At 32.8% G+C, this 57,671-nt stretch carries 50 protein-coding genes and 1 tRNA gene (1 of these 51 running past the window's edge); 27 read left to right on the plus strand and 24 right to left on the minus strand.

Annotated elements, in window-relative coordinates; genetic code table 11:
* Positions 1-24 precede the first annotated feature (24 nt).
* On the minus strand, positions 25-912 hold the full coding sequence (locus ACE01P_RS19480) for a cupin-like domain-containing protein (RefSeq protein ID WP_379700710.1): 888 nt from the start codon (positions 910-912) through the stop codon (positions 25-27).
* An 89-nt stretch (positions 913-1,001) separates the two neighbouring features.
* A complete protein-coding gene (locus ACE01P_RS19485; RefSeq protein ID WP_379700711.1) occupies positions 1,002-2,249 on the minus strand; it encodes an ABC transporter permease in 1,248 nt (415 codons plus the stop codon).
* 165 nt (positions 2,250-2,414) lie between these two features.
* Here ACE01P_RS19485 and purH point away from each other — a divergent pair, with 165 nt between their 5' ends.
* The 6 genes from purH (at position 2,415) to rodA (ending at position 9,686) form a co-directional block, all read left to right on the plus strand.
* Positions 2,415-3,941, plus strand: coding sequence for a bifunctional phosphoribosylaminoimidazolecarboxamide formyltransferase/IMP cyclohydrolase (purH, locus tag ACE01P_RS19490; protein ID WP_379700712.1), 1,527 nt, complete (start codon positions 2,415-2,417; stop codon positions 3,939-3,941).
* 56 nt (positions 3,942-3,997) lie between these two features.
* Positions 3,998-5,026, plus strand: a complete 1,029-nt coding sequence (locus ACE01P_RS19495; RefSeq protein ID WP_008466528.1) for a rod shape-determining protein — start codon at positions 3,998-4,000, stop codon at positions 5,024-5,026.
* A 112-nt stretch (positions 5,027-5,138) separates the two neighbouring features.
* Positions 5,139-5,969: a rod shape-determining protein MreC gene (mreC, locus tag ACE01P_RS19500; protein WP_379700713.1), complete on the plus strand. Its 831-nt coding sequence runs from the start codon at positions 5,139-5,141 to the stop codon at positions 5,967-5,969.
* Positions 5,962-6,468: a rod shape-determining protein MreD gene (locus tag ACE01P_RS19505; protein ID WP_379700714.1), complete on the plus strand. Its 507-nt coding sequence runs from the start codon at positions 5,962-5,964 to the stop codon at positions 6,466-6,468. Before mreC ends, ACE01P_RS19505 begins: the two co-directional genes overlap by 8 nt.
* The gene (mrdA, locus tag ACE01P_RS19510; protein WP_379700715.1) at positions 6,465-8,435 is read left to right on the plus strand and encodes a penicillin-binding protein 2; all 1,971 of its coding nucleotides are present in this window, start codon (positions 6,465-6,467) and stop codon (positions 8,433-8,435) included. Before ACE01P_RS19505 ends, mrdA begins: the two co-directional genes overlap by 4 nt.
* A gap of 15 nt (positions 8,436-8,450) precedes the next feature.
* Positions 8,451-9,686 (plus strand): rod shape-determining protein RodA, encoded by a 1,236-nt coding sequence (rodA, locus tag ACE01P_RS19515; protein WP_379700716.1) that lies wholly within the window; start codon positions 8,451-8,453, stop codon positions 9,684-9,686.
* Positions 9,687-9,883: 197 nt separating this feature from the next.
* Here rodA and ACE01P_RS19520 read toward each other — a convergent pair whose 3' ends face one another.
* The 6 genes from ACE01P_RS19520 to xrtF all read right to left on the minus strand — a co-directional run bounded on the left by ACE01P_RS19520 (position 9,884) and on the right by xrtF (position 14,625).
* Positions 9,884-10,564 carry a DedA family protein gene (locus tag ACE01P_RS19520; protein WP_379700717.1) on the minus strand — a complete coding sequence of 227 codons (681 nt, stop codon included), beginning with the start codon at positions 10,562-10,564 and terminating at the stop codon, positions 9,884-9,886.
* Positions 10,565-10,699: 135 nt separating this feature from the next.
* Positions 10,700-11,041 (minus strand): heavy-metal-associated domain-containing protein, encoded by a 342-nt coding sequence (locus ACE01P_RS19525; protein WP_379700718.1) that lies wholly within the window; start codon positions 11,039-11,041, stop codon positions 10,700-10,702.
* 41 nt (positions 11,042-11,082) lie between these two features.
* Complete coding sequence (locus ACE01P_RS19530) at positions 11,083-13,089, minus strand: TonB-dependent receptor plug domain-containing protein (protein WP_379700719.1); 2,007 nt, start codon at positions 13,087-13,089, stop codon at positions 11,083-11,085.
* Between the two features lie 118 nt (positions 13,090-13,207).
* A complete protein-coding gene (locus tag ACE01P_RS19535; protein WP_379700720.1) occupies positions 13,208-13,606 on the minus strand; it encodes a hypothetical protein in 399 nt (132 codons plus the stop codon).
* A gap of 46 nt (positions 13,607-13,652) precedes the next feature.
* Positions 13,653-14,099: an exosortase F system-associated protein gene (locus ACE01P_RS19540; protein ID WP_379700721.1), complete on the minus strand. Its 447-nt coding sequence runs from the start codon at positions 14,097-14,099 to the stop codon at positions 13,653-13,655.
* A complete protein-coding gene (xrtF, locus tag ACE01P_RS19545; RefSeq protein WP_379700722.1) occupies positions 14,089-14,625 on the minus strand; it encodes an exosortase family protein XrtF in 537 nt (178 codons plus the stop codon). Before xrtF ends, ACE01P_RS19540 begins: the two co-directional genes overlap by 11 nt.
* A 71-nt stretch (positions 14,626-14,696) precedes the next feature.
* Between xrtF and ACE01P_RS19550 the strand changes: the two genes are divergently transcribed.
* From ACE01P_RS19550 to rpe, 12 genes are all read left to right on the plus strand, one after another.
* Positions 14,697-15,152 carry a GAF domain-containing protein gene (locus tag ACE01P_RS19550; protein WP_379700723.1) on the plus strand — a complete coding sequence of 152 codons (456 nt, stop codon included), beginning with the start codon at positions 14,697-14,699 and terminating at the stop codon, positions 15,150-15,152.
* A 33-nt stretch (positions 15,153-15,185) separates the two neighbouring features.
* Positions 15,186-15,881, plus strand: coding sequence for a hypothetical protein (locus tag ACE01P_RS19555; protein ID WP_379700724.1), 696 nt, complete (start codon positions 15,186-15,188; stop codon positions 15,879-15,881).
* Between the two features lie 174 nt (positions 15,882-16,055).
* Complete coding sequence (gene rpsO / locus ACE01P_RS19560; RefSeq protein WP_099710550.1) at positions 16,056-16,322, plus strand: 30S ribosomal protein S15; 267 nt, start codon at positions 16,056-16,058, stop codon at positions 16,320-16,322.
* Between the two features lie 180 nt (positions 16,323-16,502).
* Entirely contained in the window at positions 16,503-18,638 is a 2,136-nt protein-coding gene (locus tag ACE01P_RS19565; RefSeq protein WP_379700725.1) for a polyribonucleotide nucleotidyltransferase, read from the plus strand.
* Between the two features lie 320 nt (positions 18,639-18,958).
* Positions 18,959-19,705, plus strand: coding sequence for a hypothetical protein (locus ACE01P_RS19570; protein WP_379700726.1), 747 nt, complete (start codon positions 18,959-18,961; stop codon positions 19,703-19,705).
* Between the two features lie 5 nt (positions 19,706-19,710).
* Positions 19,711-22,491, plus strand: a complete 2,781-nt coding sequence (locus ACE01P_RS19575) for a TonB-dependent receptor domain-containing protein (RefSeq protein WP_379700727.1) — start codon at positions 19,711-19,713, stop codon at positions 22,489-22,491.
* Positions 22,492-22,498: 7 nt separating this feature from the next.
* Positions 22,499-23,686, plus strand: a complete 1,188-nt coding sequence (locus ACE01P_RS19580) for a DUF4249 domain-containing protein (RefSeq protein WP_379700728.1) — start codon at positions 22,499-22,501, stop codon at positions 23,684-23,686.
* Between the two features lie 56 nt (positions 23,687-23,742).
* Positions 23,743-24,939: a DUF4249 domain-containing protein gene (locus ACE01P_RS19585; protein ID WP_379700729.1), complete on the plus strand. Its 1,197-nt coding sequence runs from the start codon at positions 23,743-23,745 to the stop codon at positions 24,937-24,939.
* A gap of 56 nt (positions 24,940-24,995) precedes the next feature.
* Complete coding sequence (locus ACE01P_RS19590; protein WP_379700730.1) at positions 24,996-26,171, plus strand: DUF4249 domain-containing protein; 1,176 nt, start codon at positions 24,996-24,998, stop codon at positions 26,169-26,171.
* Positions 26,159-27,889 (plus strand): hypothetical protein, encoded by a 1,731-nt coding sequence (locus ACE01P_RS19595; protein WP_379700731.1) that lies wholly within the window; start codon positions 26,159-26,161, stop codon positions 27,887-27,889. Before ACE01P_RS19590 ends, ACE01P_RS19595 begins: the two co-directional genes overlap by 13 nt.
* Positions 27,890-28,052: 163 nt before the next feature.
* Positions 28,053-28,916, plus strand: coding sequence for an RNA polymerase sigma factor RpoD/SigA (locus ACE01P_RS19600; protein ID WP_007804760.1), 864 nt, complete (start codon positions 28,053-28,055; stop codon positions 28,914-28,916).
* Positions 28,917-29,316: 400 nt separating this feature from the next.
* Positions 29,317-29,979, plus strand: coding sequence for a ribulose-phosphate 3-epimerase (gene rpe / locus ACE01P_RS19605; protein ID WP_379700732.1), 663 nt, complete (start codon positions 29,317-29,319; stop codon positions 29,977-29,979).
* Between the two features lie 79 nt (positions 29,980-30,058).
* Here the strand turns inward: rpe and glsA are convergent, their stop codons facing one another.
* From glsA to ACE01P_RS19620, 3 genes are all read right to left on the minus strand, one after another.
* Positions 30,059-31,090 carry a glutaminase A gene (glsA, locus tag ACE01P_RS19610; RefSeq protein ID WP_379700733.1) on the minus strand — a complete coding sequence of 344 codons (1,032 nt, stop codon included), beginning with the start codon at positions 31,088-31,090 and terminating at the stop codon, positions 30,059-30,061.
* Between the two features lie 120 nt (positions 31,091-31,210).
* Positions 31,211-32,002, minus strand: coding sequence for a DNA/RNA non-specific endonuclease (locus ACE01P_RS19615; RefSeq protein WP_379700734.1), 792 nt, complete (start codon positions 32,000-32,002; stop codon positions 31,211-31,213).
* Positions 32,003-32,093: 91 nt separating this feature from the next.
* Positions 32,094-34,277 (minus strand): carboxy terminal-processing peptidase, encoded by a 2,184-nt coding sequence (locus tag ACE01P_RS19620; RefSeq protein ID WP_379700735.1) that lies wholly within the window; start codon positions 34,275-34,277, stop codon positions 32,094-32,096.
* A gap of 213 nt (positions 34,278-34,490) precedes the next feature.
* On the opposite strand from ACE01P_RS19620, the gene surE reads away from it, so the two are divergent.
* From surE to ACE01P_RS19645, 5 genes are all read left to right on the plus strand, one after another.
* Positions 34,491-35,270, plus strand: a complete 780-nt coding sequence (gene surE, locus ACE01P_RS19625) for a 5'/3'-nucleotidase SurE (RefSeq protein ID WP_379700736.1) — start codon at positions 34,491-34,493, stop codon at positions 35,268-35,270.
* Positions 35,263-35,532 carry a hypothetical protein gene (locus ACE01P_RS19630; RefSeq protein WP_379700737.1) on the plus strand — a complete coding sequence of 90 codons (270 nt, stop codon included), beginning with the start codon at positions 35,263-35,265 and terminating at the stop codon, positions 35,530-35,532. The genes surE and ACE01P_RS19630 overlap by 8 nt, the downstream gene beginning before the upstream one ends.
* 67 nt (positions 35,533-35,599) lie before the next feature.
* On the plus strand, positions 35,600-36,721 hold the full coding sequence (gene lpxB / locus ACE01P_RS19635) for a lipid-A-disaccharide synthase (RefSeq protein ID WP_379700738.1): 1,122 nt from the start codon (positions 35,600-35,602) through the stop codon (positions 36,719-36,721).
* Between the two features lie 5 nt (positions 36,722-36,726).
* Entirely contained in the window at positions 36,727-37,224 is a 498-nt protein-coding gene (locus ACE01P_RS19640) for a C40 family peptidase (RefSeq protein WP_379700739.1), read from the plus strand.
* 50 nt (positions 37,225-37,274) lie between these two features.
* The gene (locus ACE01P_RS19645; protein WP_379700740.1) at positions 37,275-39,299 is read left to right on the plus strand and encodes a ComEC/Rec2 family competence protein; all 2,025 of its coding nucleotides are present in this window, start codon (positions 37,275-37,277) and stop codon (positions 39,297-39,299) included.
* Between the two features lie 3 nt (positions 39,300-39,302).
* On the opposite strand, the gene ACE01P_RS19650 is transcribed toward ACE01P_RS19645, so the two are convergent.
* From ACE01P_RS19650 to ACE01P_RS19675, 6 genes are all read right to left on the minus strand, one after another.
* Positions 39,303-39,752 carry a thioredoxin family protein gene (locus tag ACE01P_RS19650; RefSeq protein ID WP_379700741.1) on the minus strand — a complete coding sequence of 150 codons (450 nt, stop codon included), beginning with the start codon at positions 39,750-39,752 and terminating at the stop codon, positions 39,303-39,305.
* Positions 39,753-40,009: 257 nt separating this feature from the next.
* Entirely contained in the window at positions 40,010-40,459 is a 450-nt protein-coding gene (locus tag ACE01P_RS19655) for a thioredoxin family protein (RefSeq protein WP_379700742.1), read from the minus strand.
* A gap of 213 nt (positions 40,460-40,672) precedes the next feature.
* Positions 40,673-41,140, minus strand: coding sequence for a thioredoxin family protein (locus ACE01P_RS19660; protein ID WP_379700743.1), 468 nt, complete (start codon positions 41,138-41,140; stop codon positions 40,673-40,675).
* 47 nt (positions 41,141-41,187) lie between these two features.
* On the minus strand, positions 41,188-42,672 hold the full coding sequence (locus ACE01P_RS19665) for a peptide MFS transporter (protein ID WP_379700744.1): 1,485 nt from the start codon (positions 42,670-42,672) through the stop codon (positions 41,188-41,190).
* Positions 42,673-44,349 carry a peptide MFS transporter gene (locus ACE01P_RS19670; protein WP_379700745.1) on the minus strand — a complete coding sequence of 559 codons (1,677 nt, stop codon included), beginning with the start codon at positions 44,347-44,349 and terminating at the stop codon, positions 42,673-42,675. It abuts the gene before it with no gap.
* Positions 44,350-44,384: 35 nt separating this feature from the next.
* Positions 44,385-46,556 (minus strand): S9 family peptidase, encoded by a 2,172-nt coding sequence (locus tag ACE01P_RS19675; RefSeq protein WP_379700746.1) that lies wholly within the window; start codon positions 46,554-46,556, stop codon positions 44,385-44,387.
* 180 nt (positions 46,557-46,736) lie between these two features.
* Here ACE01P_RS19675 and ACE01P_RS19680 point away from each other — a divergent pair, with 180 nt between their 5' ends.
* Entirely contained in the window at positions 46,737-48,050 is a 1,314-nt protein-coding gene (locus ACE01P_RS19680; protein WP_379700747.1) for a hydroxymethylglutaryl-CoA reductase, degradative, read from the plus strand.
* A gap of 91 nt (positions 48,051-48,141) precedes the next feature.
* Positions 48,142-49,050, plus strand: a complete 909-nt coding sequence (locus ACE01P_RS19685) for a GYDIA family GHMP kinase (RefSeq protein ID WP_379700748.1) — start codon at positions 48,142-48,144, stop codon at positions 49,048-49,050.
* 18 nt (positions 49,051-49,068) lie between these two features.
* Here ACE01P_RS19685 and ACE01P_RS19690 read toward each other — a convergent pair whose 3' ends face one another.
* The 7 genes from ACE01P_RS19690 to ACE01P_RS19720 form a co-directional block, all read right to left on the minus strand.
* Entirely contained in the window at positions 49,069-49,416 is a 348-nt protein-coding gene (locus tag ACE01P_RS19690) for a hypothetical protein (protein ID WP_379700749.1), read from the minus strand.
* A gap of 374 nt (positions 49,417-49,790) precedes the next feature.
* On the minus strand, positions 49,791-51,890 hold the full coding sequence (locus tag ACE01P_RS19695; protein WP_379700750.1) for a peptidylprolyl isomerase: 2,100 nt from the start codon (positions 51,888-51,890) through the stop codon (positions 49,791-49,793).
* A gap of 107 nt (positions 51,891-51,997) precedes the next feature.
* Positions 51,998-53,254 (minus strand): hemolysin family protein, encoded by a 1,257-nt coding sequence (locus tag ACE01P_RS19700; RefSeq protein ID WP_379700751.1) that lies wholly within the window; start codon positions 53,252-53,254, stop codon positions 51,998-52,000.
* A gap of 3 nt (positions 53,255-53,257) precedes the next feature.
* A complete protein-coding gene (locus ACE01P_RS19705; RefSeq protein ID WP_379700752.1) occupies positions 53,258-53,452 on the minus strand; it encodes a hypothetical protein in 195 nt (64 codons plus the stop codon).
* Between the two features lie 4 nt (positions 53,453-53,456).
* Positions 53,457-54,014 carry an LPS export ABC transporter periplasmic protein LptC gene (lptC, locus tag ACE01P_RS19710; RefSeq protein WP_379700753.1) on the minus strand — a complete coding sequence of 186 codons (558 nt, stop codon included), beginning with the start codon at positions 54,012-54,014 and terminating at the stop codon, positions 53,457-53,459.
* 53 nt (positions 54,015-54,067) lie between these two features.
* Positions 54,068-55,297, minus strand: coding sequence for a hypothetical protein (locus tag ACE01P_RS19715; protein ID WP_379700754.1), 1,230 nt, complete (start codon positions 55,295-55,297; stop codon positions 54,068-54,070).
* Complete coding sequence (locus tag ACE01P_RS19720) at positions 55,290-56,024, minus strand: type III pantothenate kinase (RefSeq protein WP_379700755.1); 735 nt, start codon at positions 56,022-56,024, stop codon at positions 55,290-55,292. Before ACE01P_RS19720 ends, ACE01P_RS19715 begins: the two co-directional genes overlap by 8 nt.
* 99 nt (positions 56,025-56,123) lie before the next feature.
* Here ACE01P_RS19720 and ACE01P_RS19725 point away from each other — a divergent pair.
* Both ACE01P_RS19725 and ACE01P_RS19730 read left to right on the plus strand, forming a co-directional pair.
* Positions 56,124-56,196: transfer RNA gene (locus tag ACE01P_RS19725), tRNA-Phe, on the plus strand.
* A 271-nt stretch (positions 56,197-56,467) separates the two neighbouring features.
* A protein-coding gene (locus tag ACE01P_RS19730) for an MFS transporter (RefSeq protein WP_379700756.1) crosses the window boundary here: on the plus strand, positions 56,468-57,671 show its 5' portion. It continues 290 nt past the right edge of the window; 1,204 of the gene's 1,494 nt are visible here — the first part of the coding sequence; its start codon is at positions 56,468-56,470; its stop codon lies off the right edge, out of view.

Consider the following 57,671-nt stretch of genomic DNA (forward strand, 5'->3'; position numbering starts at 1 on the left):
TGGAGGCATGTGGAAATCCTACTTTTAACTCGCTTTTCTCAAATCCTTTTTTAATTCTCGTTCAGCAATTTTAAAAACCCTTTTTTCACGCCAGATTGCATAACGTTCTCTAAAAATTACTTTTATACCGCTATCTACCGCGCCATGCATAAACAAACTCCAAACGCTAGCTATTTTTCTAGACCATGATGCATCCCATGCTCGAAGTGTAAGCGAAAAAGATCCATCTATATAACGCATCCAATGCCACATACCTGTTGGCATGAATAAAGTGTCTCCGTGCTCTAAAAAAACTTCGTACCCCTCTACTCCTTTTAGAGCTGGAAATTTTTCAAAATCAGGGTTTGCAACATCGTAATCTTCTAAAGCGTAGGTAGTATTTGGAAGACAATAAAGTCTTTTCTTCCATTTATAATCAAAAAGTATAATATGTTTTCTACCTCCAAAATGAGTATGAAAAAGGTGAGGCAAATCGATATCATAATGCAGAAAAGTAATTGCCTTAGAGCCACCAAAAAACATCGCTGGCATGCTTTCTATAAATCCGCCCATTAATTCTTTTGGAACTTTGACATCATTAACCAATTCTGGTCTGTGTTTAAAAAGATTGAAGAAAAAAATACGCAATTGCGTTGGCTCTCTTTTTATAAGATCTAAGTACTCGCCAAATTTCATGCTCGCAATTGAAGCATTAATTACTTTTGACGGATCTGCCTTTGAATTATCAACCAATTTCACCTCAATATCTCCGGCAATTTCCTTAAAATATTCCGTCGACCACTTCTCTCTTGCCGGCCAATCATTTGTAAGACCTTTTATGATTAAAGGCTTCTTTTTATCCAAATAATTCTTTTTGAAATCTTCTCTAGAAATAGACTCAACAGTATCGACAGATCTAAGATTAAAGCTCATTGGTATAGCGGTTTAGGTTCTTGGTCTATCAAAAATATCTAATTATTTTGAGCCGTCAAAATTTACAGTAAAATAACACAAAAGCAATATTACATTCCTGTACGAATCGCTTCGACCGGATCAAGATTTGCAGCCGAAACCGCTGGCAAAATTCCAGAAACCAAACCAATAAAAGCTGCCAAACCAGTTCCTAAAATAATATTCCCTAAACTTAAAACAAATTCAAAATCTAATAATTTAGTCAAAGCAAAAGCAATTCCCCAAACCATAAGAAGACCTATGATTCCGCCAATAACAGAAAGAATAACTGCTTCAAACAAAAATTGGAATAAGATAAATTTATTTTTTGCTCCTAATGATTTTTGAATTCCGATAAGATTGGTTCTTTCTTTAACCGAAACAAACATAATATTTGCGATTCCGAAACCGCCAACTAGAAGAGAAAATCCGCTGATGATCCAACCTACAACATTCATCTGACCTAAAATTCCGTCGATAAAATCTGTAAATCCAGAAAGCACATTAATAAAAAAATTATCCATCTCTCCTGCTTTCATTCCGCGAATTGATCGAAGTTTTTGAGCAACTTCTGCTTTATACGCCTCCATGTCAATTCCTTTTTCTGGTTTTAAAACTATTACAGGCGTCATGGAATCGCTATCTCCGTACATTCTTCTTAAAAAATTAGCCGGAATATAAACCGAAGTATCGTTGCTATCGCCAAAAAAACCAGCACCTTGTTTCGCCATTACGCCAATAACGGTAAAACGTTGTCCGTATAAACGAATATTTTTTCCAATGGGATCGCTTGTTCCAAAAAGTCCATCAGCAATATCGTAACCAAGTACAATAACTGCTGTTCCAGAATTTGATTCAGATTCATTATAAAACCTTCCTTTATCAAAACTTACTCCATCAATATCAACCATTTCGCTTGACGCAGGAATAATATTTACATCGCTTACCGTTTTTGAATCGTACTTTAAAGTTTCTCTGTTTACAAAAAGCTGGTAACCAACTTGATCGGTATTATTTAAGGAGTTTTTCAACGCAACATACTCGTCGTATTTTACATTTGGAAATTGTTCCCTCTTCCATTGTGGAATTTCTGAAGGTCCAAAACTGAATTTCATTAAATAAATTGTATTTTTATCTAAGCTACTCAGATCTTTAGAGATTTTTTTATCTAAAGAGTCAACAGCAGCCAAAACGGCGATGATTGAAAAAATACCAATCGTTACGCCTAAAAGCGACAATAAAGTGCGTAATTTATTATTTCGCAAAGCATTGATGGCAAAGCTTAGACTTTCTTTTAATAATCTTAGATAAACGATCATATTTCTGTATTTTTCAATAAAGTAAAATTCAATAATTAAAATTCAAAAACCTAATTAAAGTTAACTTACTCATCAGTAGATTTTTTTAGCATTTTGTTACACTAATTTTCTTTAATATAATATATAAAAAAACTACTTTTGCAGTCTCAAAATCATAACTACACAATGAGCACAACAAAAAAAATACAATCGGCATTAATTTCTGTTTTTTCTAAAGATGGATTAGAACCAATTGTTAGAAAATTACACGAACAAAATGTAACACTTTATTCAACTGGAGGAACTGAAGATTTCATCAAAAACCTTGGTATTCCAGTAGTTCCTGTTGAAGACATTACTTCTTTCCCTGAAATTCTTGGCGGAAGAGTAAAAACTTTACACCCAAAAATCTTTGGAGGAATCTTGAATCGTCAAGATAACGAAAGCGATGTTCAGCAAATGAAAGAATTTGATATTCCTCAAATCGATTTAGTAATTGTTGATTTATATCCTTTTGAAAAAACGGTTGCTTCTGGAGCTAGCGAACAAGATATTATTGAGAAAATTGATATCGGTGGTATTTCATTAATTCGTGCTGGTGCAAAAAATTTCAAAGACACTGTAATTGTTGCTTCTGTTAACGAATACAGCTTACTTTTAGATTTGATTACGGAGCAAGATGGAGCAACAACTTTAGAAAACAGAAGATTGTTTGCTACTAAAGCATTCCACGTTTCATCTCACTACGATGGAGCTATTTTTAATTATTTCAATACAGACGAGACTATTTACAAAGAAAGTATTGCAAACGGTCAAGTTTTAAGATACGGTGAAAACCCTCACCAAAAAGGATTCTTCTTTGGAGATTTTGACGCAATGTTCAACAAACTTCACGGAAAAGAATTATCATACAACAATTTACTTGATGTTGATGCTGCAGTTAATTTAATTGCTGAGTTTAAAACTGACGGACCAACGTTCGCGATTTTAAAACACAACAATGCTTGCGGATTGGCTTCAAGAAAAACAATCAGCGAGGCTTATTTAGCAGCTTTAGCTTGTGATCCTACTTCAGCTTTTGGAGGAGTGTTAATTTCTAACACAAAAATTGATTTAGAGACTGCACAGGAAATCAACAAATTATTCTGTGAGGTTGTAATCGCTCCAGCTTATGATGATGAGGCAGTTACAGTTTTACAAGAGAAGAAAAACAGAATTATTTTAGTACAAAACGAAGTTGAATTGCCAACTCGTCAAGTAAGAACTTGTCTTAACGGATTGTTAATTCAGGACAGAAATAATATTACGGATAATAAAGAGCATTTAAAAACCGTTACAATTACAGAACCTACTGCTCAAGAGATCGAAGATTTGATCTTTGCTTCTAAAATCTGCAAGAATACAAAATCAAACACTATTGTATTTGCTAAAAACGGAACATTGATTTCATCAGGTACAGGTCAGACTTCAAGAGTCGACGCTTTAATTCAAGCTGTTGACAAAGCAAAAGCTTTTGGATTTGATTTAAATGGAGCTTCGATGGCAAGTGATGCATTTTTCCCATTTCCGGATTGTGTAGAATTAGCTAAAAAAGCAGGAATAACGGCTGTAATTCAGCCAGGAGGTTCTATTAAAGACGAATTAAGTATAAATTATTGCAATGAAAATAATCTTGCAATGGTATTTACAGGAACTCGTCATTTTAAACATTAATTTGTTTAACTTTGTTCGATAAATAATTTATAACATTTTAAACCCCTAAAAAACTTATGGGATTTTTTGATTTCATGACCGAGGATATTGCGATAGACCTTGGAACCGCAAACACTTTAATCATTCATAATGATAAAGTTGTCATTGATAGTCCATCTATCGTTGCACGTGATAGAGTATCAGGCAAAATCATTGCTGTTGGTAAAGAAGCCAACATGATGCAAGGTAAAACACATGAAAACATCAAAACTATAAGGCCTTTGAAAGATGGTGTAATCGCTGATTTTGATGCTTCGGAAAAAATGATCAATATGTTCATTAAAAGTATTCCTGCATTAAAGAAAAGAATGTTTACTCCAGCTTTACGTATGGTTGTATGTATTCCTTCTGGTATTACTGAAGTGGAGATGAGAGCGGTGAAGGAATCTTGTGAGAGAGTAAACGGAAAAGAAGTTTACTTGATTCATGAGCCAATGGCGGCGGCAATTGGTATTGGTATTGATATTATGCAACCAAAAGGTAACATGATTGTCGATATCGGAGGTGGTACAACAGAAATTGCTGTAATCGCATTAGGCGGAATTGTTTGTGACAAGTCTGTTAAAATTGCGGGTGACGTTTTCACAAACGACATCGTGTATTACATGCGTACACAGCATAACCTTTTCGTAGGAGAAAGTACTGCTGAGAAAATTAAAATTCAAATTGGAGCGGCTATCGAAGATTTAGACGGACCGCCAGAAGATATGTCAGTTCAAGGTAGAGATTTGCTTACTGGTAAGCCAAAACAAGTAGATGTTTCTTACCGTGAGATTGCAAAAGCATTAGACAAATCTATTCAACGTATTGAAGATGCGGTAATGGAAACATTGTCTCAAACTCCTCCTGAGTTAGCAGCAGATATCTACAACACTGGTATTTACTTAGCTGGTGGAGGATCAATGTTAAGAGGTCTTGACAAACGTATTTCTCAAAAAACAGATTTACCGGTTTATATCGCCGAAGATCCGTTAAGAGCAGTTGTTCGTGGTACAGGAATGGCCCTTAAAAACATTGCAAAATTTAAAAGTATCTTAATCAAATAAGATCTAAAAATAACAATCAATATACTTTTATTAAGGTCAGATTTTTAATATTTTGACCTTAATAAAATTGAAACCTTTAAGCATATCCTGAAACAAAATAACCAGACAAGAAATGCAGCAAATATTTAATTTCATTATAAGAAACAGTAATCGATTGCTGTTTTTGCTGCTTTTAGGTATTTCGTTAGGACTCACTATTCAATCTCATTCTTACCACAGAAGCAAAGTAATCAGTTCTGCTAATTTTTTAAGTGGCGGTGTTTACGAAAAAATCAATCGTGCTAATGAATATTTGAATTTAAGAGCTGAAAACGACGAACTTGTACTTGAGAACGCAAGATTAAAAAGTCTTTTATTTAACAAAGAAGACACAACAAAATTACCTTTACCTGATTCAATCAAAGGGGTAAAGCCTGCTGATATCATTGTATCAAAAGTAATTCATAACACATACAATACACACGAAAACTTCCTTACTTTGAATTCTGGATCCAATGAAGGTGTAAAACCAGATATGGGAGTAATAAACAGTTTAGGAATTGTGGGTATCATAGACGATACATCACCACGATATTCTACTGTTGTGAGTATTTTGAACATGAAATCTCAAATTAATGCCAAGTTGAAAAAATCAAATCACTTTGGTTCTTTGACATGGGATGGAAAAAGCACTGGATTTGTACAGTTAAGAGATGTTCCAAGATTAGCTTCAGTTAGAAAAGGAGATACAATTGTAACAGGAGGACAATCTGTGATTTTTCCTGAAGGAATTAACATTGGAACTGTTGAAACAATTTATAAAGAAACACAAACAAGTTTCTATGTCATAAAAGTTAAGTTATTTAACGACATGACAAACTTAGGGCACGTCTATATTATCAAGAGCAAGGACAGAGAAGAACTTATTAACTTAGAAAACAAAAACAAAGAAAAAAATGAATAGCGCTCTGTTAGTCAATATTTTTCGATTTATCATGTTACTGGCAGTTCAGATTGTTATTTTCAACAATATGAATTTCCTAGGATATATAAGTCCCTTTCCGTATATCTTGTATATCATTCTATACCCTGTAAACAGCAATAAAGCAGGATTAATTCTTTCTAGTTTTTTACTTGGAATTACAATGGATATGTTTTGTAATTCTGGAGGTATACATGCAACCGCATGTGTAATTTTAGCATATTACAGGCCATATATTTTTAAATTTTCTTTTGGTCTTAGTTACGAATATCAGACTATTAAGCTAAATGAATCTTTAACGCCAGAACGTTTTTCATTTATACTAGTTTCGGTCTTAATGCATCATATTGTATTATTTGTTTTAGAAGCTTTTCAATTCAAATTTATCTGGGACATTTTACTCCGAACCTTATTTAGTTCTATCTTTACTATAATCACCTCAATAATAATAATTTATCTTATTAAGCCCAATAAACGATGAGAAAAGTCTTGCTGCCCACTATAATTATTATTGCAGCGTCTTTGCTAGTGATCAGGATTTTTTACCTACAGATTATTGATGATTCTTTTAAATTGAAATCTGAAAATAATGCGATAAAAAAGGTGTATGACTATCCAGAAAGAGGTTATATCTATGATCGTAACGGAAAGCTCCTTGTTGCTAATCAGGCTTCTTATGATATCATGGTTATTCCGAGGGATATAAAAAAGGATCTGAATATTGCTGAATTTTGTGCTCTTTTGAATATTACTCCAGAAGAATATCATAAGCGTATTGAAAAAGCAAAAATTTATAGCCCGAGACTTCCTTCTGTTTTCTTATCTCAGCTGAATAAAAATGAGTTTGCCGCTTTTCAGGAAAAAATCAGAAAGTATGAAGGTTTCTATTTCCAGAAAAGATCTTTACGTGACTACGAAGTAGATTACGGTGCAAACATCTTTGGTTTTATTACACAGGTTAACGATAAGCAGATTGAAAAAAATCCATATTACAATAGTGGAGATTTAATTGGTAAACAAGGTGTAGAAGAAAGCTACGAAACCATTTTACGCGGAATAAAAGGTGTAAAATACATTCAAAAAGATAAATACAATAGAGAAATTGGCCCTTACAAAGAAGGAAAATATGATACTATTGCTGTTGCTGGAGAAGATATCAACTTAACAATTGATGCTGAACTTCAGAAATATGGCGAAGAATTAATGATTAATAAGCGAGGCGGAATTGTTGCAATTGAACCAAAATCTGGTGAAATTTTAGCATTGGTTACTGCGCCTTCTTATGATCCTGGAATTTTAGTAGGACGTCAAAGGTCTAAAAACTATACGCTTTTATATCACGATTCTATTGCAAAACCATTGTACGATAGAGGACTTTTAGCTGAGTATCCTCCAGGTTCTCCGTTCAAAATCCTTACTGGTTTGGTTGCGTTGCAAGAAGGCGTTATCAACGAGCAGACTACTTTTATGTGTCATCATGGTTTTAGCTATGGTAGAGGTCGTTTTATGAAATGTCACGGTTTTGGACCGCACCAATTGCATAACGGAATTTACAATTCTTGTAACACTTATTTTGCACAGGCTTACATGTTGACTATTAACAAGTACGCAAATCCAGGCAAAGCTGTTGATATTTGGAGCGATCACATAAAGAGTTTTGGTTTAGGCCAATTTATGGGTTATGATTTACCAATTGGGAAAAGAGGTAATATTCCGACATCTAAAACATACAAAAGAATTTATCCTAATGGCGGATGGAGAAGCACAGCAATTGTTTCAAACGCAATTGGTCAGGGAGAGGTTTTAATGACTCCTATCCAATTGGCCAATATGATGGCAACTGTTGCAAATCAAGGATATTATTACACTCCTCATATCATTAAAAAAATTGAAGGAGAAAAGATCGATCAAAAGTTTACAACAAAACACGTTACAACAGTTGACCAAAAGTATTTCCCTCCTGTTATAAGCGGATTATTTGACGTTTACAACAAAGGAACGGCTTACGCCCTTAGAGTAGAAGGAATTGATATTTGCGGAAAAACAGGTACAGCTGAAAACTTTGCTAAGATTGACGGAAAAAGAACACAGCTTAAAGACCACTCTATATTTGTAGCTTTTGCTCCTAAAGACAATCCTAAAATTGCAATTGCAATTATGATTGAAAATGGAGGTTTTGGAGCAAGTACTGCTGGACCAATCGCAAGTTTGATGATTGAAAAATATTTGAGAAAAAAAATCACAAGAACCGATTTAGAAACAAGAGTATTAAATAAAAGTTTAGAATCTGAATATGCTAAGTTAGGAGGCATGTCTGCAGCTCGTGCAATTGAGTCTGTTCCAAAAGATTCTGTTTTACAAGCAAAAATCGTAAAGCCAAAAGCTCCTGTTACAGCAACAAAAACTGAAGTTAAAAAAACAGCGGTAGACACTACTAAAGAAAATTAAGAAAGATTATTTCAAATGAAAAATCAAAGTGTAAAAAATAATATCGATTGGATAAGTGTTTTTATCTACATTGCGCTGGTAACTTTAGGTTGGCTGAATATTTATTCGTCTTCTTTATTATCAACAGATGGCACATATCAAAAACAGTTAATTTTTATTTGCTGTACAATTCCGTTGATATTTGTTGTTCTTTTTGTAGACGGAAAATTTTATGAAAAATATGCCAGTATCATATTCGGAGTATCATTATTATCACTTGCAGGATTATTTCTTTTTGGAAAAACTATTGCAGGTCAGCGATGCTGGTACGCAATAGGAAGCTTCACCCTACAACCTTCAGAATTTGCAAAAGCCGCTACATCATTAGCTCTAGCTAAATATTTAAGTGATACACAAATCAATTTAAAAGAGACTAACAGACAAATTCAGGCTTTAGCCATTATGCTGTTACCTGTAATGCTTATTTTACCACAGCCAGACCCTGGTAGTGCTTTAATTTATAGTGTTTTTATCCTTGTTTTATATAGAGAAGGTTTGCCTTCTTGGTATGTATGGACAGCATTTATAACCATTGTACTTTTCGTCCTTACTTTGGTTTTAGAACCATATGTTGTTATCATAATGGCATTTGTCGTATTAGCGATTATACATTTCAAAGGTAGAGTCGTTGACAGAAATATAATCTTGAGCGGAATTTTATTGGTTTTAATCTCTGGATTCGTTTTTTCTGTTGATTACGTATTTGATAATGTTTTTAAACAGCACCATAGAGACCGTTTCAATATTTTGCTAGGTAAAACTGTAGATATGAAAGGTATTGGATACAACACCAATCAGTCTGAAATTGCAATTGGATCTGGCGGATGGGTTGGAAAAGGCTTTCTTGAAGGAACGCAAACCAAAGGAGGATTTGTTCCTGAACAACATACCGATTACATCTTTACAACAGTTGGTGAAGAATGGGGGTTTGCTGGTTCTTTGACCGTAATTTTACTTTTCGTAAGCTTACTTCTTAGGGTTATTTATTTGGCAGAAAGACAGAAAACCAAATTCAGCCGGGTTTACGGATATTGCGTTGCGGGAATTCTCTTTATACACTTCTTCGTAAACATTGCCATGGTAATTGGAATTTTTCCAACAATTGGGGTTCCACTGCCCTTCTTTTCATATGGAGGTTCTGGACTCTGGGGATTTACCATTTTGCTGTTTATCTTCCTTAAAATGGACGCAAATAAGGTAAATGAATGGTAGCAGGTTATTAAATAATATTAATATTTAAATTCTAAATACAACTAAATTTCTAAATGAGTTTTAAATTTAAAGAAGCTCTATAATTTTAGCCTTATTGAAAATATTATAATTTAAGCAAACAATTAAACTACTTAAAATATATACATAAAAAAATCCGAAGCGCTAACTTCGGATTTTTTTATGTCTTTTAAATAATATTATATCTGTTCGTTTGGTCTCTTTTTAAGTAATTTTAATAGAACTGGGAACGTTGAGATTACAATGATAATAATGATAATGTATTCTATATGTTTTTTCAAATCTATTCCTTGTTTTAAGAAAATGCCGTACAAATAATGTCCTGCGAAAATCAATATAAACGACCAAAGGAAAGAACTTAGAACATTATAAAACATAAACTTCTTTTTGTCCATCGAAACGATTCCAGCAACAATTGGAGCAAACGTTCTGAAAATTGGCAGGAATCGAGCGTAAATAATTGCTTTACCACCGTATTTTTCAAAGAAATCTTTCGACTGCAATAGATATTTTTTCTTAAACCAAAATGTATCTTCTTTTTTAAACAAATAATAACCACTTTTTGCACCAAACCAATAGCCGGTCATATTTCCTAAAACTCCCATTATAGCAACTGCTGTTGCAAGCAGAAATACATTTATAAAGTCATTCGGTATATAGGCAACATTCTCAACTAGATCACGACTGTAAATACCTGCCAAAAAAAGTAAACTATCTCCAGGCAGAAAAAAACCTGCAAAAAGTCCTGTCTCAGCAAAAACTATAAACAGAACAATAAACAACCCAATCTGAAAACCTCCAACACTTAATGTAATATAAAATTCAGGGTTTAATAACTGGGTCCATTCAAAATTATTCATAAAAGGGGAATTGGTTATCTATATAAGTTTGTGAAAGTAACAATAATTTACCTTAACCACAATAAAATACGGTATTTTAAACATAAATTAACTATTAAAAAAAGCCCAGACTATTTGCCTGGGCTTCTCTTAGTATTATTCTCTCACATACTTACAACAGCTGTGTAAATTGTCATAATCTGCATCTGTCGCTTTAACTTCCTTAGTATCATGACCTACCTTTGCAATTGCTTTATTTAAATCTGAAGGAGAAGATTTTTCTTCGTTTAAAATAACTGAAAGCTGATGAGAACTTACATCCCAGGTTGCCGTTTTTACACCAGGTACGCCGTAAGCTGCTTTTTCAATTCGTTTCTTGCATTGCTCGCAGTTTCCATTTACTTCTGTTGCATATTTTAAGTTTTTGTTTTTCTTAGTTTGAGCCTGAGCTGAAAAACCTAAAAAAACCATCATTGCAATTAAAACTATCTTATTCATTTTTCTAAATATTTATTGTTATGAAATTTCTTCTTTATTCTTTATTTAATTTTAAATCTTAATCCTGCATAATACATTTGCCCAAAAATTGGAGCGTATGCTATTGATGCATCAAAATTGGGTCCAAAAGGATCATTGGCTCCTAAAATTGCTTTTTGCTGCTTGTAATTTCCAATATTCTCTCCTCCTACATATACTTCAAAAACAGATGAAAAAACACGAGTTACTTGCGCATTCATAACCGCATAAGCTGGTGAAAAATCAGGCAATTGGTCTTCTGAAGGGTTCGAAGCCGTATAAGGCAATTGCTGTTTGCCTGACCAATTATAAGTAAAATCAAATCTCCATTGCTTATCATTATTTAGCTCTGTTTCGTATTCTAAATTTCCTAAGAAACGATGTTTAGCCTGAAGCGGACGCTGGAATGTTCCTCTTAAATAATCAGTCTGAATATCATAATATTTGTAAGCTGTTCTCAAGTTTAGATTATGAAGCAATTCATAATTAAATTCAACTTGAAGGCTGTTTGCAAAAGAGCTTCCTTTCAAATCATAAAACAAAACTTGCTGCGGACTTTGCATCACATCTACAACAGCTTGATTTTGAAAATCTGTTCGGTAAAAGTCAAAACCTGCATCGGCGTTTTTATTGAAAATTTTAAATTTCTGTGAAAAACTCACTCCGTAATTCCATGCAATTTCAGGATTTAAACCGTATACTTTTCCGTTAGAATCTAAAATTGAGAACGTTCTAGAACTAGCAAAAAGCTGCTGATTTTCTGCAAAAATATTAGCCGAACGCTTTCCTCTTCCTGCAGAAAAACGAATTACTCCATTTTTCCAAGGATTATATCTCACATGTAATCTCGGCGTAACAAAAACTCCCAATCGGTTATGATTGTCAACTCTACCTCCTAAAATTAAACTGAAATTATCTGTATTATCGTAAGTATATTCAAAAAAAGCACCAACTGAATTATCAATTCTACCCACATCTGTTAGATTAACAAACTCTTGATATTGATCGTAAGAAAAGTTCAAACCAGTTGTAAACTTGTTCATAGTATTACTGATAATAGAATTGAAAATCAAATTAGAATAAAAACTATTTTGCTTGATATCGTATTGATTTAAACCATAATAAGAATCTTGTTTGTGGCTATTAAAAGCATTTTGAAATCCGATACTTTGATATGGCATATCTTTAAATACGTATCCGATTTTTGTCGAAACATCAAAACGTTCAGTATTAATTTCAGAACCCCAATAATTGGTTGTTCCTCGATCGCGATCTTTATCAAAATCAACTTCTCCAGTTTGTTTTTTATCATTCATATATCTGAAATTGATAAAACTAACCAAACCACTTTCTGGATTGTAATATTGGTAACGGTTCAAAACATTGATTTGTTTTCCTAGCGGATTATCTAGAAAACCGTCATTGTTCATATCGTTTTTGGCTACACGCGTATTTCCGTGAACAAATAAACTTGTCGCCCATTTATCTGATAATTTTTTATTGAAATGTGTATTCAATTCAAAACGAGAATCGGTTGAACCATAAGCATTCAAGAAAAACGGAATATCATTTAAAGGCTTTAAAAGTTCTGTGTTAATTTGGCCAGAAATACTTTCATAACCATTTATAACACTCCCCGCTCCTTTAGTAATCTGAACACTTTCGATCCAAGTTCCAGGCGTAAAAGACAATCCGTAAGCTTGAGAAGCGCCACGAACAGAAGGAATATTTTCTTCCGTAATCATTAAATACGGACTAGTCAATCCAAGCATTTTGATTTGCTTAGTTCCTGTTAAGGCATCAGAAAAATTGACATCGATCGACGGATTGGTTTCGAAACTTTCAGCTAGATTACAACATGCCGCTTTAAGCAGTTCTTTACTGGTAATTAATGAAGTATTGGCTGTTAATGTATAGGATTTTTTAATTCCTTTTTGCTTTTTAGTGATTTTTACTTCTTCTAAATCTTCTTGCGAAAACACAGATACAGAAAGCAAAAACGCTACAAAAAGCATTATATTTTTTTGCATAAAAAATGATTTTAATGTTGAAATAGAGTTACATTCTTGCTTTCCGCGCAAAGCGAAAGCAAACAAAATGTAAATACAAAGTCTTAATCAAGACTTGCAGTGCATCTTAACATTAAAATCAGGAATAGAAAATATACTGATGGTATAATTTGAATAAGGGGGGCGCATTCGCATCAGCATAATACGAAAGGACTTCTTTCTTTTTAAAATTTGGAATTTCTAAAAAGACAAGAGGCTTATAATCTTGTATAGGTGCTGGGAAAGCAAATTGAAAAAAGAAGAATTTGATTGTTGCATCATCTGATTTCTTTTCGAAATGAACAACTTTGTCTTTACAGCAAGAGTTTTTTTTCTCTTTAGAACCACAACATTTCTTTTCGACAACAGGCTCTGCTGTAGTTTTTAAAGAAACTGAAGCAATTTCTCCACCGCAATAATGCACATCAAAAGCAAACCCAATATTGGAAACCAATAAAAGGAACGCTAGAAACAGACCCGTGCACTTTTTCAAATTCATGCTGCAAAGCTATTCAAAAACTGCCGATAAAAAACTAAAACAAATGTTATTTTTTAGATTTTTGAAGCTGATAATAAAATCCAGGAATAAATAATAGCACCAAAATAGGCTGAATTATAAATCTTCTTACATAAAAAAGAAGCCAGCCGCCATCTGGAAAGAAATATAGTATTACATAAAACGCCACCAAAAGCACAACTAAAAAGAAGGTGTAAACGAACAAACTAAATTTAAAAATATCGCGATCTTGAAACAAGGCATAGATTAGCCAAAGAGATAGTGCTGAGTTTAAAAAATAACGTAGAAAAAGCCCAAAGAAAAACTTTAAAGTTTGCACTTCAGGATAAGGACTTGAATGAAAATCAGCACTGAAATATACCAAAAAAGGATCATAGAACAGTTTCTTTTCAAATAATCTAATCAAAGCTAAACCTATTACCACAACAACTGCAGTAAAGATTTTAAATTTATTTTCTTTTAATTTATTTAGCATATTTTGAAAATCTATTGATCCAGAAAATCCATAAAATAAAAACATATCCGTAGATCATTAAAGGAAAAAAAGTTCCGTGCAGAAATTGGGTATATTGAGGAAAATTATAGACAAGTACAATTAGAAGGGAAATTCTAATAACATTCAAAACATAAATAGATAGAAGTCCTAAGATTATAAACAAGAATGTCTTTTTAAAACTTGCCGAAAAAGCAGCTACAAACGATACAAAGAGTATCATCACGCTCACAGCATTACATCCCTCGGTTATACGCGCTATATATTTGCCATTTAAGATAATCTCTTGCCACGGATTTTGCGAGCTTTTCTGAATTATAATATCATAATTTAACAGTTTGAGCAACTGCTCTGAATTTCTTCCGCACATCATTGTCACACCATCAAGATCTTCGGCTTGATAACTGTTCAAATAAAATTTGTAAATCAATGTAAGGACAATATATGTCAAGAAAAAGATGCTTACAAAAATCAGGAATGGCTTAAACTGGACTAAATATTTTTTCAAGAGATTTTTTTTTCAAATTTATGTATTTTTTGAATTTAGCTTTAAATACTTTTGTATAAAATTTTCACATTATGACTTTTCAAGAATTACAACCAAAAATAAGCAAAATTATCGCTGGTAATGAATCAAATAGAGACGAAAAACTATTGGCAGTATGCCAGCTTTTGAATGAAAACGTAGAGTATTACAACTGGGTTGGATTTTATTTTGCTAATCATGACGCTAAAACTTTACATTTAGGACCTTACGTTGGCGCAGAAACAGATCATACGGTTATTCCGTTTGGAAAAGGAATTTGCGGTCAGGTAGCAGAAAGCAATGCTAATTTTGTTGTGCCAGATGTTAAAGCTCAAGACAACTATATCGCGTGCAGTTTGACTGTAAAATCAGAAATTGTGGTGCCTCTTTTTGTTAATGGAGTAAACATTGGACAAATAGACATTGACAGCCATGTTATTGATCCTTTTACAGAAGCTGACGAAAGATTTTTAGAATTTGTAAATCAAGAAGTTGCTAAATTATTCTAGAAGAACTATTTTTAAGATAAAAAATAGCATTGAATGAAAAGAAACATCTTTCTCTTTTTACTTCTGATAATTTCAGTTCATCTGTCTGCGCAAATTAATATGGTGTCTAAGAAAATCTTTTTAGACTCCTTAAATCGTGAATGCACACCAGACAACCATGCCTACACAAGGGTAATTACCAATTACTCCCAGAAAAGCGTGCGTTATGTTGTAACCGATTTTTATAAAAATGGAAGAAAGAAAATGACGGGTTCTACCCTAGATCGCGATGTTTTAAAAAAAGACGGCGAGTTTATTTACTATTATAAAAACGGAGCAAAAGAAACTGTTGTCAATTATTCTGAAGATCACAAAAACGGAAAAGAGATTAATTGGTACGAAAACCAAAGCAAAAAGTGCGAGAAACAGAATCTTTGGGATCCAAAAACCAAGAAAACACAAACTTTGGTTCTTAACTGCTGGGATGAAGACAAAAGCCAGACCGTAGTTGACGGAAATGGGAATTATGAAGAAAAAGACCCGTTTGTAACACAAAAAGGAACTCTAAAAGACGGATTGAAACAAGGTGTTTGGGAAGGAAGCGATGCCGTTCGAAAAACCACATTTGTAGATAATTATGATCATGGAGTTTTAATTTCGGGCGTAAGCACTGATGCAAACAATGTTAAATTCTCCTATTCCACTTTAAGTGAAAAGCAATCTGGAAAAAAAGCTCAGAAGTTAAAGTAAAAAAGACTGAAATTAGATAAAAAATAAGGCATGTAAATCATTAAAAACAAATTTCTTACCCCTTATTTTTAGATTCTTTTATTTTTTTTTGATTTTTCTGTTTTTTTAATCTAATTTTGCACCCGTCTTACAAAAGTTGTACGACATACATAAAAATCATTAAATAATATTGGAATGTATTTAAGCAAAGAAAAGAAAGAAGAGATTTTCGCACAACACGGTGGTGCAACAAACACTGGAAGCGCAGAAGGTCAAATTGCATTGTTCACTTATAGAATTTCTCACTTAACTGAACACTTGAAAAAAAATCGTCACGATTACAACACTGAGCGTTCTCTTGTACTATTAGTAGGTAAAAGAAGAGCTTTGTTGGATTACTTGAAAAAGAAAGAGATCAACAGATATCGTGAGATTATCAAAGTATTGAATATCAGAAAATAATCAATATAGAAAAGAGGTGCGAAAGTGCCTCTTTTTGTTTTTAGATTATAGCCGTTTATAATAAGCATATTACAAGAAAAAAAGTTTGGTTTTTCATTGGGTTTTAGATAACAACAACTACACACAACAACAACTACAACACAACTAAAACCCATTGTATAATCAATAAGGAAAAAATTTATGATTCCACAATTATTTGTAGAAAAGATCGATTTAGGTGATGGCAGAAGCATCACAATCGAGACAGGACGTTTAGCAAAACAAGCTGATGGTTCTGTAGTAGTTAGAATGGGCGACACAATGATTCTTGCAACAGCAGTTTCAGCTCGCACATCAAACCCAGGCGTTGATTTCTTACCGTTAACGGTAGATTACCGCGAAAAATTCGCAGCAGCAGGTCGTTTCCCTGGAGGTTTCTTTAAAAGAGAAGCACGTCCAAGCGACAGCGAAGTATTAACAATGAGATTAGTTGACCGTGTATTGCGTCCGCTTTTCCCAGACGATTACCATGCTGAAACACAAGTTATGATTCAGTTAATGTCTCACGACGAAACTGTTATGCCAGACGCTTTAGCTGGTTTAGCGGCTTCTGCAGCATTAGCAGTTTCAGACATTCCATTTTACAACTTAATTTCTGAAGTTCGTGTTGCACGTATCGACGGAAAATTGGTTATCAACCCAAGTAGAGAAGAATTAGAAAAATCAGACATCGACATGATGATTGGAGCTTCTATGGATTCTGTAGCAATGGTTGAAGGTGAGATGAAAGAAATTTCAGAAGCTGAAATGATCGAAGCTATTAAATTCGCTCACGAAGCTATCAAAGTTCAAATTCAGGCTCAATACCGTTTACAAGAAGCTTTTGGTAAAAAAGAAATTCGCACTTACGAAGGTGAGAAAGAAAACGAAGAAATTTACAAAAAAGTAAAAGAAGCGGCTTACGATAAAATTTATGCTATTGCTAAAGTTGGTTCTGCTAAACACGAAAGAGGTGCTGCATTTGCTGAAGTAAAAGAAGAAGTTAAAGCTTTATTTACTGAAGAAGAATTAGCTGCTGATGGTGATTTAGTTTCTAAATATTTCTACAAAACAAACAAAGAAGCTGTTCGTAATGTAGTTTTAGAATTAGGAGTTCGTTTAGATGGTAGAAAAACTACAGACATCAGACCAATCTGGTGTGAAACTGATTATTTACCAAGAGTTCACGGATCTTCTTTATTTACACGTGGAGAAACTCAAGCTTTGGCTACAGTAACTTTAGGAACTTCTAGAGAAGCTAACCAAATCGATTCTCCATCTGAACAAGGTGAAGAGAAATTCTACTTACACTATAACTTCCCTCCTTTCTCAACTGGTGAAGCAAAACCATTAAGAGGAACTTCAAGAAGAGAAGTTGGTCACGGTAACCTGGCTCAAAGAGCATTAAAAAATATGATTCCTGCAGATTGTCCTTACACAATCCGTGTTGTTTCTGAGGTTTTAGAATCTAACGGTTCTTCTTCTATGGCAACAGTTTGTGCTGGAACAATGGCTCTTATGGATGCTGGAGTTCAAATGGTAAAACCAGTTTCTGGTATTGCTATGGGATTAATTACTGATGGCGAAAAATTTGCTGTGTTGTCTGATATCTTAGGAGATGAAGATCACTTAGGAGATATGGACTTTAAAGTAACTGGAACTGCTGACGGTATCACTGCTTGTCAAATGGACATCAAAATTGATGGTTTACGTTATGACATTATGGAACAAGCTTTATCTCAAGCTCGTGACGGACGTTTGCATATTTTAGGAAAATTAACTGAAACTATTGCTGCACCTAGAGCTGACGTAAAAGCACACGCACCAAAAATCATTACAAGAACTATTCCTGGAAACTTTATTGGAGCTTTAATTGGACCTGGTGGAAAAGTAATTCAAGAATTACAAAAAGCTACTGGAACAACTATTGTAATCAACGAAGTTGACGAACAAGGTGTTATCGAAATTTTAGGTACAGATCCTGCTGGAATTGAAGCGGTATTAGCAAAAATTGCTTCTATCACTTTCAAACCTCAAATGGGAGAAGCTTATGAAGTTAAAGTAATTAAAATGCTTGATTTTGGAGCTGTAGTTGAATATACTGCTGCACCAGGAAATGAAGTATTGCTTCACGTATCTGAATTAGCTTGGGAACGTACTGAAAACGTTGCTGACGTAGTTAAAATGGGAGATGTTTTCCAAGTGAAATACTTAGGAGTTGACCCTAAAACTAAAAAAGAAAAAGTGTCTAAAAAAGCACTAGTTCCAAGACCTCCACGTGAGGAGAAAAAAGAGTAATCAGATCTTAGTTTACTAAAGGTTTATTCATAGAAAACCCCAATTCATTTATTTGAATTGGGGTTTTTCAATTTCTATACATTTCATTATTTTTTTTATTCCTACAAAAGAGATCTTTTCTATGTAAAATCAAAAATTTAGCATGTCAAAGTCATTTTTCTAATATTTTGACAAATATTCTAAATTTTAATACTTCTACAATGCCTTTTAGAGGCCTCTAGAAGTTTTTTATCACAATTTAACAAATTAGCGTTTTATTTGTAACCTTTTTTTTATACTTTTGAAATCTTCCAAAACAACCAATAAAACCATTAAATCCTTTGAAAAATTACCAAAAAAAAATCGTTTTTCTCATTTTATTTGAATTATTCTTAAACATTCATCCGATCCAGAGTCAAACTAGTAATGATATCAATACTTACAATTGGTTTGATACTACTGTAGGCAGAAGCAATCTGGATATTAACAATGGGGTACCACACACAAATTCATTCAGAACTCTAAGCACTGACATTCATTTGTATTTAATAAATAAATACGAGTTGGGTAGAGTCACCTACGAAAACCAAACTTATTATGATGTCAAACTTAAATATGACATTTATAGAGATATCTTGGTTTTAAATCCTGATGGAGGTTCAGAAAATATTGGTATAAATCTAATCCAAAACAAAGTCAGTTCATTTTCTATAAAAGATAAAAATTTTATCAAAAGAGAAAGAAAGACCGAAGATATTCCTGAAGCTACAACAGGCTACTATGAAGAAAGCAAAATTGCTCCAGAATTAGTTTTGTATATCAAACATCATAAAGACATGCAGAAAACAATTTACGAAAGCAGTCTTTATTTTACTTTCAAAGAAAACAACTCTTATTTTATTGATTTAAAAGGTAAAATTTATGCAATAAGAGGCAAAAGCGACCTTGTAAAATTATTTCCAGAACAAAAAAAGCAAATCAATGGGTTTTATTTATTGAACAGAGAACTAAGAAATTCCGACTTGGACCAATTCATGAAAAATTTGATGAAATATACTTTTAACTCTCTTTCAATATCAAGCAAATAAAACAAATGAAAAAATTTTTACTCTCCTTACTTATCGTTTTCTCTTTTCAATTGTCTTTTGCACAAAATACGAATGAGAAATTATCTATCACTTTTAAAGACGAAACATTAGCCAATGCGCTTAAACGCATTGAAGAAGCATCTTCATATAAATTTTACTTTGACCCAACATGGATTAATGCCGAAAAAGGATTAATCTCAGGGACTTATACTGATATAAAAATCGATGATTTACTTGATAAAGTATTAAGTAAAACAGATTTAAACCATATCATTCTAAAAAACAAAGTAATCTTTACTCTAAACAGTACTATTCACGATACTTTACCAGCAAATTATTTTGCTGATGCTCCAGTTGAAACAAATCGAAAGGATAGTGACAGTGAGAATCCTGTATTCCACCAGCAATATGATACCTTAAGCAACTATACGGTAAACAAAAAGTCTGCAATTGTTTTTATTGGTAAAGAAAACAAAGAGTCTACTAGAAGAACTTTTACCGTTTCTGGAACTATCAGAAATGAAGAAACAGGTAAAGCAGAAGCAAATATTTATATTAAGGTTAGAAATAAAAACATAAATACTTCTACTGATCCTGACGGAAATTATACTTTACAACTTCCTAGAGGTATTAATATTATTGAAATTAAATCTCTAAGCCATAAAGAAGCAGTTAGAACTTTGATGGTTTATGATGATGGACAATTTGATGTTAACATCAACGAAAAATCAAATCAGCTTGATGAAGTTGTAATTAAGAAAAAAGGACAAAAAACTACTGAAACTACTGTTTCTGGTCTAGTTTCTATTGATATTGAAGGAATTAAAAATGTGCCTTTAATTCTTGGTGAAAGAGATATTCTTAAAGTAGCGACTACTTTTCCTGGTATTAAAACTACCGGTGAGGGTTCTGCTGGATTTAACGTTCGAGGTGGAAAAGATGATCAAAACTTGATCCTTATGGACAATGCAGTATTGTATAATCCGCAACACTTTTTAGGATTCTTCTCTGCGATTAACCCTTATACAACAAAAAAAGCTGACATCTACAAAGGAAGTATTCCTGCTGATTTTGGAGGAAGATTATCTTCTGTATTTGATATCACAACAAAAAATGGTAACCCAGAAAAATTCTCCGGAGAAGGTGCTATTGGCCCTATTACTTCAAATCTTACTCTTAGTGTTCCAATCGAAAAAAATAAATCTAGTATTATTGTCGGAGGACGTGCAACATATTCTGATTGGATTTTAAAGGCTCTTGATAATGAAGATTTAAAAAACAGCCAAGCAGGATTTTATGATGGAATTCTAAAATACAACAATGCCATCAATGCAAATAACAATTTAGAAGCTACTGCATATTATAGCCATGACCGTTTCAGTTTAAGTTCTGACTCTATTTTCAAATACAGCAACAGATTAGCTTCTCTTAAATGGGATCATACTTTTAACAAAAAAAGTAAAGCAGCTTTTATTTTTACAAATAGTGAATATAAATTCAATATCGACTATGATACTGATGACATAAATTCATTTGATTTTGGTTACAAAGTGAACGAATCTCAATTTCAAGCGAAATTCAATTATCAGATTCACCCGAAACATACTTTATCTTATGGTATTGCTAGTAAATTGTACAATATTTCACCTGGCTATCAACATCCTACAAAACCAGAAGCTACTTTAATTTCAACAGACATTGAGAAAGAAAAAGCATTAGAGTCTGCAGCTTATTTATCGGACAGCTTTAAATTCAACGATAAATTACTTATCGATTTTGGACTAAGGTATTCTTATTATATGGCATTAGGACCTGGAAATGTGAATAGTTATGCACCTGGTTTACCATTAAGTGATGAAACAGTAACAGGAACAACGACTTATAAAAATAATGAAGTTATACAAACATATGGCGGATTGGAGCCTCGTATTGCTGCGCGTTATTTCCTTACAGAAGATCTTTCTGTAAAAGCAGGTTACGATGTTACTCGTCAGTACATCCATTTATTATCAAGCAACGTTACACAATCTCCAACAGATACTTGGAAATTGTCTGACTCGAATGTAAAACCGCAAACTGCTCAACAGGTATCTTTGGGATTATTTAAAACTTTAAAAGACGAAGAATACGAAGTAAGTTTAGAAGGATATTACAAAAAATCTAAAAACATTCTAGACTATAAAGTTGGCGCTCAGTTATTGCTGAATCAAAATGTTGAAACTGAACTTTTACAAGGTGAAGGAAAAGCATACGGAGTTGAGTTATTGTTAAAAAAATCAACTGGAAGATTAAACGGTTGGGTTGGATATACTTATTCTCGTACCTTTATCAAACTTGATAGCCAGTTTAGTTCAGAAATTGTAAATAACGGAGAATATTTCCCTGCTAACTTTGATAAGCCTCATGATTTAAGCGCAATCTTAAACTATAGATTTACAAAACGTTACAGTTTATCAACGAACTTCTTATATCAAACAGGAAGACCTATAACATACCCTATCGGTACTTTCCAATATGGAAATTCAGAATATACTTTGTATAGCGACAGAAATGCTTATAGAATTCCAGATTATATTCGTTTAGATATCGGAATTAACATTGAAGGAAATCATAAAATTAAAAAGTTAGCGCATAGTTTCTGGAATATTTCTATTTACAATGTTCTAGGAAGAAACAATCCTTATTCTATTTATTTCGTAACAGATCCAAGTGGAAAAGTAAAAGGTTATAAAACATCTATTTTCTCAATACCAGTCCCAAGTATTACGTATAATTTTAAATTTTAGTATTAAAATGAAAAATTACGGTTTATACAAGATTCTTATTATACTTGTAGCTGCTATCGTATTTAATAGTTGCTCTGAAGCATATCCGTTAGTAACTAACAGATTTGAAGATGTTTTAATTGTTGAGGCTAATCTAACTAATGAGCTCAAAAAGCAAGAAGTAAAACTGACCAAATCTGCAAAGTTTGAAGATGAAGATTATCAGCCTGAAACCGGAGCAGAGGTTTTTATTACTGATGATGCTGGAAATAAGTATAGTTTTAGTGAAGATTCTGGAAAGTATGTTTCATCCGTAGAATTTCAGGCAGTTTCTAATACGAAATATCAATTACACATTAACACGAAAGACGGAAGGTCTTTTGCATCATCACCAGAAACACTTACTACTATTACACCTATGCAAAGTGTAGTAGCTGCAATTGAACAAAAAGATGATATTAATGGTGTTGGTATCCGTATAAGCAGCTTTGATCCTACGGCCACATCTACATATTACAGATATGAATATGAGGAAACCTATAAGGTTATTGCACCAAAATGGATGCCAATAAAACTTGACGTAAGTACTGGATCTCCAGTCTTGGTTCCAAATTCATCAGATACTAAGACTTGTTATGGTTCTAAAAAAAGCATTGGATTAATGCTGGTAAATACTAATAAACTGAAGGAGGATCGCGTAGATTATTTAATTCGATTTATTAATGATCAAGATTATATTATTACAACCAGATACTCCATTTTTGTTAGACAATATGTAGAAAGTCTTGCTGCTTACAACTATTACAACACGCTGAATAAAACGGCAGTTTCTGGAGGAACTATTACTTCTCCAACTCAGCCAGGTCTTTTGTTAGGCAATTTAAGATCAACTAATGGAGACAGTAAAATATCAGGATATTTTGATGTATGCTCAGTATCTACGGAACGAATTTATTTTAATTACGAAGATTTATTCCCAGGTAAATTCCCTCCTCCTTATGCTGTTGATTGTACACAATTTTGCTACGAAAAAGAATCTTATAATCCTGTTCCTTGTACACATTGTTGCCATTACTTAGAAGATTTGCCTCGAGGAATAATAACTTATTATTCAGGAGACGGAATCAAATCTCTTGAAACGTATTGGGTTGACGCTCCTTGTGGTGATTGTACAAAAATCGCTTCTAACATAAAGCCTACTTTTTGGGTAGATTAAGTAAAAATTATCTAAGTTTTAAAAGATTAAATCAACTTAAAAAGAATTATCAAGCAATGAAATTTCGTTTAATAAAAAATATAATTCTATTATCGTTTCTTACAGCTTTCTTTAATAGCTGTACAGAAGCATATCCGCTAGTTACAAACAGATTTGAAGAAGTAATTATAGTAGAAGCCAACCTAACCAATGAGCTTAAAAAACAGGAAATAAAACTTACCAAATCTGCTAAGTTTGAAGACGAAAGCTACCTTTCAGAAAGCGGGGCCGAAGTTTTCATTACAGATGATACTGGCAATCAGTATAATTTTAGTGAAGATTCTGAAAAATACCTATCGGATATAGAATTTCAGGCAGTTCCAAACACTAAATACCAATTACACATAAAAACTAAAGACGGCAGGTCTTTTGAGTCATCTCCAGAAACACTTACAACTGTAACCCCTATACAAAGTGTAGTAGCCGCAATTGAAGAAAAAGATGGAATAAATGGTGTTGGTATTCGTGTATACAGCTTCGATCCTACCGACACATCAACTTATTATAGATATGAGTATGAAGAAACTTACAAAGTTATTGCGCCAAAGTGGAAACCTACAAAAATCGAATGGGTTTCTAGTACAAATTCTCCAATTTTTGTTCCAAATTCACCAGACACAAAAACCTGTTATGGCTCTAAAAAAAATGTAGAATTAATGCTGCAAAGCACTAACAACCTAAAAGAAGACCGTATAGATTATCTTATTCGTTTTATTAATGACCAAGATTACATAATTACACACAGATATAGTATTTTGGTTAAACAATATGTAGAAAGTCAAGCAGCATATAATTATTATAACACCTTAAAAAAAACTGCTGCCTCTGGAGGCACAATCGTTTCTCCTACTCAGCCAGGTTTTTTATTGGGAAATTTAAGAGCTGTTAATAGCGATAGTAAAATCTCAGGATATTTTGATGTATGCTCAGTATCGACAGAACGAATTTATTTCAACTATGAGGATTTATTTCCTGGGAAATTTCCACCTCCATACATTGTAGAATGCAAAGAATTTTGCTACTCAACAGATGAGGCTTTAGTTCCTGATCCTTGCTCGCACTGGGGACATTATGGAGACGATTTATCTCTTGAGAAAATAACCTATTTTTCAGGAACAGGAAGTGGCGGTTTTACCTATTGGGTTGATGCGCCATGTGGAGACTGTACAAGAATCGCATCAAGTATAAAACCTCCGTTTTGGATAGATAATTAAATAATTATGATTTTTTATAAAAATCAAGACCAGATTAAATCGAATATATTTAAGCCATGAAATTTCATATAATAAAAAATACAATCCTTCTAACACTTCTTACAATCCTCTTTAGTGGTTGTACAGAAACATATCCGCTTTTAACCAATACTTATGAAGAAATAATAGTCGTTGAAGCAACATTAACAAATGAACTCAAAAACCAAGAAATAAAAATTACTAAAACTTCAAAATTTGAAGATGAAGAAGTAGCTGTTGAAAGTGGCGCTAAGGTTATTGTTAGAGATGACCAAAGAAATGAATACCTATTTGCAGAAAGTTCAGGAGTATATAAATCTCAAGTAGCTTTTGAGGCTCTTCCAGATGTAAAATACACTTTGGAAATTACTACTAAAGATGGAAAAATTTATCAATCAAACCCGCAAACGTTGACAACAGTGAATCCAATTCAAAGTGTTGTTCCTGCTCTCGCTGTAAATAAAGACAATGAAACTGGTATTCAAATTAATGTCAATAGTTACGATCCAACAAGGTCTTCAAACTATTATAGATACGAATATGAAGAATCGTATAAAATTGTTGCGCCACGATGGTCTTCATTAAAAATTATTGCAACTAGTTTACAAACTGTTGATTTAATTAATAACGACCCAAATACTAGAACTTGCTATTCTACTAATAAGTCTACAAATATTATTTTAGTAAACACTAACGATCTAACGGAAGATCGCGTAAACTTACCTATACGATTTATTGAAGAAAAAAATTACATTATTGGCCACCGTTACAGCATATTAGTAAAACAATATATAGAAGGTTTAGAAGCTTACACTTTTCACAAAACATTGAGAGATATAGCAAGTTCAGAAAGCATTTTGTCTCCAAAACAGCCAGGTCTGATTTCTGGAAACATAAGATGCATTAATGATTCCTCAACAAAAGTCATTGGATTCTTTGACGTAGGATCTTATTCTGAGCAAAGAATATTTTTTAATTATAGCGATTTTTTCCCAAATAAACCTATTCCCTATTTCAACACTTGCGAAGACATTCCGTACTTATTTTGTTTTGGCGGAATAGATTGTAGCGGAGAAACAATGATTTACAATATAAATAAGAACCTAAACACCTACATATCAAACAGTGGCATTGCTTATACCTTAGTAGATGCTGTTTGCGGAGACTGTACATCTTTTTCATCTAACATAAAACCACCATTTTGGATAGACTAAAACACATCATTTTATTGCTTGTATTAATTAATACACAATTTAGCAGAGCACAACAAACAATTTCTTTAGATGAAACGCTATATGTTCATTCTAATGCTACATCATTTGTTACGGGAGAAACTGTATTATACAAAGTTTACTGCCTAAAATCGTCTGACAAGACACCAAGTAACATAAGCAAGATTGCGTATGTAGAAATTGTTGATAACAACCATAAATCGGTTTTTAAAACTAAAATTTCACTCGAAAATGGAGTTGGACAAGGTGATTATTTTATTCCGACAACGGTAAAAACGGGTAGTTATAAATTAGTTGGATATACAAATTGGATGCTGAACAAACCTATTTCTGAATTGTTCCAATTGGATATCAACATTATTAATCCGTATAAAACGGATGAAAAAACTAATACTGAAAAGGTTTTAACCAGCAGTTCAAAAGCAAACGCTTCGGAAAATTTAAAAAACGAAAATATAGCTCTTAACCTGAATAAAAAGACGTTTACAAATAGAGAATTGGTTGATTTAAAATTTCAATCTTCTAATGCCGATTTTAAAAACGGAAATTACTCTCTTTCTGTTAGAAAACTAGATAACATTCCGGCTTCAGATAAAATCTCTGCTGTTAGATTTGCTTCAAATCCATCTTATCCAATGGCATTAGATACGCAAAAACAAGATCAGAAAATAGTGTTGCCAGAACTTCGAGGTGAAATTATTTCTGGAACAATTTCAGCAAAAAATAGCACCGAAAAAATTGCAAATGTTTCTGTTGGATTATCAATTCCAGGAAAATCTTTTTCTTTCCAAGTTACCAAAACCGATATGTATGGAAATTTCATCTTCAATATTGGAAAAACATTTTACACCCCAAATATCATTTTACAGATTATAGATGAAAAAGCAAGCGGTTATAACCTTGTTGTAAATAACAGTCCTGAAATAGATTATTCTAAATTATCTTTCGAAAAAAACACAAGTCTATCTTATGCATTTAAAGAGAGTTTGTTGGAAAGATCTGTTTCTAGCCAAGTTGAAAACGCATATTTTTACAAAAAAGTAGACAATATCGAAAAAACTCCTTCTACAGATGCATTCTACTATCCGTTGCCAAAAGAGTATATTTTAGATGACTTTACCCGTTTCAAAACATTAAAAGAAACAATTACTGAGGTTGTAGTAGAAATTTATTCTAAACAAAAAGACAATAATCTTTATTTGCATGTAACCGATCCTAGTGTTTTCCCACAACTTCCAGAATCTGCACTTGTTCTTGTAGATGGAGAATATGTAGAAAATGCAAATGATTTGGCATTATACAGCATGAAAAATGTCTACAAAATCGAACTTATAATAGGAAGATATTTTGTAGGGCCAAGATCTTTTAACGGGTTAATTAGTTTTACAACTTTTAATAAAGACTTTAAAAGCACTCAAACTGGAAGTTTTATCGCAAAACCAACTGTTTTAAGACCGCAACCTAAAAAGATTTACAATAAAGTGAAATACGAAAGCGGTTCTGACAATGACAGAATTCCAGATTTTAGAAACCAATTGCTTTGGAATCCTGATGTTCAGTTAAACAATGATGCTGAAACTTCTTTTTACACTTCAGATTTATCTGGAACTTTTGAAATTAGACTGGAAGGTTTCACCAAAAACGGAATTCCGGTGTCAATTACAGAAAATATTGAAGTGCAAAACACTAATATAAATTAAAATGTAGTTTTCATAAAAACCATAACACACACAAAACCTGCCCTCTAAAGGCAGGTTTTTGTTTTTTTTCAATTATTTAAAAAATATTTTTAGTAAATTGTAACTTTTTCGACATTCCTTACGTATAATCATTTGTACACTTTAAAAATAGGGAGACAACAACATGAGACAACTTAAAATCACCAAGCAGGTAACTAATCGTGAAACTGCATCGTTAGATAAATATCTACAAGAAATTGGAAAAGTTGACCTAATTACCGCTGATGAAGAGGTAGAATTAGCACAAAGAATAAAGGCTGGTGATCAAAGAGCTTTAGAAAAACTAACAAAAGCCAACCTACGTTTCGTAGTATCTGTGGCTAAACAATATCAAAATCAAGGATTAACTCTTCCGGATTTAATTAATGAAGGAAACTTAGGTTTAATTAAAGCGGCTCAACGTTTTGATGAGACTCGTGGTTTTAAATTCATTTCTTACGCTGTATGGTGGATTCGTCAATCGATTCTTCAAGCTTTAGCTGAACAATCTCGTATTGTACGTTTACCATTAAATAAAATTGGTTCTATCAATAAAATCAACAAAATGTATGCGTTATTAGAGCAATCTAATGAGCGTCCGCCTTCTGCTGAGGAAATTGCAAAAGAACTTGACATGACTGTTAACGACGTAAAAGAGTCTATGAAAAACTCTGGACGTCACCTATCTATGGATGCTCCTCTTGTTGAAGGAGAAGATTCTAACCTTTATGACGTATTACGTTCTGGTGAATCTCCAAATCCAGATAGAGAATTAATTCACGAATCTCTTCGTACTGAAATTGAACGTTCTTTAGAAACACTAACTCCAAGAGAGGCTGATGTTGTTCGTTTGTATTTTGGACTTGGCGACCAACACCCAATGACTCTTGAAGAAATTGGTGAAACTTTCGACCTAACTCGTGAGCGTGTTCGTCAGATTAAAGAAAAAGCAATCCGTCGATTGAAACACACTTCTAGAAGTAAAATCCTTAAAACATACTTAGGATAAAACAATATTTGTTTCAGGTTTAAAGTTTCAGGTTGCTGTTGTAACTTGGAACATGAAACATGAAACCTTTGTAACGCAAACAACAGTTTGATTGACTGTTCGTTTTTTGATTGATGATTGAAACTCCGGCTGATTACCGGAGTTTTTTATTTTTATCCCAAAAGATATTTTTACCGCAAAGCACGCAAAGAATTACACAAAGGTGCCATTTAAAAAATACACTCGCAAAGTCGCAGAGTCGCAAAGAGCAATAAACTTTGCGACTCTGCGACTTTGCGACTTTGCGAGATTCTAAAAAAAACTTCGCGAACTTTGCGTAATTCTTTGCTTGCTTTGCGGTTAAATTTCAATCCAAATCATAAAAAAATTATCTTTGTAAAGAAAAACAACACACTACAAAATGAAAAACACATTTATTGCTCCTTCAGTTCTTGCAGCAGATTTTGGTAATTTACAGCGTGATGTCGAAATGATTAATAACAGTCAAGCTGATTGGTTTCATATCGATATTATGGATGGAGTTTTTGTTCCGAATATTTCTTTTGGAATGCCCGTTTTAGAAGCCATTTCAAAACATGCAAAAAAATACATCGATGTGCATTTAATGATTATCGACCCTGATCGTTACATTAAAACTTTCGCCGATTTAGGAGCAAATGGACTTACTGTACATTACGAAGCTTGCACACATTTACACAGAACACTTCAAGCAATAAAAGCAGAAGGAATGAAAGCTGGTGTTGCCATGAATCCGCATACCAATGTTGACTTGCTAGAAGACGTTATTAATGATATTGACATAGTTTGCATTATGAGTGTAAATCCTGGATTTGGAGGACAATCATTCATTGAAAACACTTACGATAAAGTAAAGAAACTAAAAGCTTTAATTACGCGCAAAAACGCTTCAACACTAATCGAAATTGACGGTGGTGTAACAAGCAAAAATGCAAAACAATTAATAGAAGCTGGAGCAGATGTTTTGGTTGCGGGAAGCTTTGTTTTTAAAGCCGAGAACCCAACGCAAACCATTGCCGAGTTAAAAACTCTTACTAGTTTTTAATTTTTTATCTAAACACATAAAATCAAAAAGTCCTAAAAATAATTTTAGGACTTTTTGATTTATCATACTATATCAATCTTTATTTAGGCTCAATCCAATATGGATTTGCCTTAAGTTCTTCAACAATATATTGAATAACTTTCTGCGCCTTTAAACTGTTCCCAAATTTATCTAAGGGAGGCGAAATAACAGCGATTCCAAATTTACCTGGACATACTGCCAACATTCCTCCGCCAACACCGCTCTTTGCAGGAAGACCTGAATTAAACAACCAAATACCTGAATTATCATAGAGACCTGCAGTTGCCATTACTGGCAATGTGTACATAACTGTAGATTGGCTTACAACCTTTTTCTTAGTAACCGGATTAACTCCACCATTTGCAAGTGTGGCAGCCATTGTTGCTAAATCTTTTGCATTAACATTCAATGCACATTGTTTTGTATAAATATCCGTAGCTTGAACAGGATCAAAGTACATTCTTCCATAAGCTAATAATAAATGCGCAATAGCCTGATTACGCAAATTATCTCCTGCCTCACTAATATAAACAGGACGATTTATAGAAAGTTGTCTTCCTGCAAAATCGCTTTGGATTTTCATAATTTCTTTCCATTTTGCTATAGAGTCATTACCTTGCACAAGACTCGTTGCTGCGATCGCACCTGGATTCACAAGAGGGTTAATTTTATCGCCTTTATGCATTTCTATTGCAACAATAGAATTAAAAGGTAATCCTGTCGCATCTACACCTATTTTATCTTGTAAAACTAAAGGACCTTGTTCTTCAATTACTTTGGCCATTGTAAACACTTTCGATATACTTTGTATAGAAACCATCGAAGTTATGTCACCTTTAGTATACACCTTTCCGTCTGTAGTAATGAGTGCGATTCCAAAAATATTAGGATCAACATTGGCTAGTTCTTTAATATAGTCAGCGTTTTTTCCTCCTTGTAAATCTTTAAATTTATTAAAGGCGTTATTAAGAACACTTTCTATATTTTGCTTTGCTAATGTTGTTTGAGAGTAACCCTGATTTATGATGAAAGCGATCATCAGAACAACAAAAATCATTTGTTGCTTTATTCTAAGAAAAATGTAATACATGATATTTTTGGTTTAAAATTAGTCTTTTAAACAGGCAAATAAAAATTACCTTTTATTTTTCATGTAAACACATTCCTTTAAATGCCACTTATAAAACAGATAATCAATGTAATATTTAAATTAAAAATTTTTATCGCTTTTCAAATTTTTCAGATTCGGAAAGAAATCAATTCCTGTCATTTTTTCTAAAGTCTCAATCGGAACAACAAAATCATAGATCGATTTATCACTTTTTTCGTTTGGAACCAAGAAAGCAATTGCTTTGTGCTCTTTACCGTTTTTAGCCAAAATAATTTTATAAAAATACTTAGGAACAGCGACTTTTTCTGTTCCTATCTTTTTATCTGAATCTTTCGCAATTCCGCCAGTCACAACATAAATATCATTGTATTTTCCAGCCCAATACCGCGTCTTCTGCTCTATTCTATTCCAAATTCCAGAATTAAATTCTTTTTTCTGTGGAGAAATATTCGAAGTATAAAAAGTATCGTTGTAAGCGTCTTTGCTAAACTCCATGTCTCCAGCTGGACAAAGATGCCCTTTATCATAACCTGAATTTTTATAATTTCTCCAATCTGCAGAACCTGTAGTTACACTTGGATCTTCAATAAAATAAGGTCTTTTAAAATCATTATTTTTTAAATATTCCTTTTTCAACTCGTACGCCACCCATTCTGCCTGTTCAAACTTCTCATTATACGATAAAGTATAATATTGATGTTTTACAATTTGTTTTGTTGTCGAAGTTGGCAAATAAGCAACCGTATATACAGAATCTGAATCTGTACTAGAAGAATTTCCTTTAAAAGAAACCGCTTCAGCGCTACTTACTTTTTCATTGATTTCTGCATTCTCTTTTTTACAAGAAAACAATGCAAAACACGTTAAAATCAAACTTAGACAAACTTTCATAATTCTATTTTTATAAGTTAAACTTACAAAAAAACGCTCCATAAATTCAAAATTTATAGAGCGTTTTTAACAAATTAAATTCTCTTCGAATTTAAGACTTCACTAGTTTATCCTTTTTCATTTTAGGATTCACTGTATTTTTTACCAAACTTTTAGTTTGCAAATCGTCTAATACATTTAAAGCTTCTTCTACATAAACATCTTTAGATAAAGCCTGATGCCATGCATCTCTTTTTTCTTTTAAAGATGCGTCTGCTTTCATTTCTTCATCTTCATAAGGAAGCGATTTAAAGATCAAATCGTTTTTGTAATCAGAAATTGGTTTGTATTTTTTTCCTTCGTTTTCAACTTGTTCCTGAGTTTCTTTAAAACTCTTAATATTCAAGCTGTATACGTTTTCTTTATTTTTAACATCAATCCATTTCGCATTATCATCAATTAATTTAAATTGAGGGTTTTGGGCGATTCTATTTTTACTGTTATTAATTGCTTTAGCAAAATTCTCATTAGAAGTCCAAGTGCTGTAATCTGCTGGATCAATTTTATCCCAAGGCATTGCATTGTCAATATCTCTTTCTCCCATTTTTAAGTAAGCATAACGATCTGGCATTACAACATCGCTATGAACCCCTTCTAATTGAGTAGAACCTCCGTTAATTCTATAAAACTTCTGTCCTGTAATTTTTAAAGCTCCAAGATCTCCATAGTTTGCATTACGTACAAACTGATTTAAATCTAATACGTTTTGTACTGTTCCTTTACCGTAAGTTTGTTTACTTCCGATAATTACACCACGTTTGTAATCCTGAATTGCAGCCGCTAAAATCTCAGATGCCGATGCAGAAAAACTGTTCACCATGATAACCAATGGGCCATCCCACTCGATTTTTTTGTCTTTATCGTATAAAACTTCTTTCTTTTTACCCGCAGATTTTACCTGAACAATTGGTCCTTCTTCAATAAATAAACCTGCAATATCAACTACTGTAGAAAGAGATCCTCCACCGTCATCACGAACGTCTAAAACAATACCGTTAACGTTTTCTTGTTTCAATCTTTCCACTTCACGAGCAATATCTTTTCCTGCATCACGTCCGTCTTTATTTTCAAAATCGATATAAAATTTAGGAAGATAAATTACTCCATATTTTAAACCATTTTTCTCAACAACACTAGATTTAGCATAAGTTTCTTCGATTTCGACAACATCACGAATGATCGAAATCACTTTGATAGAACCGTCAACTTTTTTAACTGTAAGTTTTACTTCAGTTCCTTTGTGACCTTTAATTTTCTTCACAACATCGTCCAAACGCATTCCAACAACATCAACAGGTTCCTCGTTCCCTTGAGCAACTTTCAAGATTAAATCTCCTGCTTCTAGTTGTTTTCCTTTCCAAGCTGGACCTCCAGAAATTAATTCATCAATTTGAGTGAAATCATTTTTCTTAGTCAAACGAGCTCCAATACCTTCTAATTTACCACTGATATTTACATCAAAACGATCTTTTTCTTCAGGTGCAAAATAGCTTGTGTGCGGATCAAAACGAGCCATAATAGAATTCAAATACACTGAAAACCAATAATCTCTATTCAAATCTTTAATTACGCTAAAATTATCATCAAGAGATTTTAAAGAACTTTCGCGAGTTTCTTTTTCTAAAGTTTCAAAAGATTTCTCTTTGTAAGCTGGATCTTTTTTCTTCTTTTCTTCTTCAATTTTTTGTTTTGTAACTAAAGAAGAAAGAGTAGATAATTTGATTTGTTTTCTCCATCTTTCATTAATCTCTGCTAAGTTTTTTGCATACGGAATTTTCTCGTAATCAGCATCAAAAGTCTCATCAACATTGTAGTTAAATGGCTGAGCTAAAATCGTTTTGTAACGTTTTTTGCTTTCTTCCATACGTTTCATCAATCTTGTATAAGTAAGATTAAAAAACGTGATATCTTTATCCAAAAACTGATTGTCAAGCATTAATTCATACTGCTTGAATTCGTCAATATCAGACTGAAGAAAAAATCTTTTTGAAGGGTCTAGAGCATCAATATAATCTTTAAAAATACCTTTAGAAAATTCATCATTTATTTCTGATGGGCTATAATGTCCTTTTTCAATAACAAATGCTAGTAATTCTAAAAGTGTCTTGTCTCTGTTCGGATCTGGGTCGATTGTCCTATCAGCATTCATCTTAAATGCAAACAATGTAAGCGATAAGCACAATACGGCTATGAGTATCTTATAATTTCTTTTCATAAACTTTATAATAGCATTCATCAATTTTTTTATCTAAGTTACGTTAAAAACTATGCCACGAGAGCTAACGTCACGATAATTTTTTGTTAAAGATATAAAAATGTTTAATTCGCAAAAAAGTTCTTTACCTTAGTTGACAAATTTTACATTATTTGTGACTTATCCCCCGTAATTAGTCACTTTATTTGTTTTTAAAATCTTACAATTGTTAAAATTACACATAATTTCCTTAAAATGAAAACTGACAAACCTTTAATATTAGTCACAAACGATGACGGAATCTTAGCTCCAGGAATACGCGCACTTATAAGCGTTATGGAAACAATCGGAGATGTAGTCGTTGTTGCGCCAGACAAGCCACAAAGCGCAATGGGGCATGCTATTACTATTAATAATACCTTATTTCTAGATAAAATTTCTAAAGAAAATGACGCAATTGCAGAATACAGCTGTTCTGGCACTCCCGTTGATTGTGTAAAATTGGCAGTAAACGAGATTTTGAAGCGCAAACCCGATTTATGCGTTTCAGGAATAAACCACGGATCGAATTCTTCTATCAATGTTATTTATTCTGGAACCATGAGTGCGGCCGTAGAAGCTGGAATTGAAGGCATTCCGGCAATCGGATTTTCTCTTTTGGATTTTGATTGGAATGCTGATTTTGAACCAATAAAATCTTTCGTAAAAAAAATCACTTTAGAAACCTTAGCTAATAAACTGCCTCTTGGAGTGGTTTTAAATGTGAATTTCCCAAAATTAAAAGAGTCCGAAATTAAAGGAATTAAAGTTTGTCGTCAAGCGAAAGCCTACTATGCGCAGAAATTCGACAAGAGACAAACCCCTTTTGGGAAAGATTATTACTGGCTAGCAGGAAAATTTGTAAACGAAGACAAAGGCGAAGACACCGATGAATGGGCTTTGGCAAACGGATACATTTCTGTAGTTCCGGTACAATTTGACTTGACTGCACACCACTCTATTCAGCAACTTAACACTTGGAAATTAAATGACTAAAGAAATACTAATCGGTTTTTTAATCGGAATTTTTACTGCTCTTTTAGGAAGCTATTTGTTCATTACTTTTTTTACCACTTTTGATATTTCATCTGGAATTCAAATGATTAGAGAACATGGATATATGGGAAAAATAATCACTCTTGGAACGCTTTTAGATCTTGGTGTATTTACCATTCTCTTAAAAAGAAACAAAGAGTTTATGGCTCGAGGTGTAATTTTAGCCGTGATTGTATTGGCAATTTCAACATTAGTTATTTAAATCTTATCTTTGCTAAGTTACCGCTTTCGCGAATTTACAACTTTAGCACTTATACAAAAAAACCAACATGAAGTATTACATAATTGCAGGTGAAGCCTCTGGAGATTTACATGGTTCAAATTTAATGAAGGCATTGTATGTCGAAGATCCAGAAGCAGAAATTAGATTTTGGGGCGGAGATTTAATGCAAAAAGCAGGTGGAACTCTAGTAAAACACTATCGCGATCTAGCTTTTATGGGCTTTATTGAAGTGGTTTTCAATTTAAAAACCATTTTAAACAATATTAAAATCTGTAAAAAAGACATCTTAGAGTTTCAGCCAGATGTAATTATTTTTATTGATTATCCTGGTTTTAATATGCGAATTGCAAAATGGGCAAAAGCATTAAACTATAAAACGCATTATTATATTTCTCCACAAATTTGGGCTTGGAAAGAAAATCGAATTAAAGCAATCAAACAAGACGTTGATAAGATGTATGTTATTTTGCCTTTTGAGAAAAGCTTTTATGAAGACAAGCATCATTTTCCAGTAGATTTTGTTGGACATCCGCTTATTGATGCTATTCAGAATCAGCCTGCTTTTGATGAAGCTTTATTTAGAAAAGAAAATAATTTAGGCGAAAAACCAATTATTGCCGTTCTGCCAGGAAGCCGTAAACAGGAAATTACAAAAATGCTGAGCGTAATGTTGAGCGTTGTTGATGATTTTCAAGATTATGAATTTGTGATCGCAGGCGCTCCAAGTCAGGAATATGAGTTTTATCAGCAGTTTCTAAAAAACAAAAACATTGCGTTTGTTTCGAACAAAACATACAACTTATTACGTTCTGCAACAGCTGCGCTAGTTACTTCTGGAACGGCAACTCTAGAAACAGCTCTTTTTAAAGTTCCCGAAGTGGTTTGCTATAAAGGAAGCGAAGTTTCTTATCAGATTGCAAAACGCATTATTACTTTAAAATACATTTCTCTTGTCAATTTAATTATGGATCAAGAAGTTGTGACCGAATTAATCCAGGCTGATTGTAATAAAAAAAGAATTAAAGAAGAGCTTCAAAAATTATTAGAGCCAGACTATCGCAATAAAGTGCTACATAATTACGATATATTAGAACAAAAACTTGGCGGAGTTGGAGCTAGTAAAAACACAGCAAAACTCATTGTTGCCGATTTAAAACAAAATAACTAACTGATTTGAAAAGAATTGTAATTTTCCTGCTTTTAGCAATTGCTTTTACTTCTTGTAAATCGACTTCGACAGCAGTGTCTAAAAGTGGCACAAAAACCGAATCGAAAAAAGAAAACAGAGCTTTGGTTAACACTTTAATCGAAAAAGCGACTGATAATATTGGCGTTCGTTATAAAGCAGGAGGAACTACAAAAAGCGGTTTTGATTGTTCTGGACTTGTTTATACCACTTTTCAAAGTGAGAGCATCCAACTTCCGAGAAGCTCTTACGATCAGGCAAAAATTGGAAAAGTTATTCCTTTAAATGATGCTAAAAAAGGCGATCTAATTTTCTTTAAAACTAACAAAAGTAGACAAATCAATCACGTTGGACTAATCACAGAAGTCAATTCTGACGAAATAAAATTTGTTCATTCTTCTACTTCAAAAGGTGTAATTATTTCCTCTACTAAAGAACCTTATTATAAAAACTCTTTTGAGCAGGTAAATAGAGTTCTTCCATAAAAATATATTTTTTTATTATTTTTCTTACAAATATTTGATACTTTTAAACCATGAAAGTATTAGATTTTCCGTTAGTAAAAATTACAATTGCCTTTATCCTTGGCATAATAGCCTCTTATTATCTCGATTTTTCAATTCCGATAATTATTTTTTCGCTTTCGCAAAGCCTTATCGCATTTTGTGGCGCTTTCTTTTGGAGTTTACAACGCAGTAAAAAATCCATCCTATTCGGAGTTTTGAGTTGTGTTTTAGCCTTTAGCATTGGAGCTTTTACAATTATAAGCCACACTGAAAGCCTTCAAAAAGACAATTACACACATTGTAAATCTGCATTTGATAAGCAACAATCTATCACTTTAATTCTTAGAGAAAAATTAAAAAGCAACGATTACAGCAATCGCTACATTGGTCTTATAAAAACGATTTCAGGAAAAAACTATACTGGAAAAGTAATTGTAAATGTTCAAAAAGACAGCAGCAACAATGATCTGATTGTAGGAAACAGCATCAAACTTCAAACGGTTTTACAGCAAAACAAACCAAGTAAAAACCCAAACCAGTTTGACTACAGCAGATATTTGGCCAACAAACAAATCTATGCGCAGATTTATTGCCAGAAAAAAGAGGTTTTAGTTAGCAAAACAATTCAAAAAGACATTTGGTATTTCTGTGCCAAACTACATTCTAGGATAATTTCCAATCTTGAAAAATCAAAATTCAATCAAGAGGAAATGAATGTTGCTTTAGCACTAATTTTAGGACAACAGCAAGAGATTTCACAAGATATTATTCAGGATTATCAATATTCTGGAGCTACCCATATTTTATCTGTTTCTGGGCTTCATGTGGGCTTTATAATGCTTTTTATAACTTTCATACTCAAACCAATTCCAAACACAAAAAAAGGTTCCTTTTTTAAACTAGCTTGTATTCTAATTTCATTGGCTGGTTTTGCTATTATTTCAGGTTTATCGCCTTCTGTTTTAAGATCTGTAGTCATGTTTTCATTCCTAGCAATTGGAAATCATTTACGTCGAAATGGAAATATCTATCACACTTTATTAGTTTCCATTTTACTGATATTGCTTTTTGAACCATATTTCTTATTTGATGTTGGCTTTCAATTAAGTTACATCGCATTGTTTTTCATTCTTTGGCTACAGCCTATTTTAAAAAATATTTACAAACCAAAAAACAAATTGACGATTTACGTTTGGGAAGCTTTGACAGTTTCTTTTGCTGCTCAAATTGGCACATTACCTTTATGCCTTTATTATTTTCATCAATTTCCAGGATTATTTTTTGTCACCAATATCATTATACTTCCCATTTTATCTTTCATTATGATTGCTGGAATTGTAGTTATGATTATTGCCATATTTTCGAGTCTGCCATTATTCATGATACTAATTTTTGAGAAAAGTATTTATTTGCTAAATCTCATGATTCATTCTGTAGCTTCTGTAGACTCATTTGTTATTCGAGATATTAGCTTTAATTCCTATCATTTATGGGCATTTACATTCATGATAATTGGCACAATCATCTGGATAAAAAAACCAAGCTTTAGCAAACTTATATTGGTATTCGCTTCGATTATTATGATTCAGTTTTCCTTTATTATAACCAAAATAAAAACTGAAAAGGAAGAAGAATTGATTGTCTATAACGAAAGAAACAATACACTTATTTCTGAACGATTAGGAAGAAATATTATGCTTTTTACTAGGGATACTGCCATTGATAATAACAGAAATATAAATTCCTATCTAGTAGGAAATTCTATTAAGCTGTCTAAAATAAAAGCAATTAAAAATGTGCTTTATTTTAAAAACACCAAAATTCTAATTATTGACAGCTCTAAAACTTTTTCAGAAAAAATTAAACCTGATATTTTAGTTCTTACTCAAACTTCAAAAATAAATCTGGATCGATTACTGCAAAATATACAGCCGAAAATTGTTATTGCAGATGGGTCAAATTCGAACTCAATTCAGAAATGTTGGAAAAATAGTTGTCTGAAAAAAAATATCCCTTTTCATTCAACAAAAGAAAAGGGATATTATAGATTATAGTTTTTATTCTGGATTTAAAATTGAATTCGATTCAGAAATCCATGATTTTACACCAGAAGAGTTGTAGCCAATAAGACCAAGTTTGTTAAAATTTGTTTTGTCCTTTCTTTGAGTAACCTGAGAAAAACATACTTGGGGAAGTTCGTCAATGCCAAAAGCATTTTTTAATCTTAAATTTTGCTCTTTAGCTGCGTCAGGAACAGAAGGATCTGAAATATCAAGTTTGACTAAAATGACATTTTTACGAGACCAATCTTCAAAATCACGAGTAGAAAAAATTTCATTTTGCAATTGAGAATTTATCCCTTGGCTGGTAAATAAAATAAGTAATGGTCTTCTTTGTTCGACACTTGCGGCTACAGCGTCATTAATGTCGGTTTTCCATATTATATTTTGAGAATTCATATAAAATGGACTTAAAAGAAATAGTAGGATAAGTAATTTTTTAGGCATATAATTTGGGTTATGGTTATGTTAATAAAACTAAAATAATACAAAAAAATGAATCCAATAAAGATTTTAAGAGATTAAAAACCAACTTCTAAGCATTAAAATCAAATTAACAATAAATAGCGCGTTTTTTAATAAATGTGAAATAAACACTAATAAAAACCGTTAATTCTTTTATGTTTTGATAACAAAAAAATCCCCCTTCTGCAAAACAGAAAGGGGACTAAAAAAAAATTAAAATAAAAGTCGAATGAAATCGTCTATTCTGATGGATGCAAAATTGCATTTGATTCTGCAATCCAAGCTTTTGCTCCACCAGGTTTGTAGGCTATTTTTCCTAAAGCACTAAATGTCGTTTTGTTTTTTCTCACCGATGCCATAGCATAACATACTTCTGGAAGATCTTGAACTCCAAATGCGTTTTTTAATTTTACATTTTGTTCACGATCACTATCTGAAGCATTCATATCAGACAAGTCTAATTTTACCAAGACCACGTTATCACGTGACCAAACAGCAAAATCGGGTGTTTTAAAGATTTCGTTTTGAAGATTTTCTGGTACACCTGAGGCAGTGAATAAAATCAGCATTGGTTTCTTCTGGTCATTACTTATAGCAATAGCATCTGTCATGTTTGTTCTCCATGCCAGTTGTGCGTGCGCCATAAATGAACCTAAAAAAAATAGTAGGATAAGTAATTTTTTAGTCATATAAATTGGTTTTGGTTAGATTAGCAAGACGAAATTAACATTATATTTTAATTATCCAATTTTTATTGGCACAAAAAATACATTATGTGTTTTTTTACTAAACATAAAATACCAAATACTCAATTCAGTTAAAATTTGTGAAGAATTTTTCCTACTAAACAAAAAAAGCCTCTTACAGTGTAAGAGGCCTTTTAATTATTTATATATGGAAATTTACAATTTCTTCGGATGTACTATTCCTTCTGCAACAGTTAACCAAGCAGATGGTCCGCCGGCAACATATCCTGTTTTACCAAGACCTTTAAAATTAACTCTTCCGTCTTTTGTTTCTGCGCTTGTAAAAAAAACAGTCGGAAACCCTTGAATACCGAAAGCTTGCTGTAATTCATTGTTTTGACTTTTAAGCTCTGGAGTTTGCGCAACAGCTCTAGGATAATCCAATTCTACTAAAACCACATTATCTGATGCCCATTTTTTAAACTCAGTAGTCTTTAAAACTTCATTTTGCAAACGAATACACCAACCACACCAATCACTGCCTGTAAAAAACATTAGCATCGGCTTTTGTTCTTTATTACTTACAGTAATTGCTTCTCTAACATCTGTATACCATTTTAATTCTTGTGCTTGAAGATTTATGGCACCAATTAAAAACAAAGCGATGAGTAGTATTTTTTTCATAATGAGGAATTTTATACAAATTTATGCAAAAAGTATTTACAATATAATTATTTAACTTCTTGCATTAACCTTCTGATTAATGGGGTTGCAACAATTAAAACAACTCCAGCAATTAAAGAATACAACGCTAATTGATAATATCCATCTGTGTAAGCAATTAGCTTAGACATTAATGTAGTTCCTGTATTAGCATCAGATATTTCTGCTCCCAATTTTCCAGCGGCAAACTGACCAAATGCACTTGATAAGAACCACAATCCCATCATCATTCCAAACAATCTTTTCGGAGATAATTTTGTGATTACCGACATTCCGATCGGACCGATACACAATTCACCAAGCGTATACACAAGATATCCTAAAGCAAAAACATCAAGAGAACTTAATCCATCTGCATTTACAAAAAATCTGGCAGTGTAAAAAATGAAGAAACCTGCAGCAAGCAAAATAAATGATAAACCAAACTTAATAACAGTATTAGGTTCAATTTTTCGCTTAGCCATAAATATCCATAACAATCCTACCAATGGGCTAAAAATAACAACATATAATGAGTTGATACTATTATTTACCACATTCGGATCAATATGAAAAAACAACATCTTGTTAGATAAATTGTCTTTTGCAAACAAAGACAATGAACCTCCTGATTGCTCAGAAATTGCCATAAACATGAAATATCCAAAAATGAATACAAATGCCGCTAAAAGTTTTCGCTGTTGTTTTCCATCCTTTAACATTATCAGTTCGTACGCAAAATACCCTAACGCTACTATTGCCATAGTATACATGAAGTACTCTGTAAAATCAGAATCGATAACCATTATATAAACTAATGGAATAACCACAAAAGAACCTACGTAAACAAGTATTTCGTAAAGATTACGTTTTTTAGGCTCATGGTTTTCTAAAGGAGAATTTCCAATTGGCGCTAAATGTTTTTTAGTTAAAACAAAAGTTATAACTCCAATTATCATAACAATTGCCGCAGAAAGAAAACAAAGACTCCAAGAATAGTTCTTTCCTAAATAAATAGGAATTGCACCACCAAGCATACCTCCAATATTAATCCCTGCATAAAACAATCCGTAACCAGCATCACGACGGCCGTCGCTTTCGTGATACAACTCTCCTACCATTGAAGACACGTTTGGTTTAAAGAAACCTGTTCCGATGATTGAAAGTGTTATTCCGTAGTAAAAGAAATCATGCGGTGAAGCTGCAATAAGCAAATTCCCCAGAATCATTACAATTCCCCCAAAAAGAAGCGATTTCTTGAAACCTAAAATTTTGTCGGCAAAGATTCCACCAATAAAGGTAAACGCATATACAAAAGCTTGAATCGCTCCATATTGCAAATTTGCTTTTCCTTCTAATAAACCTAATTGGTCTACCATAAAAAAAGCTAAAACTCCTCTCATTCCGTAGAAACAAAAACGCTCCCACATTTCAACCAAAAACAAGTACCACAATTGTTTTGGGTACTTGCCTTTAAAATTTTGAATTTCTTCTAAAGTAATATTGTTTTCCATTTATCTAACACCGTGCATTAATTTTTTCAAAAGTGGTGTTAAAGCAAATAATAAAATTGCCGCAATACCTGTCAAGACAACGAAAACCATAAAGAACTCATATAAATTATGGATTTCGAACCCTGCAAAAATTGGATTTTGCGCACTAATTTGATGATGATCCAACAAAGCCAATTGGTCTGCTGAAAGTGTTATTTTTTTATCTAAAACTGCTTGTAAATCGATTCCAAGTTCTTTTGCTTTTGCAAATTTATCACCAGTTGCTGGCAAGATAGAACCTAAAGTTCCTCCTAATGCATATCCAGACGCATTAGACAAGAAGAATACTCCGTATAATAATGATGCAAAACGTTTTGGAGATAATTTACCAACCAATGATAAACCAATTGGAGATAAACACAATTCCGCACATGTATTTAAGAAATATAATAAGATCAACCATTTAACTAATAAAAGTCCAGAAGTTCCGATGTAAGAAACTTGAGTCGCAATCATAAAGAAACTGATAGAGATTATTACTAATCCTGCAGCTAATTTTACTGGAGAAATTGGCTCTTTTCCTTTAGCTCTTAAAGTATCCCAAAGAACACTAAATGGAACTGCCAAAAACACCACAAACATTCCGTTAAAAATTTGAACCATTGACGGTGGCATTGCCCAACCAAAGAAGTGTCTGTCTGTTTGGTTATCGGCAATGAAAGTCAAAGAAGAACCTGCCTGTTCAAATGCCGCCCAAAAGAAAATAATAAAGAACGAAACGATATAAATTACAATAATTCTATCTCTTTCAATCTTAGTCAAAGAAGTATCAGAAATAATTAATCCTGCTAAAGCCAAACCACTTGAATAAATTAAGGTATAAATCAAGTTCTGACCTACAACATAATGAAAAAAGAATCCTAAAACGATAAATGCAATTGCTGCACTTATCAAAGCTTTAGTAGAAAAGTTTGCTGTTTGCGCTTCTCCTTCTTCAAAATCTGAAGCATCATTTTTAGAAGGAAGTCCTCCTAATGCTTTTCCTTCTGGAGAAACTACATATTTATTTTTTAAGAAGTAGAAAAGAACTGTTCCTAACAACATTGCAACAGAAGCTGCCATGAATCCCCATCTAAAAGCATGGATATCTCTAATTCCTCCTGCATCTTTAACATCTCCCAATAAAGGACAGATTGACTGACCTAAGAAAGCTCCGATGTTGATACCCATATAGAAAATAGTAAATGCACTATCTAATTTTGTTTTTTCTTGTTTTGGGTACAAACTTCCAACCATACTAGAAATATTTGGTTTGAAGAATCCGTTACCAAAAACAATTACACCAAGTGCAGAGTACATAATGATTTTTGCCAGACCTAAATTAGACTCAAAAACACTCCCGCTTGTAAACAAAAGCATTTGTCCAGTTGCCATAAGCAAACCTCCTAAAATGATACAGTTTCTGTTTCCTAAAAAACGATCGGCAACAAAACCTCCTAACATTGGTGTTAAATAACAAAGTCCAAGAAAACCTCCATAAATTAATGATGCTTCCTCTTCTTTCATTAATAATGAATTAACAAGAAATAAAGTCAATAAAGCTCGCATTCCATAAAAATTGAACCGCTCCCACATCTCCGTTCCAAACAATACCCAAAGTCCTTTTGGATGCGCAGTTTTTACTTGAGTTTCTCCCATATTATTGTCTATTTAATTAGGTTTAAATATTTAGATTATAAATTTTCTTTGATAAAGTTGGTCATTTTATTATAAAGCTGAATTCTAGTGTTTCCGCCATAAATACCGTGGTCTTTATCTGGGTAAATTTGAGAATCAAATTGTTTATTTGCCTGAATTAAAGCTTCCATCATCTGCATTGTGTTTTGAACATGAACATTGTCATCTCCAGAACCATGAATCAATAAGAACTTTCCTTTCAATTTGTCAACATGGTTGATTGGAGAGTTTTGATCGTATCCGCTTGCATTTTCTTGTGGAGTCTGCATGTATCTTTCTGTGTAAACGCTGTCATAAAAACGCCAGTTTGTAACTGGAGCAACTGCAATTGCCATTTTGAAAACATCATTTCCTTGGAAAATACAGTTAGATGCCATAAATCCACCGTAGCTCCATCCGAAAATTCCAATTCTTGAAGCATCAACATAAGGATAAGCACCAATTACTTTTGCTGCATCGATCTGATCTTCAACTTCGTATTTTCCTAATTCTTTCTGAGTCACTTTTTTGAAATCAGCTCCTTTGTAACCAGTACCTCTTCCGTCAACACAAGCTACGATATAGCCTTGTTGTGTTAAAGAAAGAAACCAGTAATCGTTAGAATTATTCCATTGATTGTTTACTTGCTGTGATCCTGGACCAGAATATTGGAACATGAAAACAGGGTATTTTTTTGAAGGATCAAAATCTTTCGGTTTTAAAATCCAAGCATTCAACTCATTTCCTTTTGCTGTTTTTAAAACGAAATATTCTTTTGAAGGAAGATTATACGCTTTTAATTTATCAGCAAGAGCTTGATTGTTTTCGATAACTTGAATTTCTTTTCCAGTTTTAGCCTCGTTTAAAGTATAAGTTGTAGGCTGTGTATTACTTGAGAAAGTAGTGATAAAGTATTGGAAATTTGGGCTAAAAGTCGCTGCACTTGTTCCTACTTTAGAAGACAAACGCGCTTTATTTTTTCCATCTAAACCAATTCTGTAAAGATCTCTGTTAATCGAACCATTTTCTGTAGATTGGTAGAAAATAGTTTTTGTTTTTTCGTCAAAACCGTAGTAAGAAACAACTTCCCAGTTTCCTTTAGTAACTTGATTTTTAAGTTTTCCGTTTTTATCATACACATAAATATGGTTAAAACCGTCTTTTTCGCTAGTCCAGATAAAACTGTTATCTTTTAAGAAAGTCAAATTATCTGTAATATCTACGTAAGCTTTATCTTTTTCATTTAAAACCACTTTTGCAGTAGCTGTATTACCATCAACAAACAATAAATCTAAATTATCTTGGTGACGGTTTAAAACTTGAGTACAAAGCACGTTTGCATCATTTGTCCACTGCATTCTTGCAATGTAGAAATCATTGTAGTTTCCTAAATCTACTTTTTTAGAAGCATTTCCAGAAGCATCATAAATATGTAATGAAACTACAGAGTTTTTTTCTCCTGCTTTAGGATATTTGAAAGTTTCAATTTTTGGGTATAAATCTTTGTGAAAAATTGACATTGAGAATTCTGGAACTTGGCTTTCGTCAAAACGAATGTAAGCAAGTTTTTTACTGTCTTTACTCCAGTCAAATGCACGTACAAAAGCAAATTCTTCTTCGTAAACCCAGTCAGTAATACCGTTTATAACCGCATTTTTCTTTCCGTCTGTTGTTACAGCAGTCGATTTTTTTGAAGCAACATCATAAATATATAAGTTGTTTTCTTTCGCGTAAGCAATTTTAGTCCCGTCAGGTGAAAATGTTGGTTCTTGAATTTGAAAATCAACAAGTTTAGTCAGAGATTTTCCTGCGATATCATAAAGAAAATAATCTGCAGTAAAAGAGTGACGGAATATTTTAGATGAATTACAAGCAATTAAGATCTTTTTTTCAGAAGCATCAAAAGTGTAGCTGTCAATTCCGTCGGCAAGTTCTTTGTAGTTTTTAGTATCGATAAGATTTGATACTTTTTTCAGCGTTGCAAAATCGTATAAATCAATCTGCATGCTTCTGCTCGCCATATCAACATTTAAAACAGTATATTGATTAGTATTTTTTAGCGATTGCAGCTCATCCATCCCTTTGGCCCGGAAAGTTCCGCTAAAAACATTTTCGACAGTTATTTTCTGCTGCCCAAAAACGACCGCAGTTAAAAATAAAAGTACTGCAGTAAATTTACTTGTATTCATTAGAATTATTTTAAATATAAAAAGAGCCCAATTTTAATAAAAAAAATAAACATAATACACATTTTAAGTGTTAAATGTTAAAAAAAATAACGATTGCGTATTTTGATCTTCAAAATACATTGCAAACAAAACTCTTAAAATAGTATCTTTGCCGCAACATTATTATTTAATATATTGAGAATGAACAACGCTGTTGCCGGATTTTCTAAATTATCCAAAAAAGAAAAAATTAACTGGATTGCAAATGAATATTTTTCGACCCCTGAAGAGGCGCAAAATATTATAAGAAATTACTGGAATTCAGACGAAAAGCTACAGCAGCTTCATGATGAATTTATAGAAAACACCATTACAAACCTTTACATCCCACTTGGAGTTGCTCCTAACTTTTTGATCAATGGAAAATACAAAACTATTCCGATGGCAATCGAAGAAAGTTCTGTTGTCGCTGCAGCTTCTAAAGCAGCAAAATATTGGTCAACCAGAGGCGGATTTAAAGCTACTATTATCAATACCGAAAAAATCGGTCAGGTTCATTTTACTTATAGTGGAGATGCAGAAAAACTAACTCAGTTTTTTGACGAAATAAAACCAAAGTTTTTTTCTGAAACACAAAGCATTACCAAAAACATGCAGCAGCGTGGCGGCGGAATTTTAGATATTAAACTAAAAGACAAAAGAAGTCTCCTTGAAAATTACTATCAGCTTCATGCTACTTTTGAAACAAAAGACAGCATGGGTGCCAATTTTATAAATTCTTGTTTAGAGCAATTTGCAACTACTTTAAAAGAAGAAGCTCAAAATTCTGACTTATGCCAAAATGGTGAAAATCTAGAAGTTATAATGAGTATCCTTTCTAACTATGTGCCTCATTGCCTTGTTAGAGCCGAAGTTTCTTGCCCAATCGAGGAATTAGCAGAAAAACATATAAATAATCCTCAAGAATTTGCAGAACGTTTTGTTCAAGCCGTTCAAATTGCAGAAGTTGAACCTTTTAGAGCGGTTACGCACAATAAAGGAATTATGAATGGTGTTGATGCTGTAATTCTAGCAACAGGAAATGATTTTAGAGCTGTAGAAGCTGGTGTTCACGCTTATGCAGCTAGAAATGGACAATATGCGAGTTTATCTCATGCAAAAATCGAAAACGGAATTTTTACTTTTTGGCTTGAAATTCCGCTTGCAGTTGGTACAGTTGGCGGTTTAACCTCTTTACATCCATTAGTTAAATTGTGTTTAGAAATTTTAGAAAAACCTTCCGCTACAGAATTAATGGAAATTGTGGCCGTTGCAGGTCTAGCACAAAATTTTGCAGCATTACGTTCGTTAACTACAACAGGAATTCAAGAAGGTCACATGAAAATGCACCTTAATAATATTATCAATCAATTTGAAGCTACAGATGAAGAGCGTCATTTAATTAAAACGCACTTCAAAAAAACAGCCGTTTCTCACAGCGCCGTAGTAGAATTTATTGAAAATTTAAGAAAATAATCAATCAGATAAACTCCTAAGATTTTAAATTCCAATGTTAATTTTTGGAATTTAAAATCTTAGGAATTTATATAATAATATCGAGACAAGTATGTCAACAACCTTTTACAGTAACGGAAAACTTTTTATTGCGGGCGAATATCTTGTTTTGGATGGAGCAGATGCTTTTGCGTTACCGACAAAATTTGGTCAGGATTTAGTAATTGAAGAACTAGAAGGCAGACAAATTGAATGGAAAAGTTACGATCATGACAATCATTTATGGTTCGAAGAAGCAATTACTTTTGATGAAGTCATAAAAGGTTCAGATCCTCAAATTGATACTGTAAAATCAACTTTGATCAATATTCTTCATGCCGCTTATACTTTGAACCCAAAATTCATAGATACTGCTAAAGGATATAAAGTGAGTACACATTTGAGTTTTCCAAAAAACTGGGGATTAGGAACTTCTTCAACTCTTATAAATAATATCGCGCAATGGACAGAAACCAATGCTTTTACGTTACTAAATAACAGTTTCGGCGGAAGTGGTTACGATATTGCCTGCGCACAAAACAACACACCAGTTTTATATCGAATCAAAGATAATTTTGTTCAACAAGTCGAATTTAACCCTGACTTTAAAGAGCATATTTATTTTGTTTATTTGAATAAAAAGCAAAATAGCAAATCTGCCATTTATTCTTACAACAATCACAAAAGTAATCGTTTAGCAGATAGCGTTGAAGAAAACAACAAAATCACAAACGCCATTCTTCATGCTAAAACATTAAAAGAATTTGCTTCGGCAGTTCAAAAACACGAAATTCATTTGAGTAGAATCCTAGAAATGCAGACTATAAAAGAGGCTGTTTTTCCAGATTTTAATGGCGTAATTAAAAGTCTAGGGGCTTGGGGCGGCGATTTTGTTATGGTAGTTTCTAAAGAAAATCCGAAAGAGTATTTCTCTAATAAAGGATACGAGACTATTTTAACTTATGAAGAAATGATTCTATAAATCAAATCAAAAAACTAATTAATTAGCTCTTTTGCCCTTAATGTGTTTAGTCTCTAAACGTCGTACGGCTTTGCTTTCTTGTTCATTCGACTCAATAAGTCTATTGTGCAAGCGCTCGGCCATTTTTTCGATGCTGTTTGTAATAGAATCATAAACAACTTCCATACGGCGATGCTTCTCTTCTTTTACTGCTCTTAAAACATCTTCTACGAAAAGCTTATCATATTTTTCGGCAACAGAATCATGTGTATTTGTCAATCTAATCACATAATCGTTGCTCAAAATAGTAACTTTAAAATGTTGTTCTTCGTTACTCAAATAATACTTTCCACCCAATTCATCAACATTGATGTCGGTACTGGCCACTTTTAAAAGCTCGATAATAATACCATAAATATGACTTTCTATTTTGGTATATACTCTCTGCTTCTTTCTAAAAAATTTAAAAGTAAAAAACATTCAAATAATTAATTTTTAAAGCATTTGTTTATTGGATTCGTATTCTTTTTATTTCCTATTCTAAGCCAAAAGCAAGAATATGTTAAAGTAAAAAAACGAGCAAATTAACTGTAATAATTTGAAAATCACAAGTTTTTTAAATTAAATTTCGATAATTTCTATATACATTTAGAAAATTGGCAGTAAAAAAACACAAACCATAATTACCCAAATAATGGCAAAAAGAAAAACCCGAAACACTAAAAGCGTTTCGGGTTTTTTTTATAAGAATTACTTTCTAATTAGTAATTAAATTGTAATCTATTATCTTCAATTTTAGCATTGTTTTTTAACGCTGGTAATACTCTACTTGCATCATTAGCACTTTGAGCTTTTACTTTCTCTACATAAGCAGCGTGATTAGCAATTGCAGGAGCTTTTACAGTTTTAACGTTTTGAACAACATAAACACCTGTATTTCCTTCAATTGGAGTAGAAATTTTATTTGCAGCTAAAGCAAATGCATTACCTACAACTTGTGGCTCTTGTCCAACTCCACCTGGTAAAACTGGATTATCAAGAGTTACGTCTGTAGCTTGTTGAACAGCAACTCCTGCTGCTTTAGCGATAGCTTCAATACTTGAACCTTGCATTTTAGCTTTTAACAATTCAGCTTTTTTCTTGTTTTTCAAGATTGGCTCAACGTAAGGTCTTGCCATATCAACAGAAACTAAACCAGATTTGTTTTCACCTTTATATTGTGCAATAACGTGTCCGATGTTTGCAATTTCAAAACGTTTTACATCTCCTTTACCTGTTTCTTTATCAAATGCCCATCTTACAATGTTACGTTGGTTTCCTAATGGCCCAAACGCTTCATCCATAGCTTTTGCATTAACTGGCTGAGCAACTTTTAAACCTAATTCTTTAGCTGCAGCATTGAAATCTTTATCAGCAGCATCCATTTCGAATTTAGTTGCTAATGTAAATACTTTATCAGAAGTAGCTTCAGAAGGCTCAATTTTTTGAGCGATTGTAGCTAAACGAATTCCGTCTTGTTTGTCAGTAATTTTGATAATGTGAAATCCGAAAGGAGTTTCAACTAAACCAACTTTACCAATTCCGTTGCTGAATACAAAATCATTGAAAGGTTTTACCATTTGGTTTGGCCCAAAATATCCTAAATCACCACCTTGTTGTGCAGATGAATCATCAGAACTTGTGAAAGCCAACATCATAAAACTATCTGGATTAGCTTGAACTTGCGCTAAAATTTCTTCAGCTTTAGCTTTAGCTTCTTCTTTAGTTCTTTTCTCTTTTGGGTTTGGAGTTTGAGATCCTTCGTAACCAATTAAGATATGACTTGCTTTTGCATTAACACCAGCTTTAAATCCTTGAGATTTAGAGATTGCATAGTATCTTCCGTAAACGTATGGTCCGTAAATTGCTCCAGCTGGTAAGCTGAATAATTTATCAGCGTCAACTGCTGGTAAAGCATTTTTAGGAACATAAGTAGAATCGTAAGGAACATCAGAATTTGCATTTACAAATTCTGCAATGTTTGCTGCATTTCTAAATCCTGGCAATGAATCGTTTTTACCAGTTTTTGCGTTGTAAACAACACTTCCTGATAATAAAGCAGTTAATTTAGCTTTAATTTCAGCCTCATCTTCTTTAGAAGCTTTATCTTCAACTAAAACGTACTGAATTTCACGAGTTGCATCAGCTTTGAATTTTTTCTCATTTTTCTTCATGTAAGCTACAATCTCATCATCAGAGATTTTAACTTCACTATCTTTAATAGAAGAGTAAGGAGCTGCCGCATAAGCAAAACTCACTTTATTAGCCTCCATTTCATACTTTAATTTTCCTTCACTAGCAGTTGTGTAAAGTCCTGATTTAATTAAAGTATTATAGATTTGAAACTTAGCATTCAATTCAGCATCTTTCTCTTTTTGAGCGATGTATTGTGCAGCTTCTGGATTTGTTTTAAAATAATCTTTAAACTTAACAACATCAAAAATTCCTGCTGCGTTTAAGAACATTGGGTTTTTACCAATATTTGGATCTGATTTCAAAACCTCTAAAATGTGTTTTTCACCAACTCTCAATCCTAATTTATCAAATTGTGATGACAATAAAGCGATTGAAACTTCTTGATCCCAAACTCTGTTTGCAGCTTCAGTGGAAGTTATACCTTGCCCACTTTTTTCAACATTACTAACTTTAACTCTAAAGTCTTCAAATGAAATATCTTTTCCATCGATGCTTCCTACATCTTTTGAACTTTGACCAAATGTTCCTCTTGTAAATAGATCTTGTATTATAAATGCAAATAATGCAAGTGCAATAACTCCTATCAATAAAGCGGAACGCTGTCTAATTTTTGCTAAAACTGCCATTTTATTATCGTTAATTTTATATTCAGTTTGCGAAAATACAATTATCTAGTTAATAACAATACAACTAGCGTTTTATTTTACACATTTTTTTTCATTAATTTAAAAAATCAGTCTTTAATTGTCATTTTGACTAGTTCTATTTTCTTATTTGACGCCTCTTCAATGCGAAAATGAAACTTATCTATTACAATTTTATCTCCTTTTTGTGGGATTTCTTTTGTATGATTGACAATAAAACCTCCTAACGTTCCATAAGAATCTTCTTCTGGAATCATTAATTTATAGGTCTCATTTAAATACTCAACATCTAATCTCGTTGAAAACAAATACTTACCTTCTCCTATTTCTTCTTCAATCAATTCTTCGTCCAAATCGTGCTCGTCTTCAATTTCGCCAAAAAGCTCTTCTACAATATCTTCGATGGTAATAATTCCTGAAGTTCCTCCGTATTCATCTAAAACTACTGCAACGTTTTTTCGTTTTTTGATCAACAAATTCAAAACATCTTTAATTAAAATTGTTTCTGGAACAAATTCAACGGTCATTAAAACCGATTTTATTGTAGATGGTTTTTTAAATAAATCGAAAGAATGGACATAACCTACAATATCATCTAATGAATTTTGGCTTATGATGATTTTAGAATATCCTGTTTCTATAAATAATGCTTTAAGACCATCAACTGTATCAAACAAATCTATATCGACAATTTCTGTACGAGGCGTCATAATATCACGCGCCTTAACAGCTGAGAATTCTAAGGCATTTTGAAAAATCTGAATTTCAGAATCTACCTCTTCATCTTCTTCAACGGTGCTCATTTGTTCTGTTATGTAATTTCCGAGTTCAATTCGACTAAACAAATGAATTTGACTTCCTTCTGTTTTAAAAAATTTACTCAGCACAAAGTCTGCAATCCAAATAAAAAAAGTCGATATATAATAAAATAATCGGTAAAACAGATACGCCGGAAGCGCGAGAATTTTAATTAGGGAATTGGCGTAAATTTGAAAAAACACTTTCGGAAAAAACTCTGAAGTCAGCAAGACTACAAATGTTGCAAGAAGTGTCTGGATAAGAATATCCCACCAATCTGAAAAGACAAAGCCAAAATAAGCCATCCAACTTAAAATCAGATCGCCCATAAAAAAACCGTAAATCACCAAAGCTACATTATTGCCAATAAGCATGGCAGCAATAAATTTGGATGGATTTTCGGTTAGTTTTGTTAAGATTCGAGACAAGAAATCGTCTTGTTTCTTTTCTATTTCAAGATAAATTTTATTGGCGGATGTGAAAGCGATTTCCATCCCAGAAAAAAAGGCGGCTAGTATTAAACAGATTATTATAATACTAATTTCCATTTTTTATTGGTTTTTATTTCTGTCGTTATGCCCATTAAGAAATCTTCTCCTAAAGAAAAACATAAAAACAGCCATTCCTGCAATTACGAAATAGAAAGGATAACTCTCATCGCCTTCGTTCAATTTCACGATACCATCATAAGTAAAGAAAACTGCAAAAAGGATGTAAACGTATTGTGTATATTTTAAATAACCCATAATATTATAATTCTTCGTCTGATTCAATTTCACCGCTTATTCGCTGCGAATTGATCACTTTAAAATCTTTACTAAAATCTATTCCCTGACCGTAAGAAACTCCTTTTTTATCAGTCAATTTGAACTTTCGTTCTGTATAAAACCACTCGTTTTTCTGATCGAAATACAATTGTTCTGTTTCCAAAATCTGTCCTTCTTCAGAAGTGATTTTTACCTTCCCAATCAAATCAATAATTCCAGTATTTTTATACGAAACCGCATAATTACCTTTTATAAAGGTACGTTTTTGCTTTTTATCATATAAAGTAACATCTATTCCTTTTGGAAATTCTGTAAAAGGAAAATCAAGATTTGAATAATCTAGCATTTTCGGACTGATCAAAACTCCTGTAATGCGTCCAGAATCTGTATATTTAATATTTACAGTATCGGCGTCACTAGCAGGAACAAATTCTGAGAAGTTAATTTTCTGAACTTCTTTAAAATTACTTTCGCATCCAAAAAACATTGTCACAGCAATAACTGTGACAACTATTAGACTATATCTTTTTGGTAAATTCATTTGCCAAATGTAGTAAATTGTAATGAGCTTCTAAAAGATAAAATATTTTGTTTTTATTGGTATTTACTCTTCACAAACCATTTATCATTGAAAGAGAAACTCACGCTGAAATTAACATAATTCTCTTGAACTAAATCTGCAGCAGTTGTACCGCGTTTACCAAATTCAATTCCGAAATTTAAATTTGAAAAAGATCCTGGAATTGGAATTCCAGCTCCTAATGACATTCCGATATCTTTAATTGATTCATTATTAACAATCAAACCAATTTTTTCGTATTTCAAACCAGCTCTATAGGTAATTCTGCTCATGTAACTAGTAAAAGACGCATAATTTGGAAGGTAATAACCCCCAACAGCATATTTAGAATAGCTCTCGTAACTTACATTTGATGCCGAGTTATAATAATTTGCTAACTGACCATCTCCTTGAAAAGTCATATTTGCTCCTACAAGCCATTTTCTAGCTTCACCAATACCCAAACCAATACTCAATTTATTTGGAAGTTTTAATTTTGTTGATTCTGCCGGAACTACATAAGGATCAGCATCTCCTTGAACAGAAATAACTCTCGTATTATCAGAATCCAGATTACTTGCAAAAGTGTAACTTAAACTAGAGAATATACTAGTCTTTTTGTTGATCTTTTTCTGATACATTGTACCAAAACTAAATGCTGTACCTGAAAGCTCGGAAGTATTAACTTCTGCTGTTCCGTTTTGAATTCCAGTAACCGCTTCTACGCTGGTTGTTGTAATTTTTCCAAAATTATATTGTGCATCTACTCCAATATTCCAATCCTTCATTATTTTATATGACAAACCGAAATATACTTTATTGATACCCCCTTTTCCGTCAAGTTGAGAACTTGTCTGACCTTCTGTAGCCGAATTATCATTAAGAATTTTATATCCTACTGAACTCACAGGAATCAAACCGAATGAAGCGCCAAATTTACCCATCGGAATTCCTATTGCTAAATAATCAAAAGTAGAGCGTTGTGCTTTTTCTGATTGAGAACTCGTCTTTAAATTAGAAGTAGCAAATGTTCCTCCAACTGTAAAAGTTGTCTGAATTAAGCTAGCGTAACTCGCTGGATTTTCTATATTTAAGTGAATCGAATCTTGTTCTACTGCAACTCCTGCCATAGATCTGTTTTCAAGTGTTCCCTTGAATCTCACATCTCCTATTCCGAAAAAAGAATAAGGTGAAGCAGTACCTTGTTGAGCGAATGAAACGAACGATATAAGCAAACAAGCGCTTAATATTACTTTTTTAATCATTGTCGATTTTATATTGATATGTTTGGCTCAAACTCTCCAGAAGGAAATTTGAATTGGCAAATATGGTATTTTTTAATCGTTTAGCCAAAAAATCTGCATCGCCTCCCGTTAAAATTATGATAAAATTTGAAAACTCTTTGCGATATTCATCGATAAAACCGTCAATCTCATAGACGAAACCGTTGACAACCCCAGAATGTATGGCTTGTGCAGTAGAGTTTCCTACATAAGAATCGGGTTCTTCTAAGGTTAGTAACGGCAGTCTGGCCGTAAAATTATGCAGCGATTCATATCTTAAACGAAGACCTGGAGAAATGGCTCCTCCTAAATAATTATCATTTTCGTCGATGAAATCGTAGGTAATGCAAGTTCCGGCATCAATAACCAAACGATTTTGTTTTGGAAATTGCAACGTTGCTCCTGCTGCCAAAATCATTCGATCCATTCCTAATGTTTTTGGCGTTGCATATTTATTATGGAAAGGAAAAACATCTTCGTGAGTAAAAAAATGCACTTTCAGTCTGTTTTCGAAAGTTAAAAAGGATTGTTTTTCGACATTTCCTACCGAAGCGACAACCAAATCGGAGCATTTTGGATATTTTTTTAAAATATTTTCAATTTTTTTTTCGATTTCATTTTTATCAAAAACAAAATTTTCCAGAGAAGTATTATCCTCAAATACAGATGCTTTAATTCTGGTATTGCCAACATCGACCGTTAAAATCATATTTCCATTTTTGCTTTTGCGAAGATACGAATAGATTTTTTCTAAAAAATGTTTTGCACAAACCAAAAATGATTATATATTTGCACCCGCAACAAGCACGGTACCTTAGCTCAGATGGTAGAGCAATGGACTGAAAATCCATGTGTCCCTGGTTCGATCCCTGGAGGTACCACGAAACCCACTCAAACGAGTGGGTTTTTTGTTTTTATACTTTTTTATTTGTTTTAACCGCAAAGACTCGCAAAGTTATTTTTAAGCTTTGCGAGTCTTTGCGGTTTTTCTTTAGGCTCATTGCGGTTAAATCTTTTTTTACTTCGAAAAATAAGTGTCAACAAATAAATAGTTTTTGTTAAAAAAGTATTAAGTGAATAACAAAATATCTTCTATATTCGTAAAACTGTATTTTTAAAATTCATTTATTAACAAGATCTCAAAGCAGTTTTATGAGCAAAACTTCTACTAAGGGCATTTGGAAAGTAATTTCAGCCTCCTCTATGGGCACTATGATTGAATGGTATGATTTTTACATTTTTGGCAGTCTGGCTGTTGTTATTTCAACTAAATTCTTTCCAAGCGATAATCCGACCGCAGCGTTTTTATCTACTTTAGCCACATTTGCCGCCGGATTTGTAGTTCGCCCATTTGGAGCTTTATTCTTTGGAAGACTTGGGGATATTATAGGACGCAAATATACTTTTATGGCTACCTTATTATTAATGGGTGGCTCTACTTTCTTAATTGGCTGTATTCCAAGTTATGAAACGATTGGCTTTTTAGCCCCTTTATTGGTTTTAATTTTACGCCTTCTACAAGGTCTTGCTCTTGGAGGCGAATATGGCGGAGCCGCTACCTATGTTGCAGAACACGCTCCAGCAGGAGAGAAAGGATATTGGACTTCTTGGATTCAAACCACCGCAACTGTTGGCTTATTTATCTCTCTGATGGTGATTCTGGCAACCAAAAGCATACTTTCTCCAGAAGCTTTTGATTTATGGGGATGGCGCGTTCCGTTTTGGGTTTCGATTGCTATGGTTGGAGTTTCGTATTTGATTAGAAAAAATATGGACGAGTCTCCAGTTTTCGCGAAAGCTAAAAAAGAAGGAACTACAAGCACCAATCCGTTAAAAGAAAGTTTTGGAAACCGATACAATCTAAAATTTGTTCTTTTGGCGCTATTTGGTGCTACAATGGGTCAAGGTGTTGTTTGGTATACGGGACAATTCTATGCAATGAGTTTTATGAAAACGGTAATGAATGTTGATTCTTCTCAAGTAGATGAATTATTAGGAATTGCGCTTTTAATTGGAACTCCATTTTTTATCTTTTTTGGATGGTTGAGCGACAAAGTTGGGCGCAAATACATCATGATGTTCGGAATGCTTGTGGCTATCTTGTCGTACAGACCTATATATAAGGCAATGTACAATACAACAGATATTAGCAAAAAAACAGAAATTTTTGAAAGTTATAGAGAAACAACCGAAAATAAAGCTGACGGTAGTTTTGTTACCACGATTCAAAAAAAATATACTGATGGTACAACCGTAATGGAGAAAAAAACGTACATGGAAAAAAAAGATGTGCAAACAAGTGTTTCAATCCAAATAACTTCAAATGATAAATGGGCTTTAATTTTTCTGGTTTTTA

Origin of the sequence: Flavobacterium sp. HJSW_4 (assembly GCF_042436695.1) — a bacterium.
GTDB lineage: Bacteria > Bacteroidota > Bacteroidia > Flavobacteriales > Flavobacteriaceae > Flavobacterium.

Excerpts from the sequence above, each read along its gene's own strand:
- ACE01P_RS19480 (WP_379700710.1), bottom strand. The coding sequence starts at position 912 with ATGAGCTTTAATCTTAGATCTGTCGATACTGTTGAGTCTATTTCTAGA.
- ACE01P_RS19485 (WP_379700711.1), bottom strand. The coding sequence starts at position 2,249 with ATGATCGTTTATCTAAGATTATTAAAAGAAAGTCTAAGCTTTGCCATC.
- purH (WP_379700712.1), top strand. The coding sequence starts at position 2,415 with ATGAGCACAACAAAAAAAATACAATCGGCATTAATTTCTGTTTTTTCT.
- ACE01P_RS19495 (WP_008466528.1), top strand. The coding sequence starts at position 3,998 with ATGGGATTTTTTGATTTCATGACCGAGGATATTGCGATAGACCTTGGA.
- mreC (WP_379700713.1), top strand. The coding sequence starts at position 5,139 with ATGCAGCAAATATTTAATTTCATTATAAGAAACAGTAATCGATTGCTG.
- ACE01P_RS19505 (WP_379700714.1), top strand. The coding sequence starts at position 5,962 with ATGAATAGCGCTCTGTTAGTCAATATTTTTCGATTTATCATGTTACTG.
- mrdA (WP_379700715.1), top strand. The coding sequence starts at position 6,465 with ATGAGAAAAGTCTTGCTGCCCACTATAATTATTATTGCAGCGTCTTTG.
- rodA (WP_379700716.1), top strand. The coding sequence starts at position 8,451 with ATGAAAAATCAAAGTGTAAAAAATAATATCGATTGGATAAGTGTTTTT.
- ACE01P_RS19520 (WP_379700717.1), bottom strand. The coding sequence starts at position 10,564 with ATGAATAATTTTGAATGGACCCAGTTATTAAACCCTGAATTTTATATT.
- ACE01P_RS19525 (WP_379700718.1), bottom strand. The coding sequence starts at position 11,041 with ATGAATAAGATAGTTTTAATTGCAATGATGGTTTTTTTAGGTTTTTCA.
- ACE01P_RS19530 (WP_379700719.1), bottom strand. The coding sequence starts at position 13,089 with ATGCAAAAAAATATAATGCTTTTTGTAGCGTTTTTGCTTTCTGTATCT.
- ACE01P_RS19535 (WP_379700720.1), bottom strand. The coding sequence starts at position 13,606 with ATGAATTTGAAAAAGTGCACGGGTCTGTTTCTAGCGTTCCTTTTATTG.
- ACE01P_RS19540 (WP_379700721.1), bottom strand. The coding sequence starts at position 14,099 with ATGCTAAATAAATTAAAAGAAAATAAATTTAAAATCTTTACTGCAGTT.
- ACE01P_RS19550 (WP_379700723.1), top strand. The coding sequence starts at position 14,697 with ATGACTTTTCAAGAATTACAACCAAAAATAAGCAAAATTATCGCTGGT.
- ACE01P_RS19555 (WP_379700724.1), top strand. The coding sequence starts at position 15,186 with ATGAAAAGAAACATCTTTCTCTTTTTACTTCTGATAATTTCAGTTCAT.
- rpsO (WP_099710550.1), top strand. The coding sequence starts at position 16,056 with ATGTATTTAAGCAAAGAAAAGAAAGAAGAGATTTTCGCACAACACGGT.
- ACE01P_RS19565 (WP_379700725.1), top strand. The coding sequence starts at position 16,503 with ATGATTCCACAATTATTTGTAGAAAAGATCGATTTAGGTGATGGCAGA.
- ACE01P_RS19575 (WP_379700727.1), top strand. The coding sequence starts at position 19,711 with ATGAAAAAATTTTTACTCTCCTTACTTATCGTTTTCTCTTTTCAATTG.
- ACE01P_RS19580 (WP_379700728.1), top strand. The coding sequence starts at position 22,499 with ATGAAAAATTACGGTTTATACAAGATTCTTATTATACTTGTAGCTGCT.
- ACE01P_RS19585 (WP_379700729.1), top strand. The coding sequence starts at position 23,743 with ATGAAATTTCGTTTAATAAAAAATATAATTCTATTATCGTTTCTTACA.
- ACE01P_RS19590 (WP_379700730.1), top strand. The coding sequence starts at position 24,996 with ATGAAATTTCATATAATAAAAAATACAATCCTTCTAACACTTCTTACA.
- ACE01P_RS19600 (WP_007804760.1), top strand. The coding sequence starts at position 28,053 with ATGAGACAACTTAAAATCACCAAGCAGGTAACTAATCGTGAAACTGCA.
- rpe (WP_379700732.1), top strand. The coding sequence starts at position 29,317 with ATGAAAAACACATTTATTGCTCCTTCAGTTCTTGCAGCAGATTTTGGT.
- glsA (WP_379700733.1), bottom strand. The coding sequence starts at position 31,090 with ATGTATTACATTTTTCTTAGAATAAAGCAACAAATGATTTTTGTTGTT.
- ACE01P_RS19615 (WP_379700734.1), bottom strand. The coding sequence starts at position 32,002 with ATGAAAGTTTGTCTAAGTTTGATTTTAACGTGTTTTGCATTGTTTTCT.
- ACE01P_RS19620 (WP_379700735.1), bottom strand. The coding sequence starts at position 34,277 with ATGAATGCTATTATAAAGTTTATGAAAAGAAATTATAAGATACTCATA.
- surE (WP_379700736.1), top strand. The coding sequence starts at position 34,491 with ATGAAAACTGACAAACCTTTAATATTAGTCACAAACGATGACGGAATC.
- ACE01P_RS19630 (WP_379700737.1), top strand. The coding sequence starts at position 35,263 with ATGACTAAAGAAATACTAATCGGTTTTTTAATCGGAATTTTTACTGCT.
- lpxB (WP_379700738.1), top strand. The coding sequence starts at position 35,600 with ATGAAGTATTACATAATTGCAGGTGAAGCCTCTGGAGATTTACATGGT.
- ACE01P_RS19645 (WP_379700740.1), top strand. The coding sequence starts at position 37,275 with ATGAAAGTATTAGATTTTCCGTTAGTAAAAATTACAATTGCCTTTATC.
- ACE01P_RS19650 (WP_379700741.1), bottom strand. The coding sequence starts at position 39,752 with ATGCCTAAAAAATTACTTATCCTACTATTTCTTTTAAGTCCATTTTAT.
- ACE01P_RS19655 (WP_379700742.1), bottom strand. The coding sequence starts at position 40,459 with ATGACTAAAAAATTACTTATCCTACTATTTTTTTTAGGTTCATTTATG.
- ACE01P_RS19660 (WP_379700743.1), bottom strand. The coding sequence starts at position 41,140 with ATGAAAAAAATACTACTCATCGCTTTGTTTTTAATTGGTGCCATAAAT.
- ACE01P_RS19665 (WP_379700744.1), bottom strand. The coding sequence starts at position 42,672 with ATGGAAAACAATATTACTTTAGAAGAAATTCAAAATTTTAAAGGCAAG.
- ACE01P_RS19670 (WP_379700745.1), bottom strand. The coding sequence starts at position 44,349 with ATGGGAGAAACTCAAGTAAAAACTGCGCATCCAAAAGGACTTTGGGTA.
- ACE01P_RS19675 (WP_379700746.1), bottom strand. The coding sequence starts at position 46,556 with ATGAATACAAGTAAATTTACTGCAGTACTTTTATTTTTAACTGCGGTC.
- ACE01P_RS19680 (WP_379700747.1), top strand. The coding sequence starts at position 46,737 with ATGAACAACGCTGTTGCCGGATTTTCTAAATTATCCAAAAAAGAAAAA.
- ACE01P_RS19685 (WP_379700748.1), top strand. The coding sequence starts at position 48,142 with ATGTCAACAACCTTTTACAGTAACGGAAAACTTTTTATTGCGGGCGAA.
- ACE01P_RS19695 (WP_379700750.1), bottom strand. The coding sequence starts at position 51,890 with ATGGCAGTTTTAGCAAAAATTAGACAGCGTTCCGCTTTATTGATAGGA.
- ACE01P_RS19700 (WP_379700751.1), bottom strand. The coding sequence starts at position 53,254 with ATGGAAATTAGTATTATAATAATCTGTTTAATACTAGCCGCCTTTTTT.
- ACE01P_RS19705 (WP_379700752.1), bottom strand. The coding sequence starts at position 53,452 with ATGGGTTATTTAAAATATACACAATACGTTTACATCCTTTTTGCAGTT.
- lptC (WP_379700753.1), bottom strand. The coding sequence starts at position 54,014 with ATGAATTTACCAAAAAGATATAGTCTAATAGTTGTCACAGTTATTGCT.
- ACE01P_RS19715 (WP_379700754.1), bottom strand. The coding sequence starts at position 55,297 with ATGATTAAAAAAGTAATATTAAGCGCTTGTTTGCTTATATCGTTCGTT.
- ACE01P_RS19720 (WP_379700755.1), bottom strand. The coding sequence starts at position 56,024 with ATGATTTTAACGGTCGATGTTGGCAATACCAGAATTAAAGCATCTGTA.